A 57671-nucleotide genomic window follows, 5' to 3' on the forward strand; every position below is an offset into this window, starting at 1 on the left:
TAAATCCAACTCCATTCTTTTTATCTTAGCAATAAAATTATAATGGATAATTTATGTATTGGGGAGATGTTTTTACATCTCCTTTATTTTTTTGCTACCTTTGCCTACTAAAATTATACTCTAACGCTAGAATTGTTAGAGGGGATATCCTTCAGCTTAAGGAACAGGATTTTGTATTAGCTGCAAAGGCTTTAGGTGCATCAAAATTCAGAATATTAATTAGACATCTAATACCAAATTGTATTAGTTCTATATTAGTAACTTTAACATTACTAATTCCTCAAGCTATCTTTACTGAAGCTTTTTTAAGCTTCTTAGGACTTGGAATTAATGCTCCGCTAGCATCTTTAGGAACGTTATGTAATGATGCAATGAAGGCAATATACGTACATCCGTATCAATTATTCTTCCCAGCTATTACGATTAGCATTATCATATTAGCATTATCATATTAGCATTTAACTTATTAGGGGATGGGCTTACAGAAGCTTTAGATCCTAAGAATCAAAGATAAATAAGGAGATCAAAATGGAAAAATTATTAGAAGTTAAAGGACTTAAAACCTCATTTGATACACATATAGGAACAGTGCAGGCTGTTAGAGGAATAGATTTATATTTAAATAAAGGTGAGGCAATAGGAATTGTTGGTGAATCAGGTTGCGGTAAATCAGTAAGTATGATGAGTATAATGAGATTGCTTTCTAGTAACGGAAGATTAGTTGACGGTGAAATAATGTTTGACGGAAAGGATATTTCTAAGATTCCTGAAAATGAGATGGAGAATATTAGAGGAAATAAGATTGGAATGATATTTCAAGATCCCATGACTTCCTTAAATCCAGTGCTAACTATTGGAGCACAGCTAATAGAACCGTTAACTAAGCACAAGGGAATGAAGAAAAAAGAAGCAATAGAAGAAGGAATTAGAATGCTTAAATTAGTTGGTATTCCAAGTCCTGAAAAAAGAATAAAACAATATCCACATGAGTTCTCAGGTGGGATGAGGCAAAGAGCAATGATAGCCATGAGCTTGGTTTGTCAGCCAAATCTAATTATAGCAGATGAGCCAACCACAGCATTAGATGTTACAATTCAAGCACAAATATTAGATTTAATGAAGGATCTTAAAGATAAATTAAATACTGCAATTATATTAATAACCCATGATTTAGGCGTAGTTGCAGACTTATGCTCTAGAATATATGTAATGTATGGTGGAATAATTGTTGAAGAAGGAACTGACGAAGATATTTTTTATAGAGGAAGACATCCGTATACTTGGGGTTTGTTAAAATCTATACCTAATCCTAATAGCAAATTAAGGGAAAAACTTATTCCGATTGAAGGGCAACCCCCAGATTTATTTAAACCACCAGTAGGGTGTCCTTTTGCAGAAAGATGCGAATATACTATGAAAATATGTATAGAAAAACAACCTCCTTTGTTTGATTTAGAAACGGGACATAAAGCAGCTTGTTGGTTATGTCATAAAAATGCACCAAAGGTTGATACACCAATAAGGGGGGAAGAATAATGTCAGAAAAAGAAGTAGTATTGGAGGTTAAAAACCTTTGCAAATACTTTCCTGGAAATAAAGGAATGTTTAGTAAAAAAAGTCATATAAAAGCTGTTGATGATGTTTCCTTTACAATAAGGAAGGGAGAGACATTAGGACTCGTAGGAGAATCAGGTTGTGGTAAGACTACTACTGGTAGGACTGTACTTAAACTTTATAATCCTACTTCAGGAGAAATAATTTTTAAGGGAAAAGATATATCAAAATTAAGTGAAAAAGAAATGATACCATTAAGAAGAAAAATGCAGATGATTTTTCAAGATCCCTACGCTTCTTTAAATCCAAGAATGACTGTTGGAGACATTATTGGAGAAGCTATAGACATTCATAAATTATATACTGGAAAAGCTAGAGATGAGAGAATAAGATTTTTATTAGATAAAGTAGGACTTAATGGTTCTAATATTAATAGATACGCTCATGAATTTTCAGGAGGTCAAAGACAAAGAATTGGTATTGCAAGAGCTCTTGCCGTTGAACCTGAATTAATTATTTGTGATGAACCGATATCAGCCCTTGATGTTTCTATTCAAGCTCAGGTTATAAATATGCTTGAAGAACTTCAAGAGGAATTTGGAATGACTTATTTATTTATAGCTCATGATCTATCTATGGTAAAACATATTTCAACTCATATTGGAGTAATGTATTTAGGGAAAATAGTAGAGAGGGGACCAAGCGATGACGTTTATTCAAATCCGTTGCATCCTTATACAAAGGCGTTATTATCCGCTGTACCAATACCAGATCCTAGAGCAGCTAAGAATAGTAAAAGAATATTATTAGAAGGAGATATCCCATCTCCTATAGACCCCCCTGCTGGTTGCAGATTTAAGAGTAGGTGTAAATATGCTACAGATGTATGTGGAACAGATGATCCAATAATGACAGAAGTTGAAGAAGGACATTTTGTAGCCTGTCATAATTTATAAGATATTTTTTGTTATAAACAAATTATATAAAATTTTACTAGGAGGAATGAAAATGCAAAAAAATAAATGTATAAAAATTTGTGCAGCAATGTTAACGGTTGCTCTAGCAACAACATCATTTGTTGCTTGTGGAAAAAGTGACACTCAATCTGGGCAAGAAATGATTCACAATTTAGGAGCGGAGGTAAAAACAATAGATCCAGCTCTAAATAATGCCGTTGATGGTTCTACAGTAATTGCAAATGCTTTTGAAGGCCTTTGTAAAACAGATGAGAATAATAAGGCAGTCCCTGGTGTAGCTGAATCATGGGATATATCAGAAGATAAATTAACTTATACATTCCATTTAAGAGATGATGCTAAGTGGTCAGACGGAGAAGCAGTAACTGCTAAGGACTTTGCTTATGCTTGGCAAAGAGTACTAGATCCAACAACTGCATCAGATTATGCTTTTCAATTATATTATATTAAAGGTGGAGAAGAATTTAATACTGGAAAAGGTTCGGCAGAAGAACTTGGAATTAAGGCTGTGGATGATGCGACTCTAGAAGTTACATTAGCAAAGCCAACAACTTACTTCTTAGAATTAACAGCTTTTCCAACATTAATGCCAGTTAGAGAAGATATTGTATCAGCGAATCCAGATAGTTGGACTCAATCACCTGATGATTACATATCTAATGGTCCATTTAAATTAGAAGAATACAATATGAAGGATTCATATATATTTGTAAAAAATGATAATTACTATGATTCTGATGAAGTTAAGCTTGATAAGTTGACTTTCAAGATGATGAATGATGAGACTTCAGCGTATGCATCTGTAAAAAATGAAGAAATTCAGATGAGTGACATAGTTCCAAAGGCTGAAATAACATCAGGGAAAGAAGAAGGGCTAGTTCAAGTATTTCCACAAGTTGGGACATATTACTATTGTTTAAATGTAGGAAATAACAATGATAAATTAGATGCAGAAGTTCAAGAAGCATTAGGAAATAAGGACTTTAGACATGCACTTAATCTTGCTATTGATAGAAAAAGTATAGTTGAAAATGTAACTAAGGGTGGGGAAACACCAGCATACTCATTCGTAGCAACAGGAATTCCTGGAGGAGAAGAAGGTAGTGAATTTTCAGATAAGCACTACTGGGATGAAAACAAATATGATGTTGAAGGTGCTAAGGCATTATTAGCTAAGGCTGGATATCCAAATGGAGAAGGTCTTCCAACATTCGAATTAAAATATAATACAAAAGAAAATGAAAAACTAGTTGCTGAAGCAATACAACAAATGTGGGGCGAAGTTGGAGTTAAAGTTAACTTAGTAAATGAAGAATGGGCAGTGTTCCAAGATTCAAGGTCAAGTGGTAACTATGAAATTGCTAGACATGGATGGATAGGAGACTATGTTGATCCAATGACTTTCCTAGATCTACTACAAACAGGTTTAGGAAATAATAATGCTAAGTTTGCAAATGCTAGTTATGATGGATTGGTTCAAGAGGCAATGATGGAAACTGATTCTGTAAAAAGAGCAGATTACTTAAGGCAAGCAGAAGATATATTAATGGAAGAGATGCCAATACTTCCAATATACTATTACACTCAAGTTAAGGCTGTTGCTGAAAATGTTAAAGATATAAGAGTATCGCCATTGGGTCAAATATACTTTGACAGAGCATATCTTGCTTAATAATCTTTAAATCCTGTGATAAGGTTTTGCCTTATCACAGGATTTTTTTTATTTGTTTTGGGAACAATACAGTTATACAGTTGTAAAGATTATTAGGTAGGTGATTAAATTTGCAAAAAAACAATCTCTTTTCCAATATTGAAGATCATTTATTACAAGATAAAAAACCTTCAGTATACTTGGAAAAATTAAAAGAAGACGGATTTTTTAATGAAATTCCTTATATAGGATTAAAAAAACTTGAAGGGATTATGCAATCACCTAAACATCATCCTGAGGGGAATGTTTGGGTTCATACTATGATGGTAGTAGATGAAGGCGCGAATCATAGGGATGAAGTTGAAGATAAAAGAGCTCTTATGTGGACACTTCTACTTCATGACATAGGTAAAGTGAAAGCTACTAAATTAAAAAAAGGTAGGTGGGTTTCCTATGATCATGACAAAGTTGGGGAAGTGGATGGAAGGGGATTTCTTGAATATTTTACCGAAGATGAAATTTTTATTAATAAAGTCACTAAATTAATAAGATACCATATGCATTTATTATATATAATTAATAAACTTCCCTATGCGGATGTTGAAGGAATGTTAAAGTCGACAGATATTAATGAACTCTCTATAGTTTTTCTAAGTGATCGTCTTGGTAGAGGCGGTGTAACCAATCAAGAAAAGGAAGAGATATTAAGGGAAATACAAAGTTTTAAAAAGAATTATTCAAAAAAATAAGAAGTAGAACAATTTAGATATTAAACACGTAATATATATAGAATTAAGGCATAATCAAAAAAACAACAAACTAGTATGCTTGCCTATTTTGCGTCATACTGCGATGGCAAGGTTCACTCATAGCTTAATTATTAGTGAACCTTACCGCCTTGTTTGACACTAAATATACATCGCAGCTTTGATCTGTTATTTCTTTTCATGCGCCTAAAGGGTGAGAAGGCTTCCTCTATCCACTAGTTTACCACGTTTTAAGGGGATTGCTTCAATATCATATTTGTAAAGAAATTTATATATATCATTTCCAAAACAATAATGTTCAAGTTGCCCAAAAAGAGCAAGTTTGTTTTCAGAAATCATTCCACCAGTCCCGCCTATAAATCCATAATCTAATGAGGGAAGAAGAATATCACCTGGAGGAATAAGTAATACATCCATATTTTCTTTTGTCATAGTTTTGTAAATACCTTTATCATTAGTAATAATAGCATTATTTCCAATTGGTAATACTGAACATTTAGTATAACCTTGATTAACGTTAACACTTATTTTGGAACCTTGATTTTTAATTAAGTTTTCATCAGTATAATTTAAGTTATGAACAAAATAATTTTCTAATATAAGTGCGTTTAACATTATATTGCTGGGATAAAATTTTCCTAGTTCTTCTTTAGATAAGGTATATTTAATTCCATTCAATTTTAAAATGTTTAGAAAATCTTTAGGGATATGTTTTTGAACTATTATATGCTTATTTAATTTATCTATTATATTTAATTGTATATCAACGTGTCCATTTATTGCATCATAAACATCACAACATTTTGGTACTTTAATAGGATCACATCCTAAATTAATAAGATTAATTATTTCTTCCTCGGTGGCTCTATAATCAATAAAACAAATCATAAAAAACTCCTAACAAAAGTTTATATAGATAAACTACTATTAAAAGACATAAAAAGCAAGAGAATTAAGAATAAAAAATAAATTTTGCATATAGCTGAAATTTTTATACATACTATTACTAGGAAGGAAGTGAAAATCCCATGGTTGTACAAGAATTGGCTTATTCAGGGGACTTGGACGTTGTTAGGGAGCTACAAGAATTAAAGGCACTTCTAAAGAAAAAAAATATAGTTATAGGAATTGTTGAAAGTTTAGACGGGATAACGCATGTAATAAAAGTAGTATGCGATGATGAAGGGGATAATGAAAAGAATTATACTAGAATAAATTTGTATATAAGCAATATTCTATATAATATAGTTATTCAAGAGTATAAAGAAAAAGAGATGTTTCAGTTTTTAACGGATACATACTTTTTTTTGAAACAGGAAGAAATATTAGAGGTAGAAGAAAAAATTATGAATGTTCTTCTCTTAGGCGGAATGCCTAAAGATAATATATTTATATATTGTTCTAATAAAGTTAATACTATAATAGAAAAAATTAAAGGTTGTATAGAAGAAAATAAGAAAATTAATATAAATGGATTTATTACATTTAGGATGAGAGAGTTAAGGGAAGATATAGAACAAGTAATTGATAAAGTAGTAGAAAAATATATGGTTGAAAAGGAATATAAAGAATTTATTGGTCTACTTAAATATTTTGTTGACATACAGGAAAGCAAAATAGAAGAAGTTAATTTAATTGTTCAACCATTAGGTGGGTATATTATTAATGATGGTTATGGAGAAGATATATTCAGTCTATTTTTAAAGGATTTAACAGAATGTAAATTGGGAGTTGATGCAAATATTGAAGATATTTTAATAAGTGGATTAATTACAAATGCACCAAATCATATTATTATTCACAATAAGCAGGAATGTGCAAACAAGGAGTTTATAGATACAATATTAAGTGTTTTTGGAAGCAGAGTTACAATATGCGATGGATGTGAACTTTGTACTTCTATAATAATAAAATAAGTATTGACAGTAGAAATTTTAATTGATATACTAGACTAAGTTAAGAAGGAACAGCCGTTTCTCACCTACAACGCCAATTGGCAGTTAGTATGGTTATTTATCACGATAATTTTGTTGATAATATAGGACGGCATAATATGCCGTCCTTTTATTATATGTAATATTACTTTTATTTTTCGGAGGTGAAAACTATTAGCAAAAAATTTATAATTAATGAAGATATAAGAGAAAAAGAAATAAGAGCAATAGCAGCTGATGGAAGTGCACTAGGAGTTATATCAACTAGGGATGCTCAAGCGATGGCTGATGAAGCAGACTTAGATCTAGTTATGATATCACCAGGAGCTAAACCACCTGTTTGTAAAATTATGGATTTAGGAAAATTCGTATATGAGCAAGCAAAAAAAGATAAAGATGCTAAGAAAAAACAAAAAATTGTCAGTGTCAAAGAAATAAGAGTAAGTCTTAGAATAGAAGAACATGACATTGATATTAAAACTAAGAATGCAAGAAAGTTCCTATTGGATGGAGATAAAGTTAAGATCACTGTCAGATTTAGAGGCAGAGAGATGGAACTTGGTTATTTAGGCCAAAGAATTCTTGAAAAATTCTCTTCTAAGTTGGAAGATGTATGCATAATAGAGAAATCAGCCAGAAGAGAAGGAAGAAATATGACAATGATTGTAGGCCCTAAGAAGGTATAAACAGAGAGGAGGAATTTAGAAATGCCAAAAATGAAAACTCATAGAGGTGCAGCAAAAAGATTCAGAAAGACAGGTTCAGGAAAATTAAAAAGAGCAAAGGCTTTCAGAAGTCATATCCTAACTAAGAAGAGTCCAAAGAGAAAGAGAAAACTTAGAAAAGCTGGATATCTTAATTCTACTCAAGAAAAAATAATGAAGAAATTATTACCATACCTATAGGATATGGATTAGGAGGTTTAAACAATGGCAAGAGTAAAAAGAGCGGTCAATGCTCGTAAAAATCATAAGAAAGTTTTAAAGCTTGCAAAGGGATACTACGGTGGGAAGAGCAAGTTATTTAAAACTGCTAATGAATCAGTTATAAGAGCATTAAGAAATGCTTATATTGGAAGAAGATTAAAGAAGAGAGATTATAGAAGACTATGGATAGTTAGAATAAATGCAGCAGCAAGAATAAATGGTATTACATACTCTAAATTTATGAATGGTATGAAGTTGGCTGAAATTGATATAAATAGAAAGATGTTATCTGAAATAGCTATCAATGATCCAAAGTCATTTGCTGATTTAGCAGATCTAGCTAAGAAAAAAATAAACGCTTAATATATAAAATAAAATGCGACCTTAGGGCGCATTTTATTTTATAAAAAAATCACAAATAGTATACTGAGTCTTGTAGCTAAGATGCCTTGTTACATAAGGCTTTACAAGATAAAGTATGCTTTTTTTTATAGTTGAAATAAATATAATAATAATATATACTAAACATACAAAAATAAAGTATAGAGAATATAATTATTGGAGCTATTATTATGGAGAATAAAAGAAAAAAACATAAAATGAATGCAGTGAGAATTTTGGCATTGGGTTTTTTGGGGGTAATATGTATGGGCGGGATATTATTATCTCTTCCTATATCCTCGGTTAGTGGAGAATTCACAAATTTTTTAGATTCTTTCTTCACCTCTACATCAGCAGTATGCGTAACTGGACTTGTAACCCTTGATACATGGACTCATTGGAGTACATTCGGGCAAGTTGTAATACTGTTATTAATAGAAACGGGTGCTTTAGGATTTATGTCTATTGCAACTTTCGCAGCTATATTGTTTGGAAAAAAGATAAGCTTGAGAGAACGTTTAGTAATGCAAGAATCCATGAATGCTTTCAATATTCAAGGATTGGTTAAAATGGTGCAATATGTAGTAGGATTTACACTTTTAATTCAGTGCATAGGAGCAGTAGTTTTATCTACACAATTTATACCGCAACATGGTATAGGTAAAGGAATTTATTTTAGTGTGTTTCATGCTGTATCTGCCTTTTGTAATGCCGGTTTTGATTTGAATGGAAACTTTGTAAGTCTCGTTCCTTATGCTGGCAATTGGGTTATATTATTAACATTAAGTGCTTTAATTATAGTGGGTGGACTAGGATTTGCAGTAATCTTAGAGCTCTATAATTATAAAAAGATTAGAAGAATATCCACCCACGGAAAGTTAGTTTTGTTAGTAACTGCAATATTAATTTTTGGTGGAACTCTAGTCATGTTTTTATTAGAATACAAAAATCCAAATACTATAGGTCCTATGAGAATTGGAGATAAAATAGTAAACTCGTTTTTTGCAGCAGTTACTCCGAGAACTGCAGGTTTTAATAGTATCTCAACGGATAAGATGACAACAGCAGGTGCTTTTATGACTATATTATTAATGTTTGTAGGAGGATCTCCAGGTTCTACAGCTGGTGGAATTAAAACTACAACTCTTGGAATAGCTATAGTCACAGTTATATGTATAATTAGAGGCAGAGAAAATACTGAGGCTTTTGGAAGAAGATTTTCTAAAGAATTAGTATATAGAACTTTCGCACTTTTAATGATAGGGGTTACTTTGGTAATGGTTGTAACCATGATTCTTTCGATAACAGAAAGCGGAGAGACTTTCTTATCTCTTTTATATGAGGCAACTTCAGCCTTTGGTACCGTTGGTTTATCAACAGGAGTGACACAAAGATTGAGTTCTATTGGCAAAATAATTATAATGATTACTATGTACTGTGGTAGAGTAGGACCACTTACGGTATTATTAGCCTTAGCGCATAATAAAAAGCGTAACGGATATAAATATCCAGAAGGAAAGATATTAATAGGGTAGGAGTTGAATATATATGGCTAATAAACAATATGTAGTTATAGGTCTTGGGAGGTTTGGATCATCTGTTGCACAGACTTTATATTCCTTAGGAAATGATGTATTAGTTATAGATAAGGATGAAGACTTAGTTCAAGATATGTCAGATAGTGTAACTCATGCGGTTCAAATGGATGCTACAGATGAAGGGGCACTTAGAACTTTAGGCATTAGAAATTTTGATGTAGCTATAATTACTATAGGTGGGAATATTCAATCAAGTATAATGGCGACATTATTAGTTAAAGAATTAGGCATAAATCATATTGTTGCTAAAGCAAATAATGACCTTCATGCCAAGGTATTAAAAAAAATAGGTGCTGATAGAGTTATTTTACCAGAAAAGGATATGGGAGTTAGAGTAGCTCATAATATATCTTCATCTAGTATTCTTGATTATATTGAATTATCAACAGATTACAGTATTATAGAAATAAAGGCTCCACGTGAATGGCTAGGCAAAACTATAATGACTCTTAAGTTAAGAAGTAAGTATGGTATCAATGTAATGGCAATAAAAAACAATAATAAGGATATTAATATCTCACCTTTGCCAGATGAAGTGATTCATGAAGGTGATGTTTTGGTTGCCGTAGGTGGGTCAGAGGATTTAGTGAAACTTGAAGGTATGATAGTTAAATTGAAATAATTGAGGTGTTCATTTTGGTTTTAATTGAAAGCAAGGAAAATAAATTATACAAAGAAACCAAAAAACTTAAAGATAGAAAAGGAAGGAATAAAAGTTGTAAGTATATAATAGAGGGATTTAGGCTTATTTCAGAGGCTTTTAAAGCTAATCTTTCTATCGAATATATATTCCTTAACAGTGAAGGTGAAGAAAAACTTCAATCCTATTTAGGGGATTATATAAAAGAAGATATCCAAATGTATAAATTAAGTGATAGATTGCTAAATGATTTATGTTTTACAGAAACACCACAAGGTATAGTGGCGGTGGTAGAAATGAATACATTGGATATTGGATTTAAAGGCAGCTTCTATTTGTTATGTGATAAAATACAAGATCCAGGTAATTTAGGAACTATAATAAGAACTGCGCATGCAGCAGGGGTTGATGGAATTATATTAACTAGAGGTACGGTGGATGTATATAATGATAAGACCATTAGAGCTACTATGGGGTCGTTATTTCATATACCTATAATAGTTGATGATGAAAATAATACACTTATTAAGGAACTTATAGATAAAGGGTTTTCATTACTTGCAACTTCCCTTGCAGGGGATAGAAATTTCTTTCAAGAGGATTTAAGTGGTAATATTATAATATCTGTAGGGAATGAAGGTAACGGCGTCAGTGAAGAAATATATAAGCTTTCTAACAAGAAAGTTAAGGTTCCAATGCCAGGTGGAGCAGAGTCGTTAAATGTTGCGATTGCCACATCTATCATATTGTATGAAAAAGTTAGACAAAATCAGTTGAATTCTTAGAGAAATATTTGTATACTTAGAAAAGTAATAGAATATTTATAAACTGTGAATGAGTAAGTAGGTATAATAAATCTTCAAGGGAGAAAGGGTCTTAGACTGGAAGCCTTTTTAAGGAGAGTTATATTGAAATTCCCTCAGGAGTTCTAGCTATGAAATAATAGTAATGGCTAGCGGGAAACCGTTATTTTAATTAGAGTTGGGTTTTTACTGTTGTGGTAATACCAATTAGGGTGGTAACGCGGATAATTCGTCCCTTTTTATAGAGGGATGTTTTTTTTATGTAGAAAATTTTATGGCATTAGAAAGGAGAATAGAAATGCAAAAAAAGTTAATGGAAATTCAAGAAATAGCTTTAAAAGTAATTGAAGAAGCTAAAGATATTACAGCAATTCAAGATATTAGAGTTAAGTACTTAGGGAAAAAGGGCGAGCTTACTACTATCTTAAAGAGTATGGGGGGGTTATCTAATGAAGAGAGACCTATTGTCGGCAAGATGGTTAATGATGTAAAAAAAATAGTAGAGGCTAAATTGGAAACTATTTCCAAGGAAATAAAGGAATTACAAAAGAATGAAAAACTTAAGAAGGAAGTTATAGATATTACTCTTCCAGGTAAAAAACAAATTATTGGTAAGAGACATCCATTAGAGTTAACAGTAGAAAGAATGAAGGATATTTTTATATCTATGGGATTTACTATCGAAGATGGACCAGAAGTGGAACTTGACTATTATAATTTTGAAGCTTTAAATATTCCAAAGAATCACCCTGCTCGGAGTGAACAAGATACCTTCTATATTAATGATAATATAGTTTTAAGAACTCAAACTTCACCAGTGCAGGTTAGAGTTATGGAGAAGCAAGAACCTCCAATAAAGATGATTTCACCAGGAAAGGTTTATAGAGCGGATTCTGTGGATCCAACTCACTCTCCAATTTTTTATCAAATGGAAGGGCTTGTAGTTGATAAAGGAGTAACTTTTGCAGATCTTAAAGGAACACTTGAATTATTTGCAAAGAAAATGCTTGGAGATAAGGTTAAAACTAAATTTAGGCCACATCATTTTCCTTTTACAGAACCTTCAGCTGAAATGGATGCTACATGTTTTGTCTGTGGTGGAAAAGGCTGTAATGTTTGTAAGGGATCAGGTTGGATAGAATTATTAGGCTGTGGTATGGTTCACCCAGATGTACTTAAAAATTGTGGTTTAGACCCAGAAGTATATAGCGGATTTGCTTTCGGATTTGGTGTTGATAGAATGGTTATGCTTAGCTATGATCTTGATGATATCAGATTATTATATGAAAGTGACATGAGATTCTTAAATCAATTCTAAAGGAGGATACAAAATGAAAATACCATTTAATTGGATAAAAGATTATGTTGATATAAATGTAGAGGCTAAGGAGCTAGGAGATATACTTACTTTAACAGGTTCTCAGCTTGAGGAAATTGAAATTCAAGGAGATAACATTAAAAATATAGTAGTATGCCAAATTGAAAAAATCGAAAAACACCCAGATGCTGATAGATTACAGGTTTGTCAAGTGAATATTGGAGACGAGATAATTCAAATAGTTACGGCTGCAGATAATATGAAAGAAGGGGATAAGGTTCCTGCTGCTCTTCATAAATCTATAATTTCAGATGGGACAGAAATTAAGAAGGGTAAGATGAGAGGCCTTTTATCTAATGGTATGTTCTGTTCTGAAGAGGAACTTGGAATTGCAGGAGACGAACCAGTACATGGTCTTATGATATTGCCTTCTGATGCTCCAATTGGTAAGGATATAAAAGCTTATTTAGGACTAAACAAGGCAATTTTAGATTTTGAGATTACATCTAACAGGCCTGATTGCCTAAGCATGGTTGGTATGGCAAGAGAAACAGCTGCAGCTCTTGATACTGAATATAGGATGCCGAATATTTCTTTTGAGGCTAAATGTTCTAAGAATATTAATGATGAATTAAAGGTAGAAATAAAGAGTGATCTTTGCAGAAGATATATGGCTAGAGGCGTTAAAAATGTTAAGATAGCTCCATCGCCAGGTTGGATGCAAGAAAGATTATTAGAAGCCGGTGTTAGACCAATTAATAATATAGTGGATATTACTAATTTTGTAATGCTTGAAATAGGTGAGCCAATGCATGCCTTTGATGGTAGGGAATTAACTGAAGGGAAAATAGTAATTGAGAGAGCAAAAGATGGAGAAAAGTTTACAACTCTTGATGAGACAGAAAGAGAACTTAATTCAAATTTTCTTTGTATTAAAGATGGAGATAGAACAGTAGCATTAGCTGGTATTATGGGTGGGTTAAACTCTGAAATTCAAGATGATACTAGTGCAGTTATATTTGAATGTGCTAACTTTAATGGAACTAATATTAGAGTGAATTCAAAGACATTAGGTATTAGAACAGAAGCTTCTTTAAGATTTGAAAAGGATATAGACCCAAATCTTGCCTTAGTTGCGTTAGACAGAGCTTGTGCTTTAGTATGTGAATTAGGTGTCGGAGACGTTATGGAAGGCACTGTTGATGAATATCCTTCAGTAAAAGAAATTTCATATATAACAGTATCTTCAAGCTGGATTAATACTTTTTTAGGCACAGAAATAACTAAGGAAGAAATGAAGAAAGCTTTAGACTCTTTAGATTTAAAAACAGAAATAAATGAAGATAACTTAGAAATAACTGTACCAACTTTCAGAGTGGATATTAAAATCAAGCAAGATATAGCAGAAGAAGTAGCTAGAATTTTTGGATATGATAAGATTCCAACTACAGTATTTGATGTAACTCCTTTAAGGGAAAATAAGCATAAGAATGATATTTTAAGAGAAGTAGTTATTGATTCATTAATAGCTTCAGGATTAAATCAATCAATTTCCTATTCATTTGTATCCCCTAAGGTATTCGATAAGATTAAAGTGGAACAGGATTCAGAATTAAGAAATGTAATTAAAATAAAGAATCCATTAGGGGAAGACTTTTCAGTAATGAGAACTTCTACTTTGCCATCTATAATGGAATCATTAGGAAGAAATTACTCTAGGAATAACGAGTATGCCGCTCTTTTTGAAATAGGTAAGGTATATATAAAGCAGGAAGATGAAAGTAAACTGCCTATAGAAAGAAATATTTTAACTATTGGAATATATGGAGAATATGATTTCTTAGATTTAAAGGGTATAGTTGAAAATGTATTGGATAGACTTGGAATTACAAAGGGTAAATTCCTTAGAGAAAGCCTAAATCCGACATTTCATCCAGGAAAAACTGCTTCTGTTCAATTAAGAGGGAAGAGTGTGGGGATCTTTGGAGAAATACATCCAGATGTTCAAGAAGTTTATGGAGTAGATAAAGAATGTTATGTAGCAGAACTTGATTTAGATTTATTGTACTTAGCTGCAGATACTAAAAAACCTTATACTCCAATTCCTAAGTTCCCAGCTGCAACACGTGATATAGCAGTATTAGTTGATGATAGTGTTCTTGCTCAGGATATTGAAGAAACTATCAAAAAAGCAGGTGGAGCATTAGTTGAAAGAATAAGATTATTTGACATATATAAGGGAACTCAAATAGCAGAGGGTAAGAAAAGTATAGCTTATGCTATAGTTTATAGAGATCCGAAAAAATCATTAACTGATAATGATGTAAATAAGGTTCATGATAAGATATTAAAAAGCTTAGAGAATAAAATAGGTGCCGAATTAAGGTAGAAAAAATTAGCAACAAGATAAAATCTTGTTGCTATTTTTTTACCTTAATTCATGTAAATTAGAAGCAATAGTTCAATAAATATTAAAATAACATTGATTTAAACAGAATATTTTAATATAATAGAAAAGACAGTATATTTACATATTATAAAAAATACAGTATATTTATTATAAACGACATAAGAAAGGATAATGTATATGAGAGATAAGAATGTTAAGAATAGTGAAAATTTAGGAATGTACAATCCAAGATTTGAACACGATAATTGTGGAATAGGAGCTATAGTAAACATTAAAGGGATAAAAACTCATGAAACTGTAGCTAATGCCTTAAAAATAGTAGAAAATTTAGAACATAGGGCTGGTAAAGACGCTGAAGGGAAAACTGGAGATGGAGTTGGAATACTATTACAAATATCTCACAAGTTCTTTTCTAATGCAGTAAAATCTTTAGGAATAGCTCTAGGTGAAGATAGAGATTATGGAATAGGAATGTTTTTCTTCCCTCAAGATGAATTAGCGAGAAATCAAGCGAAAAAAATGTTTGAGATAATAGTAGAGAAAGAAGGCTTAGAATTTTTAGGCTGGAGAGAAGTACCAACAAAAGCTTGCGTTTTAGGTGATAAAGCAGTTGAATGCATGCCTTGTATTATGCAAGGATTTTTAAAGAGACCAAAGGATATTAAAAGAGGATTAGATTTTGATCGTAGACTTTATGTAGTACGTAGAGTTTTTGAACAAAGTAACGATAACACTTATGTTGTATCTATATCAAGTCGTACAATTGTTTATAAGGGAATGTTTTTAGTAGGACAATTACGCTTATTCTTTGAAGACTTACAAAATCCAGAATATGAATCAGCTATTGCTATGGTTCATTCACGTTTTAGTACTAATACAAATCCAAGTTGGCAAAGAGCACATCCAAACAGATTTATAGTGCATAATGGTGAAATTAACACTATTCGTGGTAATGTTGATAAGATGCTTGCCCGAGAAGAGAATATGTCATCTAAGTATTTAAAGGATGAAATGCATAAGGTTCTCCCTGTTGTAAATCAACAAGGGTCTGACTCTTCTATGCTTGATAATGCTCTTGAATTTTTAGTAATGAGCGGTATGGATTTACCTCTTGCTGTTATGATTACAATACCAGAACCTTGGAGTAAGGATAATAACATAAAACAAAGCAAAAAGGATTTTTATCAATATTACGAAACAATGATGGAACCATGGGATGGACCAGCATCAATATTATTTAGTGATGGAGATATTATGGGAGCAGTATTAGACCGTAATGGATTAAGACCTTCTCGTTATTATATTACAGATGACGATTATCTAATTCTTTCTTCAGAAGTTGGTGTTTTAGATATTGATCCTTCTAAAATTATTGTGAAGGATAGATTAAGACCTGGTAAAATGCTGCTTGTTGATACAGTACAAGGTAAACTTATTGATGATGAAGACTTAAAAGAACGTTATACAAGCAAGCAACCTTATGGAGAATGGATTGATAGTAATTTATTAAGGCTTAAGGATCTTAGTATTCCAAATAAAAAGGTCAAGGAGTATACAAAAGAAGAGAGCGCAATGCTTCAAAAGTCTTTTGGTTATACTTATGAAGATGTTTCAACTTCAATTCTTACAATGGCTAGAACTGGAGCAGAGGGTATTTCAGCGATGGGTGCAGATAGTCCTATAGCAGTATTATCTAATAAGAATCAGCCGCTATTTAATTATTTTAAACAACTTTTTGCACAAGTAACAAATCCACCAATAGATGCAATTAGAGAAGAAATTGTAACTTCAACTTCTGTATATATAGGGGAAGATGGTAATATATTAGAAGAAGAAGCCGTTAATTGTAGAGTACTTAAGGTAGATAACCCAATACTTACTAGTACAGATTTGCTTAAGATTAAGACAATGAAGGTAGATGGCTTTAAGGTAAAAGAAATTTCAATTATATATTATAAGAATACTTCTTTAGAACGTGCCATAGAGCATCTTTTCCTTGAAACAGATAGAGCATATAGAGATGGAGTTAATATTATAATTCTTTCTGACCGTGGAGTGGATGAAAATCATGTGGCAATACCATCTTTACTTGCAGTATCAGCTCTTCAACAACATTTGGTAAAAACAAAGAAGAGAACTTCATTAGCTATGATACTTGAAAGTGGAGAACCAAGAGAAGTACATCACTTTGCAGCTTTATTAGGTTATGGTGCTTGTGCTATTAATCCATATTTAGCTCAAGATAGTATTAAAGAGTTAATAGATAATAAAATTCTTGATAAAGATTATTATGCAGCTGTAAATGATTATAATAAGGCAATACTCAAGGGAATTGTTAAAATTGCATCTAAGATGGGTATTTCAACAATTCAATCTTATCAAGGGTCACAAATATTTGAAGCAATTGGTATTAATATAGAGGTTATTAATAAGTATTTTACTAACACAGTAAGTAGAGTAGAGGGAATTAGCCTTAAAGATATTGAAATAGATATAAACGAACTTCATGCTAAAGCTTTCGATCCATTAGGACTTAACGTAGATTTAACTCTTGATAGTGTAGGAAGTCATAAAGCTCGTTCAGGACAAGAAGAACATTTATATAATCCAAAGACAATTCACCTATTACAACAAGCAGCTAGAAATAAAGATTATAATTTATTTAAAGAATATACTTCATTAATAAAAGGTGAGACTGATGCTGTTAATATTAGAGGATTATTAGACTTTAATTATCCAGAGGAAGGTATCTCAATAGATGAAGTAGAAAGTGTTGAATCAATAGTTAAGCGTTTTAAAACTGGAGCAATGTCTTATGGATCTATATCCAAGGAAGCTCATGAAACTATGGCTATAGCCATGAATAAACTTCAAGGTAAGTCAAATAGTGGTGAAGGTGGAGAAAGCTTAGACAGATTAACAGTTGGACCTGATGGACTTAATAAATGCTCTGCAATTAAACAGGTTGCATCAGGAAGATTTGGTGTTACTTCTAGATATTTAGTAAGTGCAAAGGAAATTCAAATCAAAATGGCACAAGGAGCTAAACCAGGAGAAGGTGGGCAACTACCAGCTGGTAAAGTATATCCATGGATTGCAAAAACTAGATACTCAACTCCTGGTGTTGGATTAATATCTCCACCACCTCATCATGATATTTATTCAATAGAAGATTTAGCGCAGTTGATATATGACTGCAAAAATGCAAATAAGAATGCTAGAATATCTGTTAAGTTAGTATCAGAAGCTGGTGTAGGTACTGTTGCAGCTGGTGTTGCAAAGGCTGGTGCACAAGTAATTTTAGTTTCAGGTTTTGATGGAGGTACGGGTGCAGCACCTAGAAACTCAATCTATAACGCAGGACTTCCTTGGGAACTTGGACTTGCAGAAACTCATCAGAATTTAATTATGAATGATTTAAGATCAAAGGTTGTTATAGAAACAGATGGTAAGCTTATGAGTGGTAGAGATGTTGCAATTGCAGCCCTTCTTGGAGCAGAAGAATTTGGATTTGCAACAGCACCTCTTGTTACATTAGGTTGTGTAATGATGCGTGTATGTAATCTTGATACATGTCCAGTAGGTATAGCAACACAAAATCCAGAACTTAGAAAAAGGTTTAGTGGTAAGCCAGAATATGTAATGAACTTTATGCAGTTTGTTGCTGAAGAACTTAGAGAGTACATGGCAAAGTTTGGTATACGTAAAGTTGATCAACTAGTTGGTAGAACAGACCTTTTAAAACAAAAGGATGATATCTCTGGAAGAAGAGCTAGAACTGTTGATCTTTCAAGAATATTAAATAATCCTTACGCAGGAGAAGAATACGGCGTTGATTATAATGAAAAACAAATATATGATTTTAAATTAGAAAATACAGTAGATGAAAGAATATTACTTAAAAAATTGAAATCAGCTCTTCAAAACAAGCAAAAGAAAACTATAGAGATAGATGTATCTAATGTGGATCGTACTCTTGGAACAATTTTTGGGGCTGAAATTACAAAACGTTATAATGACACGCTAGAGGATGATACGTTTACTGTTAAGTGTAATGGTAGCGGTGGGCAAAGCTTTGGAGCATTTATTCCTAATGGATTAACTCTTGAACTTGTAGGAGATAGTAATGACTATTTCGGTAAGGGATTATCTGGTGGTAAGCTTATTGTTTATCCTCCAAAGAATGTAAAATTTAAACAAGATGAGAATATAATTATTGGTAATGTTGCATTGTATGGCGCAACTAGTGGTAAAGCTTATATCAATGGTATTGCTGGAGAAAGATTCTGTGTTCGTAACTCTGGAGCTACAGCAGTAGTAGAGGGAGTTGGTGAACATGGCTGTGAATACATGACTGGTGGTTGTGTTGTTGTACTTGGTAAAACAGGCAAAAACTTTGCAGCAGGTATGAGCGGAGGAATTGCTTACGTAATTGATGAAAATAAAGATTTATATATGAGGCTAAATAAGGAACTTGTTTCTTCAGAAGCTGTTACTTCAAAATATGATGTATTAGAATTAAAAAGAATAATTGAAGATCATGTGAAAAATACTAATTCAGTAAAGGGTAAAAAGATTCTAGATAATTTTGAAGAATATTTACCAAAGTTTAAGAAGATTTTACCACATGACTACAAGCGTATGCTTATGGCAATTGTCCAAATGGAAGAAAAAGGATTAAGTAGTGAGCAAGCACAAATTGAAGCATTCTATGCTAATACAAGGAAATAGGGGAGGAAGAAACTATGGGAAAACCAACAGGTTTTTTAGAATTTGACCGTGAAAATAGTAAAGCAATAAAGCCAAGAAAAAGAATAAAAGATTTTAATGAATTTCACATACCCTTATCTAAGGAAAGACAAGAGACTCAAGGAGCACGTTGTATGGAGTGTGGAGTGCCTTTTTGTCAATCAGGAATTGTTTTAAATGGAGCAACAACAGGTTGCCCGATAAATAATTTAATACCAGAATGGAATGACTTGATTTTTAATGGTAATTGGGAACAAGCATATAATAGGTTATTAAAAACTAATAATTTTCCTGAGTTTACAGGTAGGGTATGTCCTGCTCCTTGCGAGGCAGGATGTACATGTGGACTTAATGGTATATCAGTTTCAATAAAAGATAATGAAATGGCAATTATTGAAGAGGCATATTTAAATGGATTTGTGAAGGTAGCAGCACCAAAGGTTAGAACTGGTAAAAAAATTGCAATAGTAGGATCAGGGCCTTCTGGACTTGCTGCTGCAGACCAGTTGAATAAACGTGGACATCAAGTAACTGTATATGAAAGAGAAGACCGTATTGGTGGACTTCTTATGTATGGTATTCCAAATATGAAGCTTGAGAAACATGTAATAGACCGTAAGGTTGATATTATGAAAGCAGAGGGAGTTGAGTTTGTAACTAATACTAATATTGGTACTAACTATAAAGCTTCTAAACTTATGAGAGAATATGATAGTGTAATACTAGCTTGCGGAGCATCTACTCCACGAGATATTAAGTCCCCAGGAAGAGAAGCTAAAGGAATTTACTTTGCAGTAGATTTTTTAAAGGCTACAACAAAAAGTCTTTTAAATTCTAATTTAGAAGATGGTGAGTATATATCTGCTAAGGATAAAAAAGTCATCGTTATTGGTGGTGGTGATACAGGAAATGATTGTGTTGGTACATCAGTTAGACATGGCGCAACATCTATTATTCAATTAGAAATGATGCCTAAGCCTCCAGACGAGAGAGCACAAAATAATCCTTGGCCAGAATGGCCTAAAGTTTCTAAGACTGATTATGGTCAAGAAGAAGCTAAGGAAATATTTGGTGAAGATCCTAGATCTTATGAAACAACAGTAAAGGAATTTATAAGTGATGAGGCAGGAACATTAATTAAAGCTAAAATTGTTAAACTTACAAGTAAACGTGATGAAGAATCTGGAAGAATGTCAATGGTAGAGATTCCAGGATCAGAATATGAAGTAGAAGTTGATTTAGTATTAATTGCTGCTGGATTCTTAGGAAGTGAAAGTTATGTTACTAAGGCTTTCAATATAGAAGTAAATCAGCGTTCAAATGTAATTACGGAAGAGGATAAATATGCTACAACTGTCGAAAAGGTATTTGTAGCAGGAGATATGCACAGAGGGCAATCACTAGTTGTTTGGGCAATTAGAGAAGGTCGAGAAGTTGCAAGGGAAGTAGATTCATACTTAATGGGATATACTAATTTACAATAATAATACTAAAAGAGTTAATGTTCTAACTAAGGAACATTAACTCTTTTTCTTTTGAGATACTTTTCTTTTTTAATAAGCATATTATTATAGAAGTATGAAATTTGCAAAATAGGAGGGAAAGGTAATGAAAATCCAAATAAAAAATAAATTAATTTCTTTAATTATTGCAAAAGTCTCTAAAGTTGTAGAAAAATCAAATGTATTTATACATTTAATGGACAGTAATCAATTTGTATCTTTACATAGGAGGAAAAATCTTAGATTTGTAGTAGTAAGTGACATTCATATTGCTCCAAATAAGTGTCTTGAAAAAAGAAAACTTAAAAACGTATTTTCTACAATGTATAATTTAGATTCTAACATGGATGCTATAGCTATTGTAGGAGATTTAACAGATGGTGGTAGTGAAAAAGAATATAATGCCTTTAAAAGAATATTGGATAAAAATAAGAAAGAGGAAACTATATTAATTGCTTCAATGGGTAATCATGAACAGAATACACCTTCAAAGTTCAGCTCAGTTACAGGAAGGAATCCAAGGGAAAATATAACTATTAATGGGTACCATTTTATTACCGTAAGTCCTCGATTAAGTGAAGATACTTATGGTGGTAGTAGATATAATTTAGATGAAATTTGGATGAAAGAACAGTTAGAACATGCTATCTTAGAGGATGGCGATAAACCTATATTTGTATTTATCCATCATGGAATTAAAAATACTGCATATGGGACAGATCAGTGGTATACAGAAGATTTTGAAAAAATATTTAATAATTATCCCCAGGTTATACAATTTTCAGGGCATTCACATTATCCATTAAATAATCCAAAGAGCATATATCAAAAAGCGTTTACTTCAATAAATACTTCAACTACAAGTTATTTTGAATTAGAGACTGGGATGATGTATGGAACAATTCCTCCAAAAGCAAATAGGGCATGTCAGATGATGGTTATAGAGGTTGCTGGAGCAGCTGTACAGATAAGAAAATTGGATTTATCATCAGGAGAATATATAGGCAAAGATTGGATAATTAATACTGCAGAAGGCAAAAATAAATTTAAGTATGTTGAGTCCAGAGCACAAAAAAGCATTGCACCCTACTTTGAAGAGAATGCAAAGGTTATAATTAATAAAATAAAAAGTGATAGTTGTGTAGTTACGCTTAATCAAGCTAAGGTCAATGATAGGGCAGATGAGTGGTTAGATGATATTGTACATTCCTATAAGTTTGATTTTATAGATAAAAAGACAGGAGAGATATTCGATAGCTTTAAAGTATGGTCTGAATTTTATATTTTACCAAGAGAAGATTGTTTAGTTCAACAATTTAATCAATTAAAAGCAGATACTGATTATGTGATAGTTGTAATGGCTTATAACGCTTATGGAAAGGTGAGTACAAATCAAGTGAGGTCATCGTTTAAAACAAAGCATTTATAATTAAACTAAGGAGCTAATAATCATAAAAGAGATAGTGGCTCCTTGTTTATAATATAAATTTCTCTTGTTTAGATTTAATTAAGAATTAATGGTAGCTTCTGTAGAACTATAGGAATTTTGTGCTTTATTAAAGACTTCTTGTCCATAATCTTTACCTTCCTCAGTTTCAAGCAATTCTTCAAGAGAGAGTATCGTGTAACAAAGTTTTCCATTAGTATCTATATATTTATATACCCAGGTTGGTTTAGTTTCATGGGACTTTAAAGATACATTGTTATTACTATCTTTATAAATATTAAGCTTTACCATAAGACCATCCTCTGAACGAATATTTCCTATTGTCTCTTGGCTTTGATTAGAAATAAAATTTCCTAAGGAATAGCATACTAATGTTTTCTTCCCGGAAACCTCATTAGTAATGGTTCTAATAGGCTGTACAACATGAGGATGACTACCAATAATTACATCAAGCCCATAAGAATTCAATACACTAGCTAAGTGTTCTTGATCAGAACTCGGTAATGATTCATATTCATTTCCCCAGTGAATATAAAAAATAGTAAATTCAGCTCCATCATTTTTCATAGCTTCTAGAGTTGAGTTCATATTTTGTAGATCCTTCTCAAGGGTACTAAAGTCAAAAGCATTAATCTTTCCTTCTAATTCGCTTGGAATAGGGATGCCATTTAACATTTTATTACCAAGGTTATCTGTTTCTGAGTAAGTATAATCAGTTATTCCGACCTTTATACCATTAAGATCCTTAATAATATAATTTTTATCAATAGCATTATTTTTTATGCCTAATACATCAAAGTCATTAGATTTAAGGGCATTAAATGTGGAATTAAAGCCCTCAACACCCTGATCTAATGTATGATTATGGGCAGATGCTAAAACATCAAATCCACTATTCTTTAGTGATGGCAATAGAGCTGTAGGGCTACTAAAGCAGGGATATCCAGTAAAGCTCGATTGATCTGCAAGGTAAGATGTCTCAGAATTACATATAGCTAAATCTGAGTTTGTTATATAATCTTTAACATTATATAAAATAGAATCAAAATTATAGGTTTCTGTAGTACTATCATAAACAGAGTCCACTACAGGCATATGCATAACAAGGTCACCTGCAGCTACAATTGAACATTCCTTTGCCTCATTTGCTACAGTTGGTTCTGTTAGAACAGAACTAGATTCTGAAGTTTTTATAGAACTAGTATTACAGGATAAAAGTAATATTAAAGAAAATAAACACATATATAATGCAAATAATTTACCAATAAATTTTTTCAAAACCATCACTCCTTTTACATATAATACCAATTAAAAAGCATAATGTAAATAAATTACATTATTTCTATAGACTATAGGCTAATTGATTTAATAAGTTGTCTTGTTTTATATAACTAAGTACCCTATAATTACTTATGAATAGAATTTTGCGAGGTGTTATGATGATTAAGGTAACAGTTAATATAAATAATAGAGAATATAACTTAAAGGGCGTGGAGAATGAGAAATATTTAAAGGAAGTAGCAGAGTATGTAGATAGTAAGATAAGAGAGATTACAAGCAAAAACTCCTTTTTGAGTACGGGGGATGCTGGAGTTCTTACTGCAATAAACATAGCTGATGAATTATATAAGGTAGATAAGGAAGGAAATGAATTAAGGAAGTCTAAGAAATCTTTAGAAGAAAGAAATCAAACTTTAAGTGATACAATTAAAGAACTTAGAGTAAATGTAGATAAGACTCAAGGGGAAAAAGGTGTATTATTAAATGGTTTAAATAATAAAATAAATAGTTTGAAAGATCAAATCTCAAAGCATATTGAAAAAAATAAAGTTTTAGAAGCTAATAATAACAGCCTAAATAAAGTTAATATAACTTTGAAAGATGAAACTGCTAAATTTGTAGAAGAGTTAGCTCAAGTTAACAATTTGAGTGAAATGCTAAATAGAGAAATTGTTAAGGTTAGGGATAAAAATGCATCTTTAAGTAAAAAATTACAACAGGGAGTCTATGCAGAAAATTCAGTTAAAAAGGAATTAGAAAAGGTAGTGAAAGAAAAGGAGACAAGCAAAAAAATAATTGATCAAGCTAAATATGGACAAGAAGTATTAAGTCTCGAAATTAAAGGTTTAAAAAAGGATAAAAAAGAATTAGAAGATAATATTGCTAGAATTAAGAATTCAAAGGGATCACTAGAGCAGGAATTAGAGATGCTAAATGGACGAAATAGCGAATTAAAGAATGAGGTAAGTTCCTTAATGGACGAAATGAAGGGACTACAGAAAAAGGTAAATGAAAATGAAAAGGAATTTGAAAAAGATAGAGATACAAAAGCATCCATGGAAGAGGCTTTTAAAGAAAATTATGTTTTAGAAAAAGGAATACTTGAAGAGGACCTTGAAGAAAAAAAGAAGTGTATAAAGGAACTTGAAGATCAAGTTGGTAAGCTATCTTATGAAAAGTCGAAGATTATGAATAATAATAAGGAGTCAAGTATGGATCTTAAGACTGCAAAATATAGAATTATGGATTTTGAAAAAAAATTAGAAGATGTTCAGATTGAAATGGCAAAGATGAGAAAGGCGAAGAATGCTCTTATTAAATAGAAGTTATTTTAGGTGGCAAAGTTGTCGCCTTTTTTCTTGTTTTTAAGTAGTGGCATAAGTCTGATTTTTATGATATAAATTAAAATAGAACGACTAGGCTAAAAATATAAAAAATAAGGGAGATAAACATGCAAAATATAGAATTATTAGCACCGGCAGGAAGCATGCAAAGTCTTTATGCTGCTATTAATAGTGGTGCAGATGCAGTATATTTAGGCGGAAGTAAATTTTCAGCTAGGGCCAATGCATCAAACTTTGATAATGAAAATATAAAGATAGCAGTAGATTATTGTCATTGCTATGGAGTTAAAATATATGTAACTATGAATACAATACTTAAGGAAAGCGAACTTTCAGATGCTATAAAATATGTAGGATATTTGTATGAAATAGGAGTGGATGCATTAATAATACAGGATTTAGGTTTACTAAGTCTTATACAGGAAAACTATAATGACTTCCAGGTTCATGCATCTACTCAAATGACTATACATAATGGAGCGGGTGCTCTTTATTTTAAAGAAAAGGGATTTACACGTGTAATTTTATCCAGGGAATTAGCTCTAGATGAGATAGCATATATATCAAAGGATCTAGCACTAGAGACAGAAATATTTGTTCACGGAGCTCTTTGTGTTTGTTATTCAGGACAATGCTTAATGAGTTCAATGATAGGTGGTAGAAGTGGCAATAGAGGCAGATGTGCTCAGCCTTGCAGAATGCAATACACTTTAAAATCGAAAAATATGGGTGAAAAAAGAGGCTTTCTTCTAAGTCCTAAGGATGTTTGTACTATTGATGATATAAAAGATATTATAGAAAGTGGAACATCATCTTTAAAGATTGAGGGCAGAATGAAAAGACCTGAGTATGTTGCAGGTACTGTTGAGAATTATAGGAAAGCAATAGACAAGGAAACTGAAAATAAAAAATATGATGTTGTAGAAGGTGAAAAAATTCTTCTTCAATTATTTAATAGAGAAGGATTTTCAAAGGCTTATTTACATAAAAATGTTGGTAAGGATATGATGAGTTATCTCTTTCCTAAAAATACAGGGATACAAATCGGTAAAGCTCAAGATGTAGGAGATATTATATTAGAGGAAACTATAATCCTTGGGGATGGAATAAGATTTGGAGAAAAAGGATTTACCTTAAGCAAAATTATTAAAGATGGAATTGAAGTTAAGGAAGCTAATAGAGGGGATCGGGTAAAATTATTTCCAAAAGAATATAGGAAGGGCGATGTTTTATTTAGAACATCAAGTAAGGCTCTTTTTGATTCTCTAGAAGATAGCATGAAACCATTTTATAAAAAGATACTTCTTACAGGAGATGTAAAATTTAAAATTGGAGAAAGTATTTCCATAACCGCCACATATTTGGGCAATACATATGAAGTTCAAGGAGATATTGTTGAAAAAGCTGAGCATAAGGCTTTAGATAGAGAAAGAATAGTAGAGTCTCTTAAGAAGTCTGGAGAATATCCATATAAGATTGAAAATATTGAATTTAAAGAATATGAAGAAGGCTTTATAAAAATATCAGCTATAAATAATTTAAGACGAGAACTGTTTGAAAAGATAGAAAAAGAAGTAACGGCAAAAGATAGGCGTAGAAGAAAAACTGGGGAGAAAATTTTAAAACCTTCTAAAGAAGCATCTTCTGTTGAAATGCTTTTTACTTGCACTACAAAGGCCCAACTTGATATTTTAATTGAAGGAAAGGTTAAGGATATTGGTATTGACTTATTTAGTAGGGAAAAGGATGCTATAAGAATTAAGGATATAGATGATATATCAGATGTAAACTTATATATCTTAACTCCTGGGATAATCAAGGGTGAGTTTAATTCTATTGTGAATATTATTGAAAAACTAAAAAAGAAGATTAGTGGAATAATAACTTCAAATACTGGAATTATTAATCTTTATAAGGATCAATTAAATGTTATTGGAGATTATAAGCTTAATATATTTAATTCACAGGCACTAAACTTTGCAAGAGAAGATATGGGTATTGTATCCTTAAGTCTTGAACTTAATAGACGTGAAATCAAGGAAATAATGAAGAGTAAAATTACTAAAGTAGCATGCTCTATTTATGGGAAAACTGAACTTATGGTAAGTGAGTATTGTCCGATAGGTAGTACTTTTGGAGAAAAGTCAAAAGATAAGGAATGCAATGGAGTATGTATGAAAGATACTTTTACTTTAGTAGATAGAATGAATGAAAGTTTTAAAGTAATGACAGATAACTATTGTAGAAGCCATATTTTAAATAATGTTCCACTAAATCTAATAGAGGAAATAGACGATTTAAAAACTATAGGAGTTGAAACTTTTAGAGTAGATTTTAAGGATGAAAGCTCATTAGAAGTTAAAAATGTATTAGATATGTTAAAGGGTAATTATAGCATTGATGGAAAGCTATATACAAAAGGCCATTATAAAAGAGGTGTAGAATAAAGAATGAATCAAAGAGCATTACGAATATTAGAATTCAATAAGATAAGAGACAAAGTAAAAAAATATGCAGTAACAAGCGGCGGTAAGGAATTGGTTGAAGAATTAGTTCCTTATGAATCAGTTTATGATGTTAAAAATGCATTAGAAGAAACCAAGGAAGCATATGATTTAATAATAAATAAGGGAAATCCTCCATTTGAAGGGCTACATGATATACGCGAAGGTCTTGAAAGAGCAAAAAAAGGCGGTACACTAAGTGCTGGTCAGCTTCTATTAGTTGGAAATATGTTAAGATGCAGCAGAACAGTTAAGGAATATTTAGGGAGAAAAGAAGAGGAACAAAGTTATCCTAAGCTTGAGGACCTGGGGTATATTCTCTCCCCAATAAATAGTTTAGAGTCTGAAATTGAAAGGGCAATTATTTCTGAAGAGGAAGTCAGTGATAGGGCAAGTAGCTCCCTTCATAATATTAGAAGAAGCTTAAAGGAAAAAATTTCTTCTGTACGAGAAAAAATTAATTCCATAGTTAGAAGTAATGCAAAATATCTTCAAGATGCAATATATACTATGAGAGGAGATAGATATGTGTTGCCTGTTAAGTCAGAGTATAAGGGCTTAGTTCCTGGATTAGTTCATGACTTAAGTTCAACAGGAGCAACGTTTTTCATAGAACCAATGAGCTTAGTAAATATTAATAATGATATTAAAGAATTAAAACTTAAGGAAGAGGCTGAAATTGAAAGAATTCTTTTGGAACTTTCAAGGAAGGTAAAAGAAAATGCAGAGATACTAAGTAGCAATATGAAAATATTACTTAAAATAGATTTTATATTCGCAAAGGGTAAATATTCTTCAGGAATAAGAGGAATTATGCCAGAGGTAAATGAAAATGGTGAATTTAATTTAATTGATGCAAGACATCCCTTAATAGAAGTAAAAGAGGCAGTTTCCTCTGATATGTATCTAGGAGAAACATTTACGGCACTAATGATTACAGGTCCAAACACTGGAGGTAAAACTGTAACATTAAAGACTATAGGTCTTACTCACCTAATGGCAATGAGTGGACTTTTAATATGTGCAAAAGAAGGGTCGTCTATTAGTTTCTATAAAGAAGTATATGCTGATATCGGAGATGAACAAAGTATTGAGCAAAGTTTATCAACATTTTCTTCACATTTAACTAACATTGTGGAAGTTATTAAATATGCTGATAAGGATTCCTTAGCACTATTTGATGAGCTTGGAGCAGGAACTGATCCAACAGAGGGAGCGGCTCTAGCTATTTCAATTATAGAGACTTTAAAAGAGAGAGGAACAAAAATAATAGCGACTACTCATTACAGCGAACTAAAGGGTTATGCATTAAGAACCTCAGGGGTAGAGAATGCATCTGTGGAATTTGACATTGAGACGTTAAGACCAACATATAGATTATTAATAGGTATTCCAGGAAAGTCAAATGCATTTGAAATTAGTAAAAGGCTGGGATTAGATAATTCTGTTATAGAAAAAGCTAAAGAACATATGTCCCAAGATAATATTCAATTTGAAGATTTAATTAGAGATTTACAGGAAAAGAGTATAAAAGCTAATAAGGATGCACGAGATGCAGAAAAACTTAGAATTCAAGCACAAACAGAAAAAAGAAATTATGAAGAAAAGCTTAAAAGACTAGAGATAAGTCGCGATAAAGCTTATAAAGAAGCGAGACAAGAAGCTAAGGAAATCATAGCAAGAGCTAAGGATGAGGCTGATGAAATCTTGAAAGCCATGAGAGAACTTGAAAAGCTAGGAATTTCAGGTGGTGGAAGAAAAAGACTTGAAGAAGAAAGAACAAAACTTAAAGATTCCCTTGAAGATAGAGAAAATTCTATTTTAAAGGAAAGAGAAAATTCTGGAGAACTTATAGAAAAAGTTAGCCTTGGGATGGAGGCTTTTTTACCATCTTTAAATCAACGGGTTATTATAATTACTATGCCAGATAATAAAGGAGAAGTTCAAGTTGAGGCAGGTATTATGAAGATAAATGTTAAGCTTAAAGATTTAAGAAAAGGTGAAAATACTCCTAAGTCTAAGGAGAAAAAGAAGAAAAGAGAATTAAAGCTTAATCTTAAAGCTGTTGAAAGTAAGGTGGATTTAAGAGGCTTAGATGCTGAAGAGGCATGTTATATAGCAGATAAATATTTAGATGAAGCATGTATGTCTAATCTTGGAGAAGTTGCTATAGTTCACGGAAAAGGAACAGGAGTTTTAAGGCAGGCAATTAATAATATGTTAAAGAGACACCCTCACGCGAAAAGCTATAGATTAGGTGTTTATGGTGAAGGTGGGGATGGTGTAACTATGGTAGAATTAAAATAATTATTTGTATGAGGTGATTAATATGTATTTAATAAGCGCTTGTTTATGTGGAGTAAATTGTAAATATAGTGGCGAAAATAATTTAAATGAGGATTGTCTTGCTTTGCTGGAGCAGGATCAAGCTATTTTAATATGTCCAGAACAGTTAGGTGGCCTCGCTACTCCTAGACCTTCAGCAGAGATTATAGGAGATGCAGAATCTATTAGTACTAAAGGAATAGGTAAGGTTATTACAAAAGATGGTAAAGATGTTACTGCAGCTTTCTTAAGAGGAGCAAAAGAAACTATAAAAATAGCAAAGGCATCTGGGACCCTAGCAGCTATTTTAAAGGATGGAAGTCCATCTTGTGGTTGTAATTATGTTTATGATGGTAATTTTGCTGGAGAGATTATAGAAGGTGAAGGTATTACTTGTACTATGCTAAAAGATGCTGGTATCGAAGTTATATCTGATGAGGAGTACAGCAAAAAGATTTGTGAAAGCAAAACTTTAATATTTTTATCAGACTATGACTACAAGAGAAAAGAAGTTAATGAAGATGAAATAGGGGAGTCTATATTATATACATTAACAAATAATGATGAAGAAATTATTACTGACTTACCTCCTATTGTTGAGAAACAAATGAAGAAGTTAGTCCTTTATATGGCAAGAGAAATGTTTGATATAAATGATTTAGATCAACTTAGTGAAGCTACAGGACTTACAGTTAAAGAGATTGAGGAGATTATTAAGGAAAGTAATCATGAAAAATAGAAGAAGTAAGTATAGGCAAAGGCCTATACTTACTTCTTTATCTTTTAACAGTTTTTATATAAGTTACTGTTAAATCTTCAGTCCCTTGGACATATAATTTAGCTTTTTTCAGGTCTTGTACATAGCTAATTATTTCTTTAGTAATTTGCTCGCCAGGACAAAGAATAGGTATCCCTGGTGGATATGCTAGTAAAAATTCTCCGGAAATTTTCCCTTCACTATCCTTTAATAAAGTATCTACTTTGTCTGAATTAAAGGCTTCTCTTGGATTTATAATTTTTTTAGGTGTAGGTGGAATATCTAAGAAATCAGGAATAGAAGGTCTTTTACCATAGTATTCATTAGAGATTTCTTTTAAAGCTTTTAATAACTTGTCATTACCTTCTTTAGTATCACCAAAGGTACCTACTGCTAAGATGTTATAAAAATCTGATAATTCCATCTGTATATGGTAATCATCTGCTAATATAGTCTCTAGTTCATAACCGGTAATACCAAGATCTCTGCAAGAGATAGTAAGCTTAGTTGGATCTAAAGCGAATGATCCAGAATTTATCAAAGATTCCTTGCCAAAGCAATATAAGCCTGGAATTTTATTTATTTCTTCTCTAGTATAATTACATAATTCAATAGTTTCTTTCAAAAGTTTTTTCCCTTCTAAGGCAATTTGCCTTCTTGCACAATCTAAAGAAGCCATTAGGATATATGAAGGAGAAGTTGTTTGTAATAAATTTAATATTTGTTTAACACGGTTTGGATTAACTAACTTGCTCTTTACATGAAGCAATGAACCTTGAGTTAAGGACCCTATAATTTTATGGGTACTTTGGGCACAAATATCTGCGCCTGCTTCAAGTGCAGATATTGGAAGCTCATCACAAAATCCTAAGTGAGGACCATGAGCCTCATCCACTATTAATGGAATGTTATGATTATGAACAATCTTTGCAATTCTTTTTAAATCTGTAGCTATTCCATAATAGGTTGGATTGATTAAAAGAACAGCTTTTGCATCAGGATTTTCATTTAAAGCCTGTTCTACAATTTCAGGAGCAACACCGTGAGCAAGACCTAATTTTGCATCAACTTCAGGCTGCATGAAAATAGGTATTGCTCCACTTAAAATAATTCCTGCAGTAACTGATTTGTGAACATTCCTAGGAACGAGTAATTTATCTCCGTCGGAGACTACAGACATTATCATTGCTTGGATAGCACCAGAAGTGCCGTGAATAGAGAAAAAGCTTGCATCAGCTCCATATGCATCTGCAGCAAGTTCTTGTGCCTCTTTAATAGGTCCTGTTGGATGATGTAAACTATCAACAAGTTTAAACACAGTAACATCTATTTTGAATGGATTTTCTCCCATAAAATCTTTAAATTCTTCATCCATACCTACTCCTTTTTTGTGTCCTGGAACATGAAAAGGTAAGGTGTTTCTATTAACATACTCTTTTAAAGCATCGAATAATGGTGTTTTTCTTTGATCATATTTGTTCATTTATACGCCTGCTTTCTTAATTACTCTATTTAGAATAATATATTAAATTAATATTTTAGAATATTAATCCTATATGATTATATTGTATAAGTATGGACTATGCAATATATATTACGTTAATTTTGTAGTAATAAAGAATCAATTAATATAAAAGGGAATACTTGTATTTTAAATGCTAAACATTAGAAGATTTTTGAAAAGAATTCCTTAATTTGATTCTATATGTATAAAAAAATATATTTTTGGGATAATAACAATATATGTATAAAAATGTATAAGAGGAGTGAGTTAAGTTTGAATTTAACAAATAGAAAAATAAAAGTAGGATATAGTGTAAAAAAAGAAAGAATGAATGGATCAGTTCCTGGAATATTATATGGTAAAAAAATTGGAAATGTTCTAGTGGAGGTAGATGAAAAGGAATTAGCTAAAGAACTCTTTTCGTCAGGAGAACATGGAATATTAAATTATAGTATAAACGGAAATAATGAAAGAGGAGTATTAAAAGAAGTTCAAAGGCATCCGGTATCCCATAAAATTATCCATATTGATCTAGAGCAAATATCAGAGAATGAAGAAATGCAATTAGAAGTTCCTATTCAATATGTTGGAGAAGAATGGTTAAATAAAAGGGGAGCAATACTTCAAAAGGAAAAAACTGTAGTAAAGGTGAGCTGCAGAGCAGATGTTTTACCTAAAACTATTAAGATTGATGTATCTAAGGGCGAAGTAGGTGCTGTGTATAGATATGAAGATCTAGAAATAGATAAGAAAATATCTATTATTGATAATATAGAAAGTGTAATAGCTTCCGTAAGTAATGAAAATAAATTAACTGCTGAATTATTTAAAGAAGAAATTGAAGAAAAACAAGTAACTGATTAATTAAAAGGGTATTAAGTTACCCTTTTTTATTGTAATCAAAAGGTAAAATTTAACTTTGTTATTGTAAAAGTATCTATATGTTGTATAATAAGTTAGGTAAGAGTAAGTGAGGAGGGGTTTTAGTGTATAAAGAAAAATATGAAAATTGGTTAAATTCTAAAATTATAAATGAAGAAATAAAGGGTGAACTACGTGACATAAAAGATGAAAAGGAAATTGAAGATAGATTCTATAAGGATTTAGAATTTGGTACTGGTGGTTTAAGAGGTGTAATTGGAGCGGGTAGTAATAGAATGAATATATATACAGTTTCGAAAGCAACTCAAGGGTTTGCAAATTACTTAAATGAAAATTTTAAAAATCCATCAGTAGCAATTGCTTATGATTCAAGAAATATGTCAAAGGAATTTTCAAAAGCTGCAGCATTAACATTATGTGCAAGCGGTGTTAAGGTTTATCTTTATGAAAGCCTAAGACCAACACCTGTACTTTCATTTTCAGTAAGATATTTAAATTGTCAAGGTGGTATAGTTGTTACTGCATCACATAATCCAAAACAATACAATGGATATAAAGTATATGATGAATTTGGTGGACAAGTTACTGACGATAAGGCTGATAAGATAATATCAGCTGCAAATAAAATAGATAACTTTGAGGAAATTAAGACAATAAAAGAAGGAGAAGCTATTGAAAAAGGCTTACTTGTTTATATAGGGGAAGAAATTGATAAAGAGTATACCGAAAAGGTAAAAGCTTTAACTATAAGAAAAGAATTAGTTGAGAAAAATGCTAAGGACTTAAAAATAATTTTTACTCCAATACACGGAAGTGGAAATATTCCTGTAAGAAGGGTGCTAGCGGAGCTAGGATATGAAAATGTAAAGGTAGTTAAGGAACAAGAGGCTCCAGATGGGAACTTTCCAACAACTAATTATCCGAATCCGGAGTCACCACAGGTATTTGAATTAGCATTGGAAATGGCTAAGAAAGAACCAGCTGATGTAATATTTGGTACTGATCCTGATTGTGATAGAATTGGTGTACTTGTTAATGAAGGTGAAGGAAAATATAGAATCCTAACTGGTAACCAAACAGGATTACTTTTAACTAATTACATGTTAAGTTCATTGAAGGAAACAAATTCTTTGCCTGATAATGGAGTTATAATTAAAACAATAGTTACAACAGAGGGTGCTAGAAAAATTGCAGAAGATTATAACATAGAAATTATTGATGTTTTAACTGGATTTAAATATATTGGAGAAAAAATTCAACAATTTAATATAGCTGGAGATAAAAAATATCTATTTGGATTTGAAGAAAGTTATGGATATTTGGCAGGAGATTTTGTTAGAGATAAAGATGCAGTTATAGCAGCAATGCTTATAGCAGAAATGACTTTATATTATAAAGATAAAGGTATCAGTCTTTATGAAGCTCTAATTAATCTTTATGAGAAGTATGGATTTTTTAAAGAAGATTTAGTTTCAATCGAACTTGCTGGAAAAGAAGGTAGTGAAAAGATAACTGCTTGTATAGATTCGTTAAGAAAAACTAAATTAACTGATGTTGATGGCGTTAAAATTTTAACTAAGTTAGATTATAAACTTAGAATAGAAGAAGATATGATAAATTCAGATAAGAAGGATATTAATCTTCCACCTTCTAATGTTTTGAAATTTATTTTAGAAGATGGTTCATATTTCGTTGTTAGACCTTCAGGAACTGAACCAAAGATGAAGATTTACTTAGCTGTTAGAGGTAATAGTTTAGAAAATGCTGATAGTGAACTAGAGAGATTTAAAGATAAGGTTATGAATATAATAAACTCAAAACTATAAAAGTTTAATAAGGCATAATCAAGAAATAACAGACCAAATACACAGTTCATCTTTGGTCTGTTATTTCTTTTTATGTGCTTAAAATGCTATCATTTGCAATGATGATAGCATTTTATTTCATTTAGGGTATAATTATAAGATACATAATAAGTTTAGGTGGTGGAGACTATGGATTATAAGGCGGTATTTAAGGAAAAATTAAGTAAATTACTGTTTTTAGAAGTAGATTGGGAAGGATTTAAAAGAAGCACGAAGATTCCGGAAAACATATATTTAAAGAGAAAGGACTTATATATTCCTATAAGTTCTAAATATATAACCAATAATGTTAATAATGAAATTAAGATAAACAATTTGCCTATATATTATTTTATTGAAGGTATGTTAATAGCGTTAGGTGCTGATGAAAAGCTTAGTTATAGTGAAGACTATATAACAGTTTTAAAAAACATAAAAGAAAGTGAAGACTGTGGAAAGGGATTAGTAGCAAACAGAATAAAAGAAGATAATTTAATTGATGCATATCTTCTAATAAAAGGACTATTTTTATTAACAGGCAACGAGGATTATTATAAAAAGCTTTTATTAGTAGGGGAGGCTTTAATAGAAAATGATAGCGCATTTAGTGATATTTTATTAAAGGATGTAGAAGAGGGAAAACAAAAATTTGATAAACTTTCAGAACCGTATTTATATAAGGCATTATTTCTTAAGAAAAAGGGAGATTATACAGGAGCTAAGATTGAGATAAATCAGTATTTAAACAAAGGTGGAGAAGTAACCCTGGAGATAAAAGAGATAATTAGCGATATAGATAATGTTACAACCTACGAAGAAGCTATAGAATTATTAGAAAAAAGTCCAGAGAAAGCTATAGGAATGCTTACGGGATTAACTGACAGTTTTAATAAGAACCCTTTAATTTATTATTATTTAGCCGTGGCAAACAGAAAATTAGAAAATTATGAAAAGGCTATCTACTATTTAAATGAAAGTTTGTCTATTGAAACAGGAATTCTAGAAGTAATTACTGAACTGGGTATTAATTATGCATGTTTAGGTAATTATGAAAATGCTATTAAATATTTTAAAAAGGGATTTGAAGCATCTAAGGATGTGGAGACTTGTACAAATATAGTAATGTGCTACATAAATATGGGAAATGAAAAGGAAGCAAAATTAAATTTAGAAATAGCAAAAAGATTGAATCCAGAGGATGAGATTGTTCAGCAAATTGATAGGATGTTTGCTAAATAAAAGCCAAGGAGAAGACATATGTATACAAAGATTTTAGGGTATAAAATTTTTAATAAATCAAAAGAAGAGCTTTTAAAGGAAATTTGTACAAGGGATAAGGTTAATATTATTTCAGGTAATCCAGAGGTTCTTTATGCTGGTTTAAAAAATGAAAGACTTAATAAGAATTTTAATCAAGAGTATTCAATTATAATACCAGATGGTGTAGGTACGGTCATTGCAGCAAAGATTGTAAAGGCACCTGTTAAAGAGAAGATAGCAGGGATTGAAGTGGTTAAGTCTATACTGTCTATTGGAGCTAAAGAGGGAAAGGGAATATACTTATTAGGTGCAAAGGAAGAGACACTGCAAGCTTGTATAAAAGGCTTAAAGTCTACTATTCCAAGATTGAATATTGTTGGAAGTCATAATGGATATTTTGATTTAGAGGATTGTAAAGATATTATAGAAGATATTATAGAGAAAAAACCTTGGGCTATATTTGTAGCAATGGGTTGCCCAAAGCAAGAAATATTTATAGAGGAAAACATACATAAGCTTCCATGTAATATTTTCATGGGTGTAGGTGGTAGTTTTGATGTTTTTGCTGGAAATGTAAAGAGGGCCCCTAAATGGATGATTTCTTTTGGTATTGAGTGGCTTTATAGAGTTATCAAAGAACCCTGGAGAATAAAGAGATTAGGAGCCATTCCTAAATTTTTATGGCTCGTTATTAAGAATAGGTCGTAGGTGAGAAAATGAATAAACTTATTAAGAATTTCTTTAGTACATCTGTAGCTAATATTATAGGACAATTAGTTGGATTTATTAGCATAACTTATTATTCTGGCGTTTTGGAGAAAGATAACTATGGAATGATAACTTTTGCACAACTGTTTATTCTATATTTTACTACAGTTGTTTTATTTGGAATACAAGCATTTGGAACAAAGTTAGTAGTAAAAAAAGAAAAGGCGTACCAAGAATTAGTTAATGAACTTTTTTCGTTTAGGCTTGTTATTGCAGTAATTTGCTGTTTAATAAGTTTTGGAATATCATTTTTTATTTCAGATAATTCAAAATTCCCATTAATATTAATACTTTGGAGCGTAACGTTAATTCCAACTTCAATAAATTTCGATTGGTTCTTTTCTGGAATACAGGATATGAAGCATAACGCTGTATATAACCTATTAAAAACAATAGTACCAGCAATAATAATATTTACTTTTGTGAGAAATATCAATGATATATATGTAATACCTATAGCAATGAGTATAGGTGTATTATGTGGAGGAATATATTATATTTTAATTCTTAGAAGATATAATATTACGTTGAAGTTTAAGTATAACAATAAATTATTTAAAAGTTATTTCTTTATGGGATTACCTTTTTTACTATCTGGATTATTATCTATGGTTAATGGTAATATAGATAAGATTATTCTAGGGTTTAATAGCAATCAATATGGTGAGTTGGGAGTATATCAAGCTGCATATAATTTTATCAATTTTATAGTTGCTTTTATTGGAGTAATATTCGTAACGTTATTCCCTTACATTGTTAGAGCACATAGTGAAGGTAGGGAAAGGATTAAAAAGATCCTTCAAATAGTATGCAGAGTGGTATTGATGATTACAATACCAATATCTATTGGAGGTTTTTTATTATCTAATGATATAATAACTGCATTCTATGATGAACAATATATTGGTGCAGTATTACCAGTAAAGATATTGATGGTATATATATTTGTTTTCTCAATTAGAGAAGTATATGCATACTCATTAAATGCATTTGGTTTAGAAAAGAAATATCTTAAAGTTGTAGGAATTTCAGCCTCGTTAAACTTCTTATTAAATCTAATATTTATACCCATATATGGATACATAGCAGCTGCAATAATAACTACAGTTACAGAAATCATTAATTTAGTTTTAATGAGGAGATATATACGGAAAATAGCTAAGTTTAATGATATCAAAGAAGTAATATTAGTATTAATACCAGCTCTAATTATGGCTATGTTTATATTATTGATAAAACACTACATATCAAATGTTTTTATTGTGATAATATTAGCTATAATTATATATCTTGTAGCTGTTTTACTTTTAAGAACAGTGAATTTAAAAGAATTGAAAGAAACATTAAAGGAGTAAGTAAGTTTATGGTGAAAAATTATGGAATGATTTATCTGAAAAGTACAAATGTCCATCTAGTTAAAGATATGGGTATGATACCATTTAAGCTTAATAAAAATCATAATTATAATTCAACTCTTATTACCTTTAAAAATGGTGAGTTTACTTATCAAAATGATGTGGTTAAAGGGCTGAAATTGGATTTTGTAAAAAGAATATTTAATAGTTATACAATTGATGGAAGTTTATATTTGCTAAAAAATAGTAAAAAATATGATGTTCTACAGATGTTTCACGTTACATTATCTTCATTTTGTTATGCCTTTATTTATAAATTAGTAAATCCAAAAGGGAAATTGTATTTGAAATTAGATTGTAGTTATAAATTACCAGAAAAGATTAATAAGTTGAATAAATTAAGTAAATGCATATTAAATAAGTTTTTTAATAAGTATGAGTTAATAACAGTAGAACAAGAAAAGCTATACTCAGAGCTTATTGAATTAGTACCAAGCTTAAAAGGAAAACTCAAAATATTACCTAATGGAATTGACTTTGATTATTTTGAAAAAATGAATTTAAAATATAATTATGAGCAGAAAGAAAACATTATATTAAATGTAGCTAGAATAGGTGTAGAAGAAAAAAACACTTATATGCTTATTGAAGCTTTTAAAAATGTTAATGAAGATGTCCGTAAAGGATGGGAATTGCGTTTAGTCGGTCCTGTTGAGGAAGAATTTAAAAAGTCTTATAAAGAATTTTGTAATAAGAACCCAGAACTATGTAAGTCAATAAAAATAGTTGGTAATATAGATGATAGAATAGAATTGTATAAAGAATATGAAAAGGCTAAAATATTTTCTTTAACATCTATATTTGAAAGTTTTGGAATTGTATTTATAGAAGCGGCAGCCTTTGGAGATGTTATAGTTTCTACAGATGTTGGAATAGCATATGAAATTGTTAAAGAAGGTAATGGAGCACTTGTTAAAAGTGGAGATACTTATTCTTTAACAAAGAACCTTGAAAGGTTTATGACACGGAATTCTTTACATGATATAAGTTATGATTCCTATAAGATAATACGGGATAAATATGATTGGGACAAGATTGTTGAATTCTTATATAATGAAATTGAAAAAATATAATCACTTAAATTATATTTTAAAGATAGCAGATTAGACTGAAAAATTCTAATCTGCTATCTTTTTTATAAATTATTTTATTTCGTTAACTTTAGACATCTTAAAACCACTATATTCTAAAGCGGATATTACTTTTTTTAAATTAGCATTATCACTATAAGAGTATTCAGGTATATCATTATTAACGGATAAAGATATGTTATCAAAATCTAATCTTGGATGAAAAAATAGACTTCCCATATTTTTTGTATTAGCATTTTTTAATTTAGAAATTGAAGATTCTACATTATTAAATGGTATATAGTCGAGTGGAGTTGAAATATAATAAGTAGATTGATTATATGGACTCAATTGAGGCTTAGTCAAATCTATTCCAGACTGTCCTTTATCTTCAAATGGAGAATATAAAATTTTGAAATATTCCTCAGCAATTTTATTTTGTTCTGGAGTAATTGCATAATGTGGAGTTTCAAAAAAATCAATAGGAATATCAAGATATTTAGCGGTTTCAATAGCCTTTTCAACTCTTTCCCTAAATCTTGTTGTAGAAGGTTGACTACTTCCAAATTCTGTTCCATCACCAGAATTTTGATTGCCTGATTGATGGGTATACCCATGTAGTCCTATGGAACCATTATGTTGATTGAAATAATCTAAAGTATAGACAAGTTCAGCTATAGTGAAATCATTTCTTAACAATGGATCAACATCCAAAGTTCCATTTAATCCAATATAGCGAGATATCCAGGCTATGTGAAAAGGTACATTGCTTTTTGAAAGATAATTTGCAATAACTCTCAACTTTTCCATACAGGCAGAATCACCAGGTAAAGTAGTCAAAGCAACATCTTCAAGTCTGAGATATCCAACTTGATCAATTTTAGCAACATAAGGCGTAACGTTTTCTATATTATCGCCATCTGTTTTACATAGTATAGTTTTTGTATCAATATCCCAGTGGCTATAAATATTTAAAATTTCTGCTAAATCAGAAAATCCTATGTAATAAAAACCATCATGAGATATTAAATTTTTCTTTAATTGATAATTTGTATTATCAACAGTAGTTATGTTATTGGATAAATCTATTTTAAAAGATTTATCTAGTAAAGAAACATTTAGTGAATTATCTACCTCTTCCATAGTTCCTTTAAGAAGCTCTGTTAACTCCGTGAGACATAAATAATACCTGTTTTTTTCTAAATAAATAGGAGTTGTAAGATTTAAAGCTTGTCCATTAATTTTTATTGTGATGTCATCTTTAGGCATTTCTAGATCAGTTAATGTAGAATAATCGTTTTTGGGGGGATTAGATACAGTTAGCGAATCCTCTTCAGATTTTCCACAACTGATTAATGACAGTAAAAAAACAAAAAGTAAAGTTAGTATTAAAGCATTTTTTTTCATAATAATCTCCTTAAATGTATAATTATTGTTCAAATATATTATAGTATACATGAACAATAAATTGTACTTAAGGATATAATAAGTTTTTGTTAATTGTAATCTTTAGAACTAATTGTTAATGACATGGAAACAACGGTTATAAAAATTGTCATTACTTTAGGAGTAAACATCATATTATCAAATAAATTTAAAAATAAGAATGTAAAGAAAGTAATTAAAGCACCTGTAGTGAAGCCTAAAAATTTTGTGCTATATTTCGTGTTATTAATATAAAGTTTTATTCCCATAAAAATATATGTTGATAAAAACAATAAACCGCCTATTGGACCTATTTCACACCACATTTTAAGATAAGAATTATGAGTTGGAAAACCACTATGACCAATAGCATATAGTTCAGGAAATTTTTCAACATCATTTATAAGATAAGAAAAATTACCATTTCCAATACCTTTTAAAGGATGGTCTTTAATCATTTTAAAGGCGGCTTCCCATAATTTTAACCTTCCTTCATTAACTGTCGAAGAAAATGCTAATTGTAAAAATCTTTTCCGTATAAAAGGTATTAGTAACCCAACAGCACCAAAAGATAATAATAAGTACAAAAATTTAATATTATAAAGTATAGCAAGTAACACCATTCCAAGGGCGAGAGCTAACCATCCATTTCTTGAATATGAAAAAATTAAATTAATTATACCTAAGGCTACATTAGTTAAATAAAATATTCTGATTTTAATATTTTTTTCTTTTAATGAAAATATCATTAAAGGGAATATTAAAACTATAATATAAGCAGCAAATGCAGTAGGATATCCTAAGGTGGATTCCATTCTTAAAACACCATTAGTATCTACAGTTACGCCAATCCCCGTAAAGTATTGGACAATACCATAGGAAAAGCTAATAAAAGCTGGCACTATAAGAATAAATTTTAGCTTTGAAAAATTATTTTTAATATTAAATTCATATTTTATTACTATATACAATATGAGATAAGTTAAATATCTAAAGGATTCACTAATTGCTAAAGTTTTACTTGAAGCATATACAGTTGAAATTCCCATAATTACAATTGTAATAATCATAGATATTATTATTAAATCTTTGGAACTGTCTTTCAGTCTCCATAATAATTTTTTGCATTCGTTTTTTGAACTAATAGATTTTATAAAAAATAGAACCATATATAAGAGCATTAATAAATCTCCAACTGGTAATTTTTCTATAACTATTGTTGGTATAAGGGGATAAAGAAATAAATATCCTATAAAGGATAGTCTAAAAAGTTTATTAATCATATAAATACCTTCCTTAATTACAAATATAATTAATATTATACATAGTCATAAACAATTTGTCATATTAATTATGAATTAATTAAGTTAAAAATTGAAAAATCTATTTTGAATTAGTAATAAGGGTATAAATTATTTGAGCTATATAATATAATAAAGTTAATATTGTTAATAAAAATATTTTTGTTAATTCATTTTTAAGTTTTATCATAGTTAGTTAATAGAAGAAAGGAAGATATGAAATGCATTTTAAAGATTATAAAATAGAAGAATTTGTAGAGGATTTATCCTCAAAATCATCATCTCCGGGAGGTGGAAGTGTTGCAGGCCTTGTTTCTGCTCTTGCAGGAAGTTTAAACTCAATGGTATATTCATTAACTGTGAATAAGAAAGCTTTTGAAGCCTTAGATGAAGATTCTAGAAAACTAGTTTTAGAGTTTAAAAAAGAAGCAAGTGAATTTACTAATAAGTCATTGGAACTAATGGAGAAGGATAGGAAATATTTTAACGAACTAATGGATTGTTATAAGTTACAAAAGAATACTGAAGAAGAAAAGTATTCTAGAGATAAAGCAATAGCTGAAGGAACTTTAAGAGCAATGAATCCACCTTTAGAGCTTGCAGAGGAAGCTTATAAATTTTATGACAATATAGAGATTGCGATAAAGTATGGTAATAAAATGTTAATATCAGATGCTGGATGTGCAGCTATTTTAATTTATGCTGCAATAGAATGTGCTATCATAAATGTAAAAGTAAATTTAAATTATCTAAGGGACAAAAGTTTTAGTAAAAAAGTCGAATATATTATAATAAAATTAGAAGCAAACTCATTAAAAAAAAGAGATAGTATAATGAATATTGTTAACAAGACAATATATCCTTAAAGCTTAAATAGATATATTCTTTAATATTGATTAAAGAATATAGCTATTTTTATTCAGGTAAATCAGTTAATGATTTAAATTCATATCCTTCTGACTGTAAATCAGAGATCACAGTTTTTAAAACTTTAGAATTTGTCTTAGATACAGCATGTATTAGAATTATTCCACCGGGGTGAGCGCCGTCTTCAATTTTTTTGATGGAATAGCTTTCAGAAGGCTGATTATCAACAAGCCAATCTTTGTAGGCAAAACTCCAGAATATTGTTTTATAACCAAGAGCTTGTAACTTTTTAAGACAATCTTTAGAATATTTACCCATGGGAGGCCTAAAAAATTTAGGCATATCTTTTCCAATTAAATTTTTATATGCTTCTTCAACATCTGTTATTTCCTTGTTGAACTTTTCCTCATCAGTAATGGAGGCCATGGAAGGATGATGGTTAGAGTGATTACAAACTAAATGACCTTCATCAACCATTCTTTTTACTAAATCAGGAGCACTATCAATATAGGGCTTAACTACGAAAAAGGCAGCTGGTACATTTAATTCTTTAAGGGTATCTAAGATATCTCCTGTATAACCCTTTTCATAACCCTCATCAAAGGTTAAATATAAAACTTTTGATGATGTATCTCCTAAGAAATAACCTCCACAATCCTTCAAAAATGCAATTGATTCTTTAGGACCATCAGGAGCTTTACCTTTTTCCTTTGATCGTGCATAATACCAATTCAATTCGCTAGTTTCGTTACTTGCAAAGCTATAGACTGGAATAAAAGTTAAGTTTAGTATTAATATTAAGACTAAGAAACTTACAAAATAATTTTTTTTCATAATTATCCCCTTTCCTAATTTTTGATTATTTTAAATTAGTATCTGTAGATTGTCCAATTAAAATACGGAATAATTTCTTCTTTCTTGAATTATAATGCCCAGTGGAGTATAATTTTAAGAGATTAGTTTTAACAAGAAAGGAATGTACATAATGAAATTAGGAATTGTAGGATTACCAAACGTAGGTAAGAGCACTTTGTTTAATGCAATAACAAAGGCAGGAGCTGAATCAGCAAATTATCCGTTCTGTACAATTGAACCAAATGTTGGTGTTGTATCTGTACCGGATAAGAGATTAGAGGTACTAAAACAAATTTATACCTCAAAAAAAAGTATTTATACTTCAATTGAATTTTATGATATAGCAGGATTAGTTAAAGGAGCTTCTAAAGGTGAAGGTTTAGGAAATAAATTTTTAGCACATATTAGAGAAGTTGAATCAATTGTTCACGTTGTAAGATGTTTTGATGATGGAAATATTATTCATGTTGAAGGGTCAGTTGATCCGATAAGGGATATTGAAATAATAACCTTGGAACTTATATTCTCTGATATAGAGGTTATTGAAAGAAGAATGGAAAAGTCAGTTAAGCTTGCAAGATCCGGAGATAAGGTTGCAAAGTTTGAATATGATTTAATGGAAAGATTAAAAGCTCAGTTAGAGGATAATCTTCCTATTAGAACATTAGAAGTTACTGATGAGGAAGCTATATTTATTAGAAGCTTATTTTTAATTACTTCAAAACCTGTATTATATGCATGTAATATTTCAGAAGATGATTTAATGAGTGGAGAACCAGATAATAAGTATGTTAAAACAGTAATGGAATACGCTAAAAAAGAAGACTCAGGAGTTATGATAGTTTGTGCTAAACTTGAAGAGGAATTATCGGGTCTTGAAGATGAAGAGAAGTCAGAAATGTTAAATGAATATGGATTAGAGGAATCAGGACTGGATAAACTTATAGAAGAATCTTACAAATTACTAGGTCTTATGAGCTATTTAACTGCAGGTGTTCAAGAAATTAGGGCTTGGACAATTAAACAAGGAACTAAAGCTCCAGCAGCTGCAGGAAAAATTCATTCTGATATAGAAAGAGGATTTATTAGAGCTGAGGTTGTAAGTTATGATGATTTAGTAGCTTGCGGCTCAGAAGCAAAGGCTAAAGAAAAAGGTCTTTTTAGACTTGAAGGAAAAGAATATATTATGAAAGACGGAGACGTTGTAAACTTTAGATTTAACGTATAGTATTATATATTTTAAAAGACGGCAGTACACTGCCGTCTTTCTTTTTTACTATTTTTACAGGACTAAAGTCACAACTTTAAGTTTTTAAAGGAAATATTACCTTTTAATAAAGGAGATTTTTAAATTTTAACGAATTTAAGTATTAAAGTGGTTAGAAGTGGAGTAAAGTGGTACATAGTAGAGTAAAAGTATATAGGAGGGGTAAATTTTATGCTAATAGGTGAATATCAACATGCGTTAGATATTAAAAATAGAATTATTGTCCCCTCCAAGCTTAGAGAAGATCTTGGAAATAACTTTGTTATGACCAAAGGCTTAGATGGCTGCTTATATGCTTATCCACTAGAAGAATGGAAAAATTTGCAAGAAAAACTTAAAATGCTACCTCTATCTAACAAGGATGCAAGAGCTTTTGTAAGATTCTTTTTTGCAGGAGCTTGTGAAGTAGAAATGGACAAGCAAGGTAGAGGATTAATTCCACAGAATTTAAGAGAATATGCTGGGATAGAAAAGGAAATAGTAAGTATAGGTGTCTTAACAAGAGTAGAAATATGGAGTAAGGAAAAGTGGAAAAATTATAACGAATCAAATGTAGATTACCAATTAATTGCAGAAAAAATGAGTGATTTAGGAATATAAGGAGATTTTAATATGGAATTTAAACATATACCAGTTTTGCTTAATGAATGTCTTCAAGGACTAGATATAAAAGAAAATGGGATTTATGTTGATTGCACCCTTGGAGGGGCAGGACATTCATCTCACCTATTAAAAAATCTGTCTAAAGAGGGAATGCTAATCGGCATAGATCAGGATAAGGATGCTTTAAAAGCAGCAACAGAAAGGCTTAAAGATTATAAAAACGTACAATTTGTACATAATAACTTTTATAATATAGAAGATATTTTAGACACTTTAGATATACCGAAAGTTGACGGTATATTAATGGACCTAGGTGTTTCTTCATATCAGTTAGATCAAGGTGAGAGAGGGTTTAGTTATATGAAGGATGCTCCTCTAGATATGAGAATGGATAGAGATAACAAATTTTTAGCCTACGATGTAGTAAATAATTATACTTTTGATGAATTACTAAAAATTATAAGAAATTATGGAGAAGAAAAATTCGCGAAAAGAGTTGCAACATTTATTGTAGATAGAAGGGTGAATAAGCCTATTGAAACTACTCTTCAACTAGTGGACATAATAAAAGCAGCAATACCGGCGAAGGCTAGACGTGAAGGACCTCATCCGGCTAAGAGAACATTTCAAGCTATACGAATAGAAGTTAACAGTGAATTGACAATATTAAATAAGACCATAGAAGATGGCGTAAATAAACTTAAAAAGGGTGGCCGTATGGCTATTATAACTTTTCATTCTTTAGAAGATAGGATTGTAAAACTTAAATTTAGAGAGTTAGCTGACCCATGTACATGTCCAAAAGAATTCCCTATTTGTGCTTGTGGAAAAGAACCCCTGGTTAGGTTGATAAAAAGAAAAGCCATTGAACCAACTGAGGAAGAAGTTGAGATAAATCCAAGGAGTAGAAGTGCTAAATTAAGAGTTATAGAGAGAATATAGAGAATAGTTATAAATAAGCTGGAGTGTGAATATTATGGTAGTAAAAGAATTTGAGTATGAACATGAATATGTAAACGGGAATACAGTTGTAAAACCTCAAAGAAGAAGTGAGGATACAGATAAGAAAAAGTATGAGGAATTACAGCGTTCAAAAAGAGAAAGAAATAAGAAGAGAAAAGAAGAAAAGAAAAGAAGACATGGAATTCTTCAAATAACAGCTTTTTTATTCGTTGTAGGAATGGTTATTATAGTTAGAGATAATAATGTGTATAGCATGCAAAAAGAACTTACTACTATAAAGAGTGAAATTAAGGTTGTACAGGATGACAATGAATCTTTAAGAGTAGACCTTTTAAAAGTATCATCTTTAGATAATATAAAAACAAACGCAGAAAAAAGACTAGGGATGGTTCCAGCAACAAAAGAGAATACAATTCAAATTGAGTTACCTAATAAATATTTTGATAGTATAGAAAATAAATAATCACATAGGAAAAATAGAACTATTGGGTCTAAAATTAATGGGTGCGCTAGATTAAAAGTGCATCCTAAGTTCGTTTATTAAACAATATATACGGGGGAGTTTCAGGGTGAAAAAAGATATTTTTAGAGATCGGTCAAAAATGAAGAAGAGAATGAGTTTAGCCTTGGTTACTATAATTAGTTTGTTATTTATACTGACATTAAGATTGGCATATATAATGATTGTAAAACAAAGTGAATATTCTGCTATGGCAGAAGAACAATGGACAAGTGAAGTGAAAATTGATGCAAAAAGAGGGAGAATATTAGATAGAAATGGTGTAGAATTAGCGATTTCAGCAAATGTTTATAGAATAGATTTTGATTTAAATTCAATTAGAAAATATTTAGAGACTGAAGGTGCAACCTATACAACTACAGCGCAGCTTGCACCAGTAATAGCAAATGCAGTTGGAATGGAAGAGGCAGCTGTCTTGAAAAAGTTAGATGCAAAATTACCAAGTGGAGCACAAGCCGGATCAGCTACATTAATAAGAAGAATAGAAAAAGCTGCTTCAGATAATGTGAAAAAACTTAGTATATCTGGAATAATTATTTCTCCAGATACAAAGAGATATTATCCAAATGCTAATTTTTTATCTCATACACTTGGAAGTACAAACATAGATGGACAAGGATTAACTGGTATAGAACTTGAGTATAATTCGGAATTATCAGGAACTCCAGGCATGAAAATTGCAGAATTAGATAGCAAAAGTGGAGATTTACCATATACAATATCTCAATATACGGCTCCTGTTGATGGAAAGGATGTTACTTTAACTATTGATGAAAATATACAGTTTTTTGCAGAAAAAGTAGCAACCCAAGCACAAGTTGATCAAAAGGCTAAGGCAGTATCGGTACTTGTAACTGATCCTAAAACTGGAGAAATATTAGCTATGGTTAATAAACCAGATTTTGATCCAAATACCCCGTATGATGGTATTCAAAATTTTGAAGGTGCTAATGATGGAGAAAAACTTCAAAAAATGTGGAGAAATAGATTAGTAAATGATACCTTTGAGCCTGGATCTATTTTTAAAGTTATAACAGGAATAACTGCTTTGGAAGAAGGATTAGTTTCACCAGAGGATACCTTTGTTTGTAATGGAAGCCTAACCTTTGGAAATAGAGTAATTAAATGTTGGAAACCACAAGGTCATGGTACCCAACATTTTGAAGACATATTTCAAAATTCGTGTAATGTTGCTTTTATGCAGTTAGGCGAAAAAATTGGTAAGGAAAAGTTATGCGAATACATTGCAAAATTCGGATTCGGTAAAGTTAGTGGAATAGATTTGCCCGGAGAAGCTAAAGGTATAGTTAAAAGCCCTGAAAATATTTCACAAACAGATTTAGCGACTATAGCTTTTGGTCAAACAAATACAGTTAATTCAGTTCAATTTATGGCAGCTTTTAATGCAATAGCTAATGGAGGCTCATTAATACAACCTCATGTAATGAAAGATACAACTCATAAGGATGAAAATGGAACTGTTGTTGTAGATAGTAGTTTTGATGCAACAACTACAGAGGTAGCATCAAAGGAAAAAACAGCAGAACTTAGAACTTATTTAGAAAGAGTTGTTACAGGAGGATCGGGAGTATCTACATTTATAGAAGGTTATCATATTGGTGGTAAAACAGGAACTGCACAAAAGGTTAATCCTGAAAATGGTACTTATGAAGCAAATAAATATATTTCATCTTTTGTTGGAATGGCACCTGTTGATGATCCTAAAGTAACTATTTTAATTACTGTTGATGAACCGAGTAATGGAGCATACTATGCTAGTCAAGTCAGTGCTCCTTATGCTAAGATGTTATTTACAGATATATTTAATTACATGGAAGGAAAATTTTCAGCAGAGACTGCTAATTCTATAGTTAAAGATGTTGTTATTCCAGAAGTAAGAGGTATGACAATAGAAAATGCTAAAAAGATTCTTAAGGACTTAAAACTTGAAGCAGAATTAGTTGGAGAAGGAGATGTAGTGAAGACTATTAAACCATATCCTGGATATACTGTAAAAGAGGGTTCGAAGATAAGTTTATATGGAAATTTAGATGGTGGAAGTATAACAAGTGTTGTAATGCCAGATTTGCAAGGGTATTCAACAGAAGCATCAGCAAACTTACTTAAATCATTGGGTCTTAAATATACAGTTAGTGGAACTGGACTTGTGTCTACCCAAAGCATACCTGCAGGGGAAGTAATTACAAAGGAAACAGCAATAAAATTAGAATTAAGTATTGATTATAAGGATTAATTCTAATTAAGTTATAAAATAATTATGATTTTGAGGTGACAATATGATTCTAAAGGAATTATTAAAAGAAATAGATTATGAAATAATACAAGGAACAGATAGTATTGATATAAAAGAAGTAAACTATGACAGTAGAGGTGTTAATGACGGAAATCTTTTTGTATGTATTAAGGGATTTAAAGTAGATGGACATAAATATGTAGAGGCTTCCGTTGAAAAGGGTGCAATAGCTATTGTCTGTGAAGATAGTATTGATTGCAGTGACGCTAATATTACAATAATTAAAGTTAAGGACAGTAGGAAGGCATTAGCAATAATCGGATGTAACTTTTATGATAACTCAAGTAAAAAAATGAAAGTAATTGGGGTTACTGGAACTAATGGTAAGACAACTACAGCCATAATGATAAAAACTATACTTGAAAAAGAAGGTAAAAAGGTTGGACTTGTTGGAACCATAGCTAATTATATAGGTGATGAAAAGTTGGATACAGAACGAACTACTCCTGAATCCTTTGAATTACAAAAATTATTTTCAGAAATGGTAGCTAAGGGCTGTGAATATTGTGTAATGGAAGTTTCATCCCACTCATTAGCATTAGATAGAGTATATGGAGTAGAATTTCAAGCCGGTATATTCACAAATATAACTAGGGATCATTTAGATTTTCATAAGACTTTCGAAAATTATTATGCTGAGAAGTTTAAGCTTTTTGAAAGAAGTGGATTAAGTGTTGTTAATATTGACGATAATTATGGTAGAGATGTTGTACGCGATCTTAAAAGTGAAGGAAAAGAAAATATAGTAACTTATTCAATAAAGGAAGAGAGCAATTTTAAAGCTTATGATGAGATATTTGGAAGTGAACATATAAAATTTAAGCTGAAGTTGGCTAACGAAGAGGAATTTATAGTGGGACTTCCTGGAGAGTTTAATATTTATAACTCTCTTGGGGCGATAGCTACTATGTATAAGCTTGGAATATCATTAGATAGCATAAAAAAAGGAATTGAAGAAGTTGTTGTTGCAGGAAGATGTGAAATGGTGGGGAAAAGGTATCACTTGCCTTACACTATAATTATTGATTATGCACATACTCCAGACGGATTGGAAAATATCTTAAGAACAGCTAAAGGATTCACAAAAAATAGATTGATTTCTATATTTGGTTGTGGTGGAGATCGTGATAAAGTGAAGAGGCCACAGATGGGGAAAATAGGAGTAGACTTATCAGATATAGCAATAGTTACATCTGATAATCCTAGGACAGAAAAGCCAAGTATAATAATTAAAGATATTCTTAAAGGTATTGATAAGGATAATTATCAGGTTATAGAAAATAGAAAAGAAGCTATAAAAAAAGCAATAGAAATAGCTGAGGCTGGAGATGTAATTGTAATTGCAGGTAAAGGTCATGAAACCTATCAAGTCATTAGTACAGGTAAAATACATTTTGATGAAAGAGAAATAGTAGAAGAAATATTAAATGCTAAAAGATAGACAATATTTTTTCTAAAGTAATATTATAATTGGCTGTGTGGAATATTGCAGAATAGCAATATTCCACATATTATTGAAATTATAAATGAAGAGAGAGTGAAAAAGTTGGAATTAACTTTCAAAGAACTAGTAAAAGGATTAGAAGGAAAAGTTATTGTAGAAGGTGATAATAAATCTTTTAACAATATTTGTACTGATACAAGAAAAATAAAGAATAATAATGTGTTTTTAGCATTAAAGGGTGATAATTTCAACGGCAACTTATATGCATGTGAGGCAATTAATAAAGGCGCATCTATTGCTATTGTTGATGAAATTCACTTTAATAAGGATGAAATACAAGGAACAGTAATTAAGGTTAAGAATACTTATATATCTTTACTTAAGTTAGCTAAATTTTATAGAGAAAAATTAGGAATTAAGGTTGTAGGAATTACAGGTTCTACAGGGAAGACTTCAACAAAAGACTTAGTTTCAGCTCTTTTAAGCTACAAGTATAAGGTTTTTAAAACTAAGGGCAATTTCAATAATCATATAGGATTACCCCTTATGATATTAAGTTTAGATGAGTCTATAGAAGTAGCAGTTTTAGAAATGGGAATGAGTAATCCAGGAGAGATACATGCCCTTGCGGATTGCGCAAGACCTGATATAGCTATTATAACTAATATAGGGTTATCTCATATTGAAAATTTAAAGACTAAAGAAAATATATTGAAGGCAAAGATGGAAATTACAGATTTCTTTACTAAAGATAATGTCTTGATAGTTAATTATGAGGATGAGTATTTAGAAAAAATGAAAGAAGAAAGTTTTAAAATAATCAAAACAGGTTATGGCGGTACTTGTAGATTTAGTGCTGGTAATATTATTTTAGAAGAACAGACAACTTCATTTATATTAAAAGACAGTAATGAAAAGCAAGAATTTACATTGCCAATGATTGGAACTCATAATGTTTTAAATGCATTACTAGGTATTGCAGCTGCAAGACATCTAGGGGTAAATTATAGTGAAATGAAGAAAGGCTTAAAAAATATTGAGGCTACATCTATGAGGCTAGAAGTTATTAAGTCTAATGATATGACAATAATTAATGATTGTTACAATGCTAGCCCTGATTCCATGAAGGCAGCTTTAGATGTTCTTAAGAATTATAAAGGTGGAAGAAAAATAGCCATTTTAGGAACAATGAGAGAACTTGGAGATGAATCATCAAAAGCTCATAGAGATACTGGAGAATATGCGCAGGATAAGGCGGATTTTTTAGTAACTACAGGAGAATTTAAAGAAGATTATAAAATAGGGTTTAATAAAGAACAGGTTAAAATATATGAGACAAAAAAAGATCTAATAGGAGATTTATGTAACTTTACTAAAAAAGATGATGTTATATTAGTTAAGGCATCTAGAGGGATAAGGTTTGAAGAAATAGTAAATAAACTTGTTAATTAGTAATAGAAAAAGGAGGTGAGTTGCCAGAGATTTTTGGCAGTTACTTATGTGGGAATTATTTAGCGGATTTTTTAATATAACAATAGTAATAGCTTTTGTATTGGCATTTATATGCTCGATGGTACTTGGACCAATTATTATACCGGTTCTTCACAAAATGAAATTTGGACAAAATATACGTAAGGAAGGGCCTAAAAGTCATTTAAAAAAAGCTGGAACACCAACAATAGGTGGATTGATTTTTATACTATCAATAATTATAGTAATGATTGTAATGAAATATAAACTATCTGATGAAGCTATGATAGTACTATATGGAATGTTAGCCTTTGGTGTAATTGGATTCTTAGATGATATTCTAAAAATAATTCATAGAGATAATGAGGGACTTAAATCAGGTCAAAAGTTTATATTGCAATTGATTTTTTCAGCCGCAATAGCTTTTTATGGATATAAGTTTATAGGAACATCAATTGCAGTTCCTTTTACAGATATTCAATGGGATTTAGGGTGGCTATATATTCCGTTTGTAATATTCTATTTTGCAGCTATTACAAATGCAGTAAATCTAACAGATGGGTTAGATGGACTAGCAACATCTGTAACAATATTAGTTTTAACCTTTTTTGGCATTGTAGCTTTTAAAATGGGACATTACAGTGTATCTGTATTTGCTATAGGTCTTACTGGAGCATTACTTGGCTTCTTAAAGTTTAATGCATTTCCTGCCAAGGTATTTATGGGGGATACAGGAGCTTTAGCATTAGGAGGTGCAATTGCATCTATAGTACTCGTTTTAAAAACACCATTTTTGATAATGATAGTAGGAGGAATATATGTTATTGAAGTTTTATCAGTAATTATACAGGTAACCTCCTTCAAGCTTACTGGAAAGAGGGTATTTAGGATGTCTCCTATTCATCATCATTTTGAACAGGTAGGATGGCCAGAAGTGAAAATAGTAACTACATTTTCAATTATAACATTTGTTTTATGCATTATAGGGTTCATTTCTCTTTATTAATATGTAACGGAGGGGTTATCAATGGTTAAAGGCAAAAAAATAAGGAGGAAAATGGGCAATGTAGATTATGGGATTCTATATTGCATAATTATACTACTGGCAATTGGTATAGTTATGGTGTATTCTGCGAGTTCTTATTATGCAATGTTTCACTATGGAGACAGTACTATTTTTCTTAAAAAAGAAGCTTTTGCAGGTCTATTAGGGTTAATAGCTATGTTTGTGTTTATGGGAATAGACTATCATAAGTTGAAAAAAGTAACACTTCCTTTAATGGTTATAACAATACCATTATTACTTGTAGTATATGCATTTCCACCTACTAATGGTGCTTATAGATGGATTCCTATAGGGCCTTTTGGAACTTTTCAACCTTCAGAGTTAGCAAAATATGTTGTAGTTCTTTTTTTAGCTTTTAGTTTATCTTCTAAGGGAGATGGAGTTAAAAAGTTTTGGACGGGAATTGTGCCTTATATAGTAGTTGCTGGATTTTATGCAGGACTTGTTTTAGCACAAAAAAATCTTAGTATAGCAGCGCTTATTATGATAGTTACATTTATTGTATTGTTTTCAGCTGGAGGTAGGTTGAAGCACTTGTTTTTATATGTAGCTCCGACTTTAGTAGCGGTGGCTCTTGCATTTACTTTCAGTTCAGACTATAGAAGAGCTAGAATGCTTAACTTTATAGATCCTTGGAAGGATGCAGCAGGAGATGGATATCAATTAATACAATCATTTTATGCCTTAGGTGCAGGGGGAATACTTGGGTTAGGGTTAGGTCAGTCAAGACAAAAAACTTTATATATGCCTGAGCCACATAATGATTTTATATTTTCAATTATTGGAGAAGAATTAGGACTAATCGGATGCATAGTAATAATTTCTTTGTTTATATTCTTAATTTGTAAAGGAATTAAGGTAGCGCTAGAAGCTAGAGATACCTATGGAACACTTTTAGCTATGGGAATAACATCAGTACTTGCAGTTCAAGTTATAATTAATATTGCAGTTGTAACTGGATCTATGCCGGTTACTGGGGTACCTCTGCCTTTTATAAGCTACGGAGGTACATCGCTTGCTATAACCATGACGGCCATGGGGATACTTTTAAATATATCAAGACAAAAAGAAACAACTAAATAAATATTTTAGAAATCACTGTAAAATGCAGTGATTTTTTTAAGGAAAATTTAATTATTATGTAATGAAAATAGCAAATTTAAGTGGTATGATATTAATAGTATATTAATATTACAAATTAATTAAATGAAATAGGGATGATTATGGCAAAAACAAAGAATGAGTATATAAAAAAGGCTAAAAAAAAGAGATTCATAAAAAGAATAATTATTATATCTATACTCTTACTAATATGTGGAGGAAGTATAGTCACCTATACAGATATATTTAAAATCGAAAAGGTGATTTGTACTGGAGAAAACTTAGTAACTGGAGATTATGTATTAGAAAAGTCTGAAAGTTTAAAGGGAGAGAATATCTTGTTTTTAAATAAAAAGGACTTTGAGAAGATACTTAAAGAAAATCCATATGTAAAAAATATTGTTATCAATAAAAAATATCCTAGTACCTTGGAGATAGAGATTGTTGAGAAGAAGGGTCTATATTATGTTAAGCAAGGAGAAGAATATAATATAATAAGTAGTGATATGATTTATGTGGAAAAAACCAATTCTATTGAAGGTAGAAAGCTTATAGAGCTTACTGGAGTTGATTTGTCAGATAAAGTTTTAGGAGATAATATAGGAGGAAATATAAGAATAGAAAAGGTTCTAAATGATATGTATAGTGTGGAACAATTTATAGATGAAAATGAAATGAATATAGAAATAAAAACTTTAGACATTGCAGATTTGGCGAACATAAAAGTATATCTAGCGAGTATAGAAATTTATATAGGAAATGATGAAGATGTTTATAGTAAGATGATAAGAGCTTTGGGAATATATGAGACTGGATTAGCTGAAAAATATATAGATATAAGTTCTAGTTTAAACTCGTCAGATATCCAGTAGCAGGAGGGGTAAATGAAAAAAACAGCATCACAAATAACGGTAGCACTTGTGTGCGCAATTTTAGGCTTTTTATTAGCTTATCAATTTAAAGTGTTGGCTACTAAAGAAGCTAGTCAAGGAAACACAAATAATTCAGATATAATAAGTGAAATAGAAAGTCTAACAAAGGAAAAGGAGGAGTTAGCAAAAGCTAATTCAGAATTAACACAGAATTTAAAAACCATAGAAGACAGCGCAACAGAAGAAGGAGAAATAGAAAAGGAAATTAAAAATCAATTAAACAATGCCAGAATGCAGGCTGGATTAGTCGATGTAACAGGTCAAGGGATGGTTATAACAATAACACCTAAAAACAATATATTCAGTGCAAACAGTAGTAGTACAACTAATGATTTAGGAGACGATGAACTTGTACATTTAGTAAATTTATTGTGGTTTTTTAAAGCGGAGGCTATTAATATTAATGATTTTAGAATAACTCCTCAAACCGGAATAAAGGATGCAGGAAATTATACTTGGGTAGGATCTGCAGGTATGGTTAGCCCTAAGGAACCTATAATAATTAAAGCTATAGGAGAAAAAAATAGGTTGAACGTTGGAATTACTTTCCAAAACAGCGTAAACTTAAAATATAGTTCCCTTGCAAATTACGATGTGGAAGTTAAGTTAATAGATGATATTGTTATTGAAAAAACAACTCAGTCATTAAAGAGTGAATTTATAAAACCTGTAAATTAATAAGGAGGTAAAATATGATAGCGGCAATAGGAATATTAGTTGGAGTAATCTTGGGAATTGTAGTTGATATTAATATACCAGAGAAATTATCACCCTATATGTCAGTAGCAATACTTGCTTGTCTAGATTCAGTTTTTGGAGCTTTTAGAGCTAATTTATCAAATAATTTTCAAGCAAATATATTTATATCAGGATTTTTCGGGAATGCTATATTAGCAGCAGCTTTAGCATATTTGGGTGATAAGTTAGGTATTCCTATATATATTGCAGCAGTTATTGTTTTTGGAGGAAGAATATTTGATAATTTTGCGATAATTCGAAGACTGGTAATTGAGAAAATAAGATCTAGATGATGAGGTGGATTGATGAAAAATATTAAAACTAAAATAGTTGTATTTATTTCAACAATTTTAGTAGGATTTTTAATTGCCACTAACTATAATTTTGAAGGCTCAAGCTCAACCTTAAGTTTGAATACAAAGGAATATCAAAATGCGGTTGAAACTAAAAATAATCTAACTAAACAAGTGGCTAGCTTAAGACAAATAAATAGTGAAACACAAGTTAAAGTTAATGAATATAATAATTCAGATATAGATAATGTTAAAATTTTAGAGGATATGAATATGCAGGTAGCTGATTATGGAAGACTTACAGGAATTAATGAGGTTAAAGGACCAGGGTTGGTAATTACTATAAATGATGGTAGTATAAATGAAAAGGAAGATGATGAAAGCACCATATTAAAGAAGTATTTACATGATTCAGATATGGCTTTTGTCTTAAATGAAGTAAGATATGCAGGAGCGCAATCTATAGCAATTAATAACTACAGAATATCCCCACTTACAGGAGTGAATTGCTATGGTCCATACTTAATATTTGAAGATAAGACAGTAGAATATGCCCCTTTTAATGTATATGTCATTGGGAATCCTGAAACTCTTAAAGCATCATTATTTGAACAGGGAAGTTTTTTAAACCAATTATTAATTAGAGGGTTATCTGTTGAAGTAGCAATCAAGGACGAAATTACAATGCCAGCATCAAATATAGGCAATATGGAATATGCAAAAGAATACATAAATAAATAATAGTACATTAAAGAGCAAAATAATATTAATTATGAAGGAAATATTGATTCTATGCAGAATACTAAGTATATTAGGATTTTTAAATCTTAAGGAGGAACTGCTATGACTGTTTGTGAAAATATAGAAAAAATAAAAAAAGAAATACCTAGTTCAGTTAAACT

Annotated in this window: 47 protein-coding genes, 1 pseudogene and 2 other annotated features (1 of these 50 running past the window's edge); of the genes and pseudogenes, 42 read left to right on the forward strand and 6 right to left on the reverse strand. The window is 30.8% G+C overall.

Annotated features, from left to right (window positions below; translation table 11 throughout):
* Nucleotides 1–119: 119 nt before the first annotated feature.
* The 5 genes and pseudogenes from CLVI_RS06585 to CLVI_RS06605 form a co-directional block, all read left to right on the forward strand.
* Nucleotides 120–514: pseudogene (locus tag CLVI_RS06585) on the forward strand (ABC transporter permease); the annotation flags it as partial.
* A gap of 14 nt (nt 515–528) precedes the next feature.
* Nucleotides 529–1536 carry an ABC transporter ATP-binding protein gene (locus CLVI_RS06590; RefSeq protein ID WP_106059324.1) on the forward strand — a complete coding sequence of 336 codons (1008 nt, stop codon included), beginning with the start codon at nt 529–531 and terminating at the stop codon, nt 1534–1536.
* Nucleotides 1536–2510 carry an ABC transporter ATP-binding protein gene (locus CLVI_RS06595; RefSeq protein WP_207655336.1) on the forward strand — a complete coding sequence of 325 codons (975 nt, stop codon included), beginning with the start codon at nt 1536–1538 and terminating at the stop codon, nt 2508–2510. The genes CLVI_RS06590 and CLVI_RS06595 overlap by 1 nt, the downstream gene beginning before the upstream one ends.
* A 52-nt stretch (nt 2511–2562) precedes the next feature.
* Entirely contained in the window at nt 2563–4203 is a 1641-nt protein-coding gene (locus CLVI_RS06600; protein WP_106059326.1) for a peptide ABC transporter substrate-binding protein, read from the forward strand.
* Between the two features lie 110 nt (nt 4204–4313).
* Nucleotides 4314–4931, forward strand: a complete 618-nt coding sequence (locus tag CLVI_RS06605; RefSeq protein ID WP_106059327.1) for an HD domain-containing protein — start codon at nt 4314–4316, stop codon at nt 4929–4931.
* 204 nt (nt 4932–5135) lie between these two features.
* On the opposite strand, the gene CLVI_RS06610 is transcribed toward CLVI_RS06605, so the two are convergent.
* Entirely contained in the window at nt 5136–5837 is a 702-nt protein-coding gene (locus CLVI_RS06610) for a DUF6873 family GME fold protein (RefSeq protein WP_106059328.1), read from the reverse strand.
* Nucleotides 5838–5977: 140 nt separating this feature from the next.
* On the opposite strand from CLVI_RS06610, the gene ytxC reads away from it, so the two are divergent.
* The 12 genes from ytxC (at nt 5978) to CLVI_RS06670 (ending at nt 22639) form a co-directional block, all read left to right on the forward strand.
* Nucleotides 5978–6865 (forward strand): putative sporulation protein YtxC, encoded by an 888-nt coding sequence (ytxC, locus tag CLVI_RS06615; RefSeq protein WP_106059329.1) that lies wholly within the window; start codon nt 5978–5980, stop codon nt 6863–6865.
* 36 nt (nt 6866–6901) lie between these two features.
* Nucleotides 6902–7023, forward strand: a sequence feature (ribosomal protein L20 leader region).
* Between the two features lie 24 nt (nt 7024–7047).
* Complete coding sequence (gene infC / locus CLVI_RS06620) at nt 7048–7569, forward strand: translation initiation factor IF-3 (protein WP_106059330.1); 522 nt, start codon at nt 7048–7050, stop codon at nt 7567–7569.
* A 21-nt stretch (nt 7570–7590) separates the two neighbouring features.
* Entirely contained in the window at nt 7591–7788 is a 198-nt protein-coding gene (gene rpmI / locus CLVI_RS06625; protein WP_106059331.1) for a 50S ribosomal protein L35, read from the forward strand.
* Between the two features lie 24 nt (nt 7789–7812).
* On the forward strand, nt 7813–8172 hold the full coding sequence (gene rplT, locus CLVI_RS06630; RefSeq protein WP_106059332.1) for a 50S ribosomal protein L20: 360 nt from the start codon (nt 7813–7815) through the stop codon (nt 8170–8172).
* 209 nt (nt 8173–8381) lie between these two features.
* Entirely contained in the window at nt 8382–9725 is a 1344-nt protein-coding gene (locus tag CLVI_RS06635; protein ID WP_106059333.1) for a TrkH family potassium uptake protein, read from the forward strand.
* A gap of 13 nt (nt 9726–9738) precedes the next feature.
* On the forward strand, nt 9739–10410 hold the full coding sequence (locus CLVI_RS06640; protein WP_106059334.1) for a potassium channel family protein: 672 nt from the start codon (nt 9739–9741) through the stop codon (nt 10408–10410).
* A gap of 14 nt (nt 10411–10424) precedes the next feature.
* The gene (locus CLVI_RS06645; RefSeq protein WP_106059335.1) at nt 10425–11213 is read left to right on the forward strand and encodes a TrmH family RNA methyltransferase; all 789 of its coding nucleotides are present in this window, start codon (nt 10425–10427) and stop codon (nt 11211–11213) included.
* Nucleotides 11214–11249: 36 nt separating this feature from the next.
* Nucleotides 11250–11471 (forward strand) — a binding site (T-box leader).
* Between the two features lie 58 nt (nt 11472–11529).
* Complete coding sequence (gene pheS / locus CLVI_RS06650; RefSeq protein ID WP_106059336.1) at nt 11530–12549, forward strand: phenylalanine--tRNA ligase subunit alpha; 1020 nt, start codon at nt 11530–11532, stop codon at nt 12547–12549.
* 13 nt (nt 12550–12562) lie between these two features.
* Nucleotides 12563–14938, forward strand: coding sequence for a phenylalanine--tRNA ligase subunit beta (pheT, locus tag CLVI_RS06655; protein ID WP_106059337.1), 2376 nt, complete (start codon nt 12563–12565; stop codon nt 14936–14938).
* Between the two features lie 198 nt (nt 14939–15136).
* Nucleotides 15137–19690: a glutamate synthase large subunit gene (gene gltB, locus CLVI_RS06660; RefSeq protein ID WP_106059338.1), complete on the forward strand. Its 4554-nt coding sequence runs from the start codon at nt 15137–15139 to the stop codon at nt 19688–19690.
* A gap of 14 nt (nt 19691–19704) precedes the next feature.
* Entirely contained in the window at nt 19705–21192 is a 1488-nt protein-coding gene (locus CLVI_RS06665; RefSeq protein ID WP_106059339.1) for a glutamate synthase subunit beta, read from the forward strand.
* A 124-nt stretch (nt 21193–21316) separates the two neighbouring features.
* Complete coding sequence (locus CLVI_RS06670; protein WP_106059340.1) at nt 21317–22639, forward strand: metallophosphoesterase family protein; 1323 nt, start codon at nt 21317–21319, stop codon at nt 22637–22639.
* A gap of 78 nt (nt 22640–22717) precedes the next feature.
* Here CLVI_RS06670 and CLVI_RS06675 read toward each other — a convergent pair whose 3' ends face one another.
* Nucleotides 22718–23935: a CapA family protein gene (locus tag CLVI_RS06675; RefSeq protein ID WP_170065613.1), complete on the reverse strand. Its 1218-nt coding sequence runs from the start codon at nt 23933–23935 to the stop codon at nt 22718–22720.
* Between the two features lie 134 nt (nt 23936–24069).
* Between CLVI_RS06675 and CLVI_RS06680 the strand changes: the two genes are divergently transcribed.
* The 4 genes from CLVI_RS06680 (at nt 24070) to CLVI_RS06695 (ending at nt 30849) form a co-directional block, all read left to right on the forward strand.
* On the forward strand, nt 24070–25260 hold the full coding sequence (locus tag CLVI_RS06680) for a cell division protein ZapA (protein ID WP_106059342.1): 1191 nt from the start codon (nt 24070–24072) through the stop codon (nt 25258–25260).
* A gap of 128 nt (nt 25261–25388) precedes the next feature.
* Complete coding sequence (locus CLVI_RS06685) at nt 25389–27728, forward strand: U32 family peptidase (protein ID WP_106059343.1); 2340 nt, start codon at nt 25389–25391, stop codon at nt 27726–27728.
* A 3-nt stretch (nt 27729–27731) separates the two neighbouring features.
* A complete protein-coding gene (locus tag CLVI_RS06690; RefSeq protein WP_106059344.1) occupies nt 27732–30092 on the forward strand; it encodes an endonuclease MutS2 in 2361 nt (786 codons plus the stop codon).
* A gap of 22 nt (nt 30093–30114) precedes the next feature.
* A complete protein-coding gene (locus CLVI_RS06695) occupies nt 30115–30849 on the forward strand; it encodes a 2-thiouracil desulfurase family protein (protein WP_106059345.1) in 735 nt (244 codons plus the stop codon).
* A 37-nt stretch (nt 30850–30886) separates the two neighbouring features.
* Here CLVI_RS06695 and CLVI_RS06700 read toward each other — a convergent pair whose 3' ends face one another.
* Nucleotides 30887–32350, reverse strand: coding sequence for an aminotransferase class I/II-fold pyridoxal phosphate-dependent enzyme (locus tag CLVI_RS06700; RefSeq protein WP_106059346.1), 1464 nt, complete (start codon nt 32348–32350; stop codon nt 30887–30889).
* Between the two features lie 294 nt (nt 32351–32644).
* Here CLVI_RS06700 and CLVI_RS06705 point away from each other — a divergent pair, with 294 nt between their 5' ends.
* The 6 genes from CLVI_RS06705 to CLVI_RS06730 all read left to right on the forward strand — a co-directional run bounded on the left by CLVI_RS06705 (nt 32645) and on the right by CLVI_RS06730 (nt 39613).
* A complete protein-coding gene (locus CLVI_RS06705) occupies nt 32645–33235 on the forward strand; it encodes a 50S ribosomal protein L25 (RefSeq protein ID WP_242980597.1) in 591 nt (196 codons plus the stop codon).
* 122 nt (nt 33236–33357) lie between these two features.
* Nucleotides 33358–35079, forward strand: a complete 1722-nt coding sequence (locus tag CLVI_RS06710) for a phospho-sugar mutase (RefSeq protein ID WP_106059347.1) — start codon at nt 33358–33360, stop codon at nt 35077–35079.
* A gap of 168 nt (nt 35080–35247) precedes the next feature.
* Nucleotides 35248–36336 carry a tetratricopeptide repeat protein gene (locus tag CLVI_RS06715; RefSeq protein ID WP_106059348.1) on the forward strand — a complete coding sequence of 363 codons (1089 nt, stop codon included), beginning with the start codon at nt 35248–35250 and terminating at the stop codon, nt 36334–36336.
* A gap of 18 nt (nt 36337–36354) precedes the next feature.
* The gene (locus CLVI_RS06720) at nt 36355–37065 is read left to right on the forward strand and encodes a WecB/TagA/CpsF family glycosyltransferase (protein WP_106059349.1); all 711 of its coding nucleotides are present in this window, start codon (nt 36355–36357) and stop codon (nt 37063–37065) included.
* Between the two features lie 8 nt (nt 37066–37073).
* Complete coding sequence (locus tag CLVI_RS06725) at nt 37074–38480, forward strand: flippase (protein WP_106059350.1); 1407 nt, start codon at nt 37074–37076, stop codon at nt 38478–38480.
* An 8-nt stretch (nt 38481–38488) separates the two neighbouring features.
* Nucleotides 38489–39613: a glycosyltransferase family 4 protein gene (locus CLVI_RS06730; RefSeq protein WP_106059351.1), complete on the forward strand. Its 1125-nt coding sequence runs from the start codon at nt 38489–38491 to the stop codon at nt 39611–39613.
* 69 nt (nt 39614–39682) lie between these two features.
* On the opposite strand, the gene CLVI_RS06735 is transcribed toward CLVI_RS06730, so the two are convergent.
* Nucleotides 39683–41017, reverse strand: a complete 1335-nt coding sequence (locus CLVI_RS06735) for a DUF2334 domain-containing protein (protein WP_106059352.1) — start codon at nt 41015–41017, stop codon at nt 39683–39685.
* An 89-nt stretch (nt 41018–41106) separates the two neighbouring features.
* On the reverse strand, nt 41107–42318 hold the full coding sequence (locus CLVI_RS06740) for an O-antigen ligase family protein (protein WP_106059353.1): 1212 nt from the start codon (nt 42316–42318) through the stop codon (nt 41107–41109).
* Nucleotides 42319–42557: 239 nt separating this feature from the next.
* Between CLVI_RS06740 and CLVI_RS06745 the strand changes: the two genes are divergently transcribed.
* On the forward strand, nt 42558–43202 hold the full coding sequence (locus tag CLVI_RS06745) for a cyclodeaminase/cyclohydrolase family protein (protein ID WP_106059354.1): 645 nt from the start codon (nt 42558–42560) through the stop codon (nt 43200–43202).
* Nucleotides 43203–43251: 49 nt separating this feature from the next.
* Here CLVI_RS06745 and pdaA read toward each other — a convergent pair whose 3' ends face one another.
* Nucleotides 43252–44037, reverse strand: coding sequence for a delta-lactam-biosynthetic de-N-acetylase (pdaA, locus tag CLVI_RS06750; protein WP_106059355.1), 786 nt, complete (start codon nt 44035–44037; stop codon nt 43252–43254).
* Nucleotides 44038–44188: 151 nt separating this feature from the next.
* On the opposite strand from pdaA, the gene ychF reads away from it, so the two are divergent.
* The 14 genes from ychF to CLVI_RS06820 all read left to right on the forward strand — a co-directional run.
* Nucleotides 44189–45286 carry a redox-regulated ATPase YchF gene (ychF, locus tag CLVI_RS06755; protein ID WP_106059356.1) on the forward strand — a complete coding sequence of 366 codons (1098 nt, stop codon included), beginning with the start codon at nt 44189–44191 and terminating at the stop codon, nt 45284–45286.
* A gap of 210 nt (nt 45287–45496) precedes the next feature.
* Complete coding sequence (gene mraZ / locus CLVI_RS06760; protein ID WP_106059357.1) at nt 45497–45925, forward strand: division/cell wall cluster transcriptional repressor MraZ; 429 nt, start codon at nt 45497–45499, stop codon at nt 45923–45925.
* Nucleotides 45926–45937: 12 nt separating this feature from the next.
* Nucleotides 45938–46870 (forward strand): 16S rRNA (cytosine(1402)-N(4))-methyltransferase RsmH, encoded by a 933-nt coding sequence (rsmH, locus tag CLVI_RS06765; protein WP_106059358.1) that lies wholly within the window; start codon nt 45938–45940, stop codon nt 46868–46870.
* A 34-nt stretch (nt 46871–46904) separates the two neighbouring features.
* Nucleotides 46905–47354, forward strand: coding sequence for an FtsB/FtsL family cell division protein (locus CLVI_RS06770; RefSeq protein WP_106059359.1), 450 nt, complete (start codon nt 46905–46907; stop codon nt 47352–47354).
* A gap of 106 nt (nt 47355–47460) precedes the next feature.
* A complete protein-coding gene (locus tag CLVI_RS06775) occupies nt 47461–49665 on the forward strand; it encodes a stage V sporulation protein D (RefSeq protein WP_106059360.1) in 2205 nt (734 codons plus the stop codon).
* 43 nt (nt 49666–49708) lie between these two features.
* Nucleotides 49709–51166: a UDP-N-acetylmuramoyl-L-alanyl-D-glutamate--2,6-diaminopimelate ligase gene (locus CLVI_RS06780; protein WP_106059361.1), complete on the forward strand. Its 1458-nt coding sequence runs from the start codon at nt 49709–49711 to the stop codon at nt 51164–51166.
* A gap of 105 nt (nt 51167–51271) precedes the next feature.
* Entirely contained in the window at nt 51272–52621 is a 1350-nt protein-coding gene (locus tag CLVI_RS06785; protein ID WP_106059409.1) for a UDP-N-acetylmuramoyl-tripeptide--D-alanyl-D-alanine ligase, read from the forward strand.
* A 46-nt stretch (nt 52622–52667) separates the two neighbouring features.
* Nucleotides 52668–53645, forward strand: a complete 978-nt coding sequence (gene mraY / locus CLVI_RS06790) for a phospho-N-acetylmuramoyl-pentapeptide-transferase (RefSeq protein ID WP_106059362.1) — start codon at nt 52668–52670, stop codon at nt 53643–53645.
* A gap of 21 nt (nt 53646–53666) precedes the next feature.
* Nucleotides 53667–54788, forward strand: a complete 1122-nt coding sequence (gene ftsW / locus CLVI_RS06795) for a putative lipid II flippase FtsW (RefSeq protein WP_106059363.1) — start codon at nt 53667–53669, stop codon at nt 54786–54788.
* Between the two features lie 140 nt (nt 54789–54928).
* The gene (locus tag CLVI_RS06800; protein WP_170065614.1) at nt 54929–55678 is read left to right on the forward strand and encodes a cell division protein FtsQ/DivIB; all 750 of its coding nucleotides are present in this window, start codon (nt 54929–54931) and stop codon (nt 55676–55678) included.
* Between the two features lie 12 nt (nt 55679–55690).
* Nucleotides 55691–56416, forward strand: a complete 726-nt coding sequence (locus CLVI_RS06805) for a DUF881 domain-containing protein (protein WP_106059365.1) — start codon at nt 55691–55693, stop codon at nt 56414–56416.
* Between the two features lie 14 nt (nt 56417–56430).
* Nucleotides 56431–56769: a small basic family protein gene (locus CLVI_RS06810; RefSeq protein WP_106059366.1), complete on the forward strand. Its 339-nt coding sequence runs from the start codon at nt 56431–56433 to the stop codon at nt 56767–56769.
* 12 nt (nt 56770–56781) lie between these two features.
* The gene (locus tag CLVI_RS06815) at nt 56782–57510 is read left to right on the forward strand and encodes a DUF881 domain-containing protein (protein WP_106059367.1); all 729 of its coding nucleotides are present in this window, start codon (nt 56782–56784) and stop codon (nt 57508–57510) included.
* Between the two features lie 102 nt (nt 57511–57612).
* Nucleotides 57613–57671 carry the beginning of a YggS family pyridoxal phosphate-dependent enzyme gene (locus CLVI_RS06820; protein ID WP_106059368.1) on the forward strand. It continues 622 nt past the right edge of the window, so the window shows 59 of its 681 coding nt (coding positions 1–59); it begins with the start codon at nt 57613–57615; the stop codon falls past the right edge of the window.

The organism is Clostridium vincentii, from assembly GCF_002995745.1.
GTDB lineage: Bacteria > Bacillota > Clostridia > Clostridiales > Clostridiaceae > Clostridium > Clostridium vincentii.

What these genes read in the sequence shown, in the direction of transcription:
- CLVI_RS06810 (WP_106059366.1), top strand. Translation starts at nt 56,431, where the DNA reads ATGATAGCGGCAATAGGAATATTAGTTGGAGTAATCTTGGGAATTGTA.
- rpmI (WP_106059331.1), top strand. Translation starts at nt 7,591, where the DNA reads ATGCCAAAAATGAAAACTCATAGAGGTGCAGCAAAAAGATTCAGAAAG.
- mraZ (WP_106059357.1), top strand. Translation starts at nt 45,497, where the DNA reads ATGCTAATAGGTGAATATCAACATGCGTTAGATATTAAAAATAGAATT.
- CLVI_RS06805 (WP_106059365.1), top strand. Translation starts at nt 55,691, where the DNA reads ATGAAAAAAACAGCATCACAAATAACGGTAGCACTTGTGTGCGCAATT.
- CLVI_RS06745 (WP_106059354.1), top strand. Translation starts at nt 42,558, where the DNA reads ATGCATTTTAAAGATTATAAAATAGAAGAATTTGTAGAGGATTTATCC.
- ftsW (WP_106059363.1), top strand. Translation starts at nt 53,667, where the DNA reads ATGGTTAAAGGCAAAAAAATAAGGAGGAAAATGGGCAATGTAGATTAT.
- pdaA (WP_106059355.1), bottom strand. Translation starts at nt 44,037, where the DNA reads ATGAAAAAAAATTATTTTGTAAGTTTCTTAGTCTTAATATTAATACTA.
- CLVI_RS06735 (WP_106059352.1), bottom strand. Translation starts at nt 41,017, where the DNA reads ATGAAAAAAAATGCTTTAATACTAACTTTACTTTTTGTTTTTTTACTG.
- CLVI_RS06595 (WP_207655336.1), top strand. Translation starts at nt 1,536, where the DNA reads ATGTCAGAAAAAGAAGTAGTATTGGAGGTTAAAAACCTTTGCAAATAC.
- CLVI_RS06590 (WP_106059324.1), top strand. Translation starts at nt 529, where the DNA reads ATGGAAAAATTATTAGAAGTTAAAGGACTTAAAACCTCATTTGATACA.
- CLVI_RS06770 (WP_106059359.1), top strand. Translation starts at nt 46,905, where the DNA reads ATGGTAGTAAAAGAATTTGAGTATGAACATGAATATGTAAACGGGAAT.
- ytxC (WP_106059329.1), top strand. Translation starts at nt 5,978, where the DNA reads ATGGTTGTACAAGAATTGGCTTATTCAGGGGACTTGGACGTTGTTAGG.
- CLVI_RS06600 (WP_106059326.1), top strand. Translation starts at nt 2,563, where the DNA reads ATGCAAAAAAATAAATGTATAAAAATTTGTGCAGCAATGTTAACGGTT.
- CLVI_RS06715 (WP_106059348.1), top strand. Translation starts at nt 35,248, where the DNA reads ATGGATTATAAGGCGGTATTTAAGGAAAAATTAAGTAAATTACTGTTT.
- CLVI_RS06690 (WP_106059344.1), top strand. Translation starts at nt 27,732, where the DNA reads ATGAATCAAAGAGCATTACGAATATTAGAATTCAATAAGATAAGAGAC.
- mraY (WP_106059362.1), top strand. Translation starts at nt 52,668, where the DNA reads ATGTGGGAATTATTTAGCGGATTTTTTAATATAACAATAGTAATAGCT.
- CLVI_RS06670 (WP_106059340.1), top strand. Translation starts at nt 21,317, where the DNA reads ATGAAAATCCAAATAAAAAATAAATTAATTTCTTTAATTATTGCAAAA.
- CLVI_RS06700 (WP_106059346.1), bottom strand. Translation starts at nt 32,350, where the DNA reads ATGAACAAATATGATCAAAGAAAAACACCATTATTCGATGCTTTAAAA.
- CLVI_RS06640 (WP_106059334.1), top strand. Translation starts at nt 9,739, where the DNA reads ATGGCTAATAAACAATATGTAGTTATAGGTCTTGGGAGGTTTGGATCA.
- gltB (WP_106059338.1), top strand. Translation starts at nt 15,137, where the DNA reads ATGAGAGATAAGAATGTTAAGAATAGTGAAAATTTAGGAATGTACAAT.
- CLVI_RS06635 (WP_106059333.1), top strand. Translation starts at nt 8,382, where the DNA reads ATGGAGAATAAAAGAAAAAAACATAAAATGAATGCAGTGAGAATTTTG.
- pheT (WP_106059337.1), top strand. Translation starts at nt 12,563, where the DNA reads ATGAAAATACCATTTAATTGGATAAAAGATTATGTTGATATAAATGTA.
- CLVI_RS06720 (WP_106059349.1), top strand. Translation starts at nt 36,355, where the DNA reads ATGTATACAAAGATTTTAGGGTATAAAATTTTTAATAAATCAAAAGAA.
- CLVI_RS06725 (WP_106059350.1), top strand. Translation starts at nt 37,074, where the DNA reads ATGAATAAACTTATTAAGAATTTCTTTAGTACATCTGTAGCTAATATT.
- CLVI_RS06800 (WP_170065614.1), top strand. Translation starts at nt 54,929, where the DNA reads ATGGCAAAAACAAAGAATGAGTATATAAAAAAGGCTAAAAAAAAGAGA.
- CLVI_RS06815 (WP_106059367.1), top strand. Translation starts at nt 56,782, where the DNA reads ATGAAAAATATTAAAACTAAAATAGTTGTATTTATTTCAACAATTTTA.
- CLVI_RS06780 (WP_106059361.1), top strand. Translation starts at nt 49,709, where the DNA reads ATGATTCTAAAGGAATTATTAAAAGAAATAGATTATGAAATAATACAA.
- CLVI_RS06610 (WP_106059328.1), bottom strand. Translation starts at nt 5,837, where the DNA reads ATGATTTGTTTTATTGATTATAGAGCCACCGAGGAAGAAATAATTAAT.
- rsmH (WP_106059358.1), top strand. Translation starts at nt 45,938, where the DNA reads ATGGAATTTAAACATATACCAGTTTTGCTTAATGAATGTCTTCAAGGA.
- CLVI_RS06685 (WP_106059343.1), top strand. Translation starts at nt 25,389, where the DNA reads ATGCAAAATATAGAATTATTAGCACCGGCAGGAAGCATGCAAAGTCTT.
- rplT (WP_106059332.1), top strand. Translation starts at nt 7,813, where the DNA reads ATGGCAAGAGTAAAAAGAGCGGTCAATGCTCGTAAAAATCATAAGAAA.
- CLVI_RS06695 (WP_106059345.1), top strand. Translation starts at nt 30,115, where the DNA reads ATGTATTTAATAAGCGCTTGTTTATGTGGAGTAAATTGTAAATATAGT.
- pheS (WP_106059336.1), top strand. Translation starts at nt 11,530, where the DNA reads ATGCAAAAAAAGTTAATGGAAATTCAAGAAATAGCTTTAAAAGTAATT.
- CLVI_RS06665 (WP_106059339.1), top strand. Translation starts at nt 19,705, where the DNA reads ATGGGAAAACCAACAGGTTTTTTAGAATTTGACCGTGAAAATAGTAAA.
- CLVI_RS06730 (WP_106059351.1), top strand. Translation starts at nt 38,489, where the DNA reads ATGGTGAAAAATTATGGAATGATTTATCTGAAAAGTACAAATGTCCAT.
- CLVI_RS06740 (WP_106059353.1), bottom strand. Translation starts at nt 42,318, where the DNA reads ATGATTAATAAACTTTTTAGACTATCCTTTATAGGATATTTATTTCTT.
- CLVI_RS06680 (WP_106059342.1), top strand. Translation starts at nt 24,070, where the DNA reads ATGAATAGAATTTTGCGAGGTGTTATGATGATTAAGGTAACAGTTAAT.
- ychF (WP_106059356.1), top strand. Translation starts at nt 44,189, where the DNA reads ATGAAATTAGGAATTGTAGGATTACCAAACGTAGGTAAGAGCACTTTG.